The organism is Rhizobium sp. WSM1274 (genome assembly GCF_025200775.1).
GTDB classification, from domain to species: Bacteria; Pseudomonadota; Alphaproteobacteria; order Rhizobiales; family Rhizobiaceae; genus Rhizobium; species Rhizobium leguminosarum_I.
This window is the reverse complement of record NZ_CP104138.1, coordinates 4100001-4155653: the sequence shown is the minus strand read 5'-3', so window position 1 is coordinate 4155653 and position 55653 is coordinate 4100001. Positions and strand designations below refer to the sequence as shown.

57 protein-coding genes and 1 tRNA gene (1 of these 58 cut by a window edge) are annotated in these 55653 nt (G+C 61.5%); 31 read left to right on the top strand and 27 right to left on the bottom strand.

Features of this window, described 5'->3' with window-relative positions:
* Positions 1-320, top strand: the 3' portion of a protein-coding gene (locus tag N2600_RS20565; protein ID WP_162116796.1) for a gamma-glutamylcyclotransferase. It extends 211 nt beyond the left edge of the window; 320 of the gene's 531 nt are visible here — the last part of the coding sequence; its start codon lies beyond the left edge, outside the window; the stop codon is at positions 318-320.
* A gap of 2 nt (positions 321-322) precedes the next feature.
* On the opposite strand, the gene N2600_RS20560 is transcribed toward N2600_RS20565, so the two are convergent.
* The 4 genes from N2600_RS20560 to ftsE form a co-directional block, all read right to left on the bottom strand.
* Positions 323-1120, bottom strand: a complete 798-nt coding sequence (locus tag N2600_RS20560) for a lysophospholipid acyltransferase family protein (RefSeq protein ID WP_170260993.1) — start codon at positions 1118-1120, stop codon at positions 323-325.
* A gap of 209 nt (positions 1121-1329) precedes the next feature.
* Complete coding sequence (locus N2600_RS20555) at positions 1330-2040, bottom strand: YdcF family protein (protein ID WP_170257059.1); 711 nt, start codon at positions 2038-2040, stop codon at positions 1330-1332.
* A gap of 73 nt (positions 2041-2113) precedes the next feature.
* On the bottom strand, positions 2114-3127 hold the full coding sequence (locus N2600_RS20550) for a cell division protein FtsX (protein ID WP_260297255.1): 1014 nt from the start codon (positions 3125-3127) through the stop codon (positions 2114-2116).
* Positions 3120-3779 (bottom strand): cell division ATP-binding protein FtsE, encoded by a 660-nt coding sequence (gene ftsE, locus N2600_RS20545; RefSeq protein ID WP_003543317.1) that lies wholly within the window; start codon positions 3777-3779, stop codon positions 3120-3122. The genes N2600_RS20550 and ftsE overlap by 8 nt, the downstream gene beginning before the upstream one ends.
* Before the next feature lie 205 nt (positions 3780-3984).
* On the opposite strand from ftsE, the gene N2600_RS20540 reads away from it, so the two are divergent.
* The 4 genes from N2600_RS20540 (at position 3985) to N2600_RS20525 (ending at position 5891) form a co-directional block, all read left to right on the top strand.
* A complete protein-coding gene (locus N2600_RS20540; protein WP_260298852.1) occupies positions 3985-4635 on the top strand; it encodes a hypothetical protein in 651 nt (216 codons plus the stop codon).
* Positions 4636-4769: 134 nt separating this feature from the next.
* On the top strand, positions 4770-5312 hold the full coding sequence (hpt, locus tag N2600_RS20535; RefSeq protein WP_003543314.1) for a hypoxanthine phosphoribosyltransferase: 543 nt from the start codon (positions 4770-4772) through the stop codon (positions 5310-5312).
* A complete protein-coding gene (locus N2600_RS20530) occupies positions 5305-5547 on the top strand; it encodes a hypothetical protein (RefSeq protein ID WP_260297254.1) in 243 nt (80 codons plus the stop codon). Before hpt ends, N2600_RS20530 begins: the two co-directional genes overlap by 8 nt.
* Complete coding sequence (locus N2600_RS20525) at positions 5532-5891, top strand: response regulator (RefSeq protein WP_003543311.1); 360 nt, start codon at positions 5532-5534, stop codon at positions 5889-5891. Before N2600_RS20530 ends, N2600_RS20525 begins: the two co-directional genes overlap by 16 nt.
* A 250-nt stretch (positions 5892-6141) precedes the next feature.
* On the opposite strand, the gene N2600_RS20520 is transcribed toward N2600_RS20525, so the two are convergent.
* From N2600_RS20520 to argH, 4 genes are all read right to left on the bottom strand, one after another.
* Positions 6142-8796 (bottom strand): TIGR02302 family protein, encoded by a 2655-nt coding sequence (locus tag N2600_RS20520; RefSeq protein ID WP_260297253.1) that lies wholly within the window; start codon positions 8794-8796, stop codon positions 6142-6144.
* A gap of 165 nt (positions 8797-8961) precedes the next feature.
* Positions 8962-10230 carry a diaminopimelate decarboxylase gene (gene lysA, locus N2600_RS20515; RefSeq protein WP_260297252.1) on the bottom strand — a complete coding sequence of 423 codons (1269 nt, stop codon included), beginning with the start codon at positions 10228-10230 and terminating at the stop codon, positions 8962-8964.
* A gap of 11 nt (positions 10231-10241) precedes the next feature.
* On the bottom strand, positions 10242-10454 hold the full coding sequence (gene lptM, locus N2600_RS20510) for an LPS translocon maturation chaperone LptM (RefSeq protein ID WP_029871095.1): 213 nt from the start codon (positions 10452-10454) through the stop codon (positions 10242-10244).
* Positions 10455-10576: 122 nt separating this feature from the next.
* Positions 10577-11980, bottom strand: coding sequence for an argininosuccinate lyase (argH, locus tag N2600_RS20505; RefSeq protein WP_260297251.1), 1404 nt, complete (start codon positions 11978-11980; stop codon positions 10577-10579).
* Between the two features lie 40 nt (positions 11981-12020).
* Here argH and tlpA point away from each other — a divergent pair, with 40 nt between their 5' ends.
* Positions 12021-12683: a thiol:disulfide interchange protein TlpA gene (gene tlpA, locus N2600_RS20500; RefSeq protein ID WP_260297250.1), complete on the top strand. Its 663-nt coding sequence runs from the start codon at positions 12021-12023 to the stop codon at positions 12681-12683.
* Between the two features lie 178 nt (positions 12684-12861).
* Here the strand turns inward: tlpA and N2600_RS20495 are convergent, their stop codons facing one another.
* The 7 genes from N2600_RS20495 to N2600_RS20465 all read right to left on the bottom strand — a co-directional run bounded on the left by N2600_RS20495 (position 12862) and on the right by N2600_RS20465 (position 18264).
* Positions 12862-13743, bottom strand: coding sequence for a 3-hydroxybutyryl-CoA dehydrogenase (locus tag N2600_RS20495; RefSeq protein ID WP_260297249.1), 882 nt, complete (start codon positions 13741-13743; stop codon positions 12862-12864).
* Between the two features lie 151 nt (positions 13744-13894).
* On the bottom strand, positions 13895-14836 hold the full coding sequence (locus tag N2600_RS20490) for an electron transfer flavoprotein subunit alpha/FixB family protein (RefSeq protein WP_260297248.1): 942 nt from the start codon (positions 14834-14836) through the stop codon (positions 13895-13897).
* 25 nt (positions 14837-14861) lie between these two features.
* Positions 14862-15611 (bottom strand): electron transfer flavoprotein subunit beta/FixA family protein, encoded by a 750-nt coding sequence (locus tag N2600_RS20485; RefSeq protein WP_260297247.1) that lies wholly within the window; start codon positions 15609-15611, stop codon positions 14862-14864.
* A 183-nt stretch (positions 15612-15794) separates the two neighbouring features.
* Positions 15795-16580 (bottom strand): rhomboid family intramembrane serine protease, encoded by a 786-nt coding sequence (locus N2600_RS20480; RefSeq protein WP_170263048.1) that lies wholly within the window; start codon positions 16578-16580, stop codon positions 15795-15797.
* Between the two features lie 32 nt (positions 16581-16612).
* On the bottom strand, positions 16613-17191 hold the full coding sequence (locus N2600_RS20475) for a cob(I)yrinic acid a,c-diamide adenosyltransferase (protein WP_162116784.1): 579 nt from the start codon (positions 17189-17191) through the stop codon (positions 16613-16615).
* Between the two features lie 21 nt (positions 17192-17212).
* Positions 17213-17416: a twin transmembrane helix small protein gene (locus N2600_RS20470; protein ID WP_064247712.1), complete on the bottom strand. Its 204-nt coding sequence runs from the start codon at positions 17414-17416 to the stop codon at positions 17213-17215.
* A 14-nt stretch (positions 17417-17430) separates the two neighbouring features.
* On the bottom strand, positions 17431-18264 hold the full coding sequence (locus N2600_RS20465; protein WP_260297246.1) for an SDR family oxidoreductase: 834 nt from the start codon (positions 18262-18264) through the stop codon (positions 17431-17433).
* Between the two features lie 76 nt (positions 18265-18340).
* Here N2600_RS20465 and N2600_RS20460 point away from each other — a divergent pair, with 76 nt between their 5' ends.
* Complete coding sequence (locus N2600_RS20460) at positions 18341-19264, top strand: YihY/virulence factor BrkB family protein (protein WP_170257049.1); 924 nt, start codon at positions 18341-18343, stop codon at positions 19262-19264.
* Here N2600_RS20460 and gluQRS read toward each other — a convergent pair.
* Positions 19229-20110: a tRNA glutamyl-Q(34) synthetase GluQRS gene (gene gluQRS / locus N2600_RS20455; RefSeq protein ID WP_170263046.1), complete on the bottom strand. Its 882-nt coding sequence runs from the start codon at positions 20108-20110 to the stop codon at positions 19229-19231. The genes N2600_RS20460 and gluQRS overlap by 36 nt on opposite strands.
* On the opposite strand from gluQRS, the gene N2600_RS20450 reads away from it, so the two are divergent.
* Together N2600_RS20450 and N2600_RS20445 are read left to right on the top strand one after the other, a co-directional pair.
* Positions 20109-20801 (top strand): DNA-3-methyladenine glycosylase family protein, encoded by a 693-nt coding sequence (locus N2600_RS20450; protein WP_260298851.1) that lies wholly within the window; start codon positions 20109-20111, stop codon positions 20799-20801. The genes gluQRS and N2600_RS20450 overlap by 2 nt on opposite strands.
* Before the next feature lie 111 nt (positions 20802-20912).
* On the top strand, positions 20913-21470 hold the full coding sequence (locus N2600_RS20445; RefSeq protein ID WP_017966367.1) for an HNH endonuclease: 558 nt from the start codon (positions 20913-20915) through the stop codon (positions 21468-21470).
* Between the two features lie 72 nt (positions 21471-21542).
* Here N2600_RS20445 and N2600_RS20440 read toward each other — a convergent pair whose 3' ends face one another.
* Entirely contained in the window at positions 21543-22064 is a 522-nt protein-coding gene (locus tag N2600_RS20440) for a disulfide bond formation protein B (protein WP_222279639.1), read from the bottom strand.
* Between the two features lie 78 nt (positions 22065-22142).
* Positions 22143-22733: a YqaA family protein gene (locus tag N2600_RS20435; RefSeq protein WP_222386994.1), complete on the bottom strand. Its 591-nt coding sequence runs from the start codon at positions 22731-22733 to the stop codon at positions 22143-22145.
* 197 nt (positions 22734-22930) lie between these two features.
* On the opposite strand from N2600_RS20435, the gene N2600_RS20430 reads away from it, so the two are divergent.
* Both N2600_RS20430 and N2600_RS20425 read left to right on the top strand, forming a co-directional pair.
* Positions 22931-23221, top strand: a complete 291-nt coding sequence (locus tag N2600_RS20430) for a hypothetical protein (RefSeq protein ID WP_170257045.1) — start codon at positions 22931-22933, stop codon at positions 23219-23221.
* 116 nt (positions 23222-23337) lie between these two features.
* Positions 23338-23667, top strand: coding sequence for a hypothetical protein (locus N2600_RS20425; protein WP_170257044.1), 330 nt, complete (start codon positions 23338-23340; stop codon positions 23665-23667).
* A gap of 51 nt (positions 23668-23718) precedes the next feature.
* Here the strand turns inward: N2600_RS20425 and N2600_RS20420 are convergent, their stop codons facing one another.
* Positions 23719-25467 (bottom strand): cation:proton antiporter domain-containing protein, encoded by a 1749-nt coding sequence (locus tag N2600_RS20420; RefSeq protein ID WP_170257043.1) that lies wholly within the window; start codon positions 25465-25467, stop codon positions 23719-23721.
* A gap of 213 nt (positions 25468-25680) precedes the next feature.
* Here N2600_RS20420 and N2600_RS20415 point away from each other — a divergent pair, with 213 nt between their 5' ends.
* Positions 25681-25965 carry a hypothetical protein gene (locus tag N2600_RS20415; RefSeq protein ID WP_162116777.1) on the top strand — a complete coding sequence of 95 codons (285 nt, stop codon included), beginning with the start codon at positions 25681-25683 and terminating at the stop codon, positions 25963-25965.
* A 169-nt stretch (positions 25966-26134) separates the two neighbouring features.
* Positions 26135-26422 carry a hypothetical protein gene (locus N2600_RS20410; RefSeq protein WP_003543268.1) on the top strand — a complete coding sequence of 96 codons (288 nt, stop codon included), beginning with the start codon at positions 26135-26137 and terminating at the stop codon, positions 26420-26422.
* Positions 26423-26506: 84 nt separating this feature from the next.
* Here N2600_RS20410 and N2600_RS20405 read toward each other — a convergent pair.
* Positions 26507-26591 (bottom strand) — tRNA-Leu (locus N2600_RS20405).
* Between the two features lie 124 nt (positions 26592-26715).
* The gene (locus N2600_RS20400; protein WP_260297245.1) at positions 26716-28011 is read right to left on the bottom strand and encodes an MFS transporter; all 1296 of its coding nucleotides are present in this window, start codon (positions 28009-28011) and stop codon (positions 26716-26718) included.
* A gap of 128 nt (positions 28012-28139) precedes the next feature.
* On the opposite strand from N2600_RS20400, the gene N2600_RS20395 reads away from it, so the two are divergent.
* Positions 28140-28718, top strand: a complete 579-nt coding sequence (locus tag N2600_RS20395) for a TetR/AcrR family transcriptional regulator (RefSeq protein WP_011653696.1) — start codon at positions 28140-28142, stop codon at positions 28716-28718.
* 89 nt (positions 28719-28807) lie between these two features.
* Here the strand turns inward: N2600_RS20395 and N2600_RS20390 are convergent, their stop codons facing one another.
* Entirely contained in the window at positions 28808-29788 is a 981-nt protein-coding gene (locus N2600_RS20390) for an aldo/keto reductase (protein ID WP_170257041.1), read from the bottom strand.
* A gap of 216 nt (positions 29789-30004) precedes the next feature.
* On the opposite strand from N2600_RS20390, the gene N2600_RS20385 reads away from it, so the two are divergent.
* Positions 30005-31636, top strand: a complete 1632-nt coding sequence (locus N2600_RS20385) for an AMP-binding protein (protein ID WP_260297244.1) — start codon at positions 30005-30007, stop codon at positions 31634-31636.
* On the opposite strand, the gene N2600_RS20380 is transcribed toward N2600_RS20385, so the two are convergent.
* The 3 genes from N2600_RS20380 to secA form a co-directional block, all read right to left on the bottom strand.
* On the bottom strand, positions 31633-32910 hold the full coding sequence (locus tag N2600_RS20380) for a GNAT family N-acetyltransferase (RefSeq protein ID WP_260109564.1): 1278 nt from the start codon (positions 32908-32910) through the stop codon (positions 31633-31635). The two genes, N2600_RS20385 and N2600_RS20380, sit on opposite strands and share 4 nt — an antisense overlap.
* On the bottom strand, positions 32911-34326 hold the full coding sequence (locus N2600_RS20375; RefSeq protein ID WP_260297243.1) for a lipopolysaccharide biosynthesis protein: 1416 nt from the start codon (positions 34324-34326) through the stop codon (positions 32911-32913).
* 179 nt (positions 34327-34505) lie between these two features.
* A complete protein-coding gene (secA, locus tag N2600_RS20370; protein ID WP_260297242.1) occupies positions 34506-37223 on the bottom strand; it encodes a preprotein translocase subunit SecA in 2718 nt (905 codons plus the stop codon).
* A gap of 246 nt (positions 37224-37469) precedes the next feature.
* Here secA and N2600_RS20365 point away from each other — a divergent pair, with 246 nt between their 5' ends.
* From N2600_RS20365 to N2600_RS20340, 6 genes are all read left to right on the top strand, one after another.
* Positions 37470-38354 carry a peptidylprolyl isomerase gene (locus N2600_RS20365; protein ID WP_170257038.1) on the top strand — a complete coding sequence of 295 codons (885 nt, stop codon included), beginning with the start codon at positions 37470-37472 and terminating at the stop codon, positions 38352-38354.
* A gap of 112 nt (positions 38355-38466) precedes the next feature.
* Positions 38467-39708, top strand: coding sequence for a bifunctional glutamate N-acetyltransferase/amino-acid acetyltransferase ArgJ (gene argJ / locus N2600_RS20360; RefSeq protein ID WP_260109561.1), 1242 nt, complete (start codon positions 38467-38469; stop codon positions 39706-39708).
* Positions 39689-40495: a GNAT family N-acetyltransferase gene (locus N2600_RS20355; protein ID WP_260297241.1), complete on the top strand. Its 807-nt coding sequence runs from the start codon at positions 39689-39691 to the stop codon at positions 40493-40495. The genes argJ and N2600_RS20355 overlap by 20 nt, the downstream gene beginning before the upstream one ends.
* Positions 40492-40905 (top strand): 8-oxo-dGTP diphosphatase MutT, encoded by a 414-nt coding sequence (gene mutT / locus N2600_RS20350; RefSeq protein ID WP_260297240.1) that lies wholly within the window; start codon positions 40492-40494, stop codon positions 40903-40905. Before N2600_RS20355 ends, mutT begins: the two co-directional genes overlap by 4 nt.
* A gap of 126 nt (positions 40906-41031) precedes the next feature.
* Complete coding sequence (locus tag N2600_RS20345) at positions 41032-41346, top strand: hypothetical protein (RefSeq protein WP_260297239.1); 315 nt, start codon at positions 41032-41034, stop codon at positions 41344-41346.
* 74 nt (positions 41347-41420) lie between these two features.
* Entirely contained in the window at positions 41421-41588 is a 168-nt protein-coding gene (locus N2600_RS20340) for a Flp family type IVb pilin (protein ID WP_017966387.1), read from the top strand.
* Between the two features lie 15 nt (positions 41589-41603).
* Here the strand turns inward: N2600_RS20340 and N2600_RS20335 are convergent, their stop codons facing one another.
* Entirely contained in the window at positions 41604-42488 is an 885-nt protein-coding gene (locus N2600_RS20335; protein WP_260297236.1) for a class I SAM-dependent methyltransferase, read from the bottom strand.
* 77 nt (positions 42489-42565) lie between these two features.
* On the opposite strand from N2600_RS20335, the gene N2600_RS20330 reads away from it, so the two are divergent.
* Genes N2600_RS20330 through N2600_RS20315 form a run of 4 tightly spaced genes read left to right on the top strand, consistent with a single transcriptional unit; the run spans position 42566 to position 44924 of the window.
* Complete coding sequence (locus tag N2600_RS20330) at positions 42566-43342, top strand: ComF family protein (RefSeq protein ID WP_260297235.1); 777 nt, start codon at positions 42566-42568, stop codon at positions 43340-43342.
* 31 nt (positions 43343-43373) lie between these two features.
* Positions 43374-43631, top strand: a complete 258-nt coding sequence (gene grxC, locus N2600_RS20325) for a glutaredoxin 3 (protein WP_222386985.1) — start codon at positions 43374-43376, stop codon at positions 43629-43631.
* A 10-nt stretch (positions 43632-43641) separates the two neighbouring features.
* Positions 43642-44499, top strand: coding sequence for a carbon-nitrogen hydrolase family protein (locus tag N2600_RS20320; RefSeq protein ID WP_162116764.1), 858 nt, complete (start codon positions 43642-43644; stop codon positions 44497-44499).
* A complete protein-coding gene (locus N2600_RS20315) occupies positions 44496-44924 on the top strand; it encodes a DUF1178 family protein (protein WP_017966392.1) in 429 nt (142 codons plus the stop codon). The genes N2600_RS20320 and N2600_RS20315 overlap by 4 nt, the downstream gene beginning before the upstream one ends.
* 85 nt (positions 44925-45009) lie before the next feature.
* On the opposite strand, the gene ubiG is transcribed toward N2600_RS20315, so the two are convergent.
* Positions 45010-45756: a bifunctional 2-polyprenyl-6-hydroxyphenol methylase/3-demethylubiquinol 3-O-methyltransferase UbiG gene (gene ubiG, locus N2600_RS20310; protein WP_017966393.1), complete on the bottom strand. Its 747-nt coding sequence runs from the start codon at positions 45754-45756 to the stop codon at positions 45010-45012.
* Positions 45757-46052: 296 nt separating this feature from the next.
* Here ubiG and N2600_RS20305 point away from each other — a divergent pair, with 296 nt between their 5' ends.
* The 6 genes from N2600_RS20305 (at position 46053) to clpB (ending at position 55601) form a co-directional block, all read left to right on the top strand.
* Complete coding sequence (locus tag N2600_RS20305; protein WP_222386984.1) at positions 46053-47327, top strand: aspartate kinase; 1275 nt, start codon at positions 46053-46055, stop codon at positions 47325-47327.
* Between the two features lie 89 nt (positions 47328-47416).
* A complete protein-coding gene (gene ptsP, locus N2600_RS20300) occupies positions 47417-49684 on the top strand; it encodes a phosphoenolpyruvate--protein phosphotransferase (RefSeq protein ID WP_017966394.1) in 2268 nt (755 codons plus the stop codon).
* 29 nt (positions 49685-49713) lie between these two features.
* Positions 49714-50793, top strand: coding sequence for a peptide chain release factor 1 (gene prfA / locus N2600_RS20295; protein ID WP_222386983.1), 1080 nt, complete (start codon positions 49714-49716; stop codon positions 50791-50793).
* Complete coding sequence (prmC, locus tag N2600_RS20290; RefSeq protein WP_170257030.1) at positions 50790-51650, top strand: peptide chain release factor N(5)-glutamine methyltransferase; 861 nt, start codon at positions 50790-50792, stop codon at positions 51648-51650. Before prfA ends, prmC begins: the two co-directional genes overlap by 4 nt.
* A gap of 342 nt (positions 51651-51992) precedes the next feature.
* A complete protein-coding gene (locus N2600_RS20285) occupies positions 51993-52748 on the top strand; it encodes a DUF4167 domain-containing protein (protein ID WP_260297234.1) in 756 nt (251 codons plus the stop codon).
* A gap of 252 nt (positions 52749-53000) precedes the next feature.
* Positions 53001-55601, top strand: coding sequence for an ATP-dependent chaperone ClpB (gene clpB / locus N2600_RS20280; protein ID WP_017966398.1), 2601 nt, complete (start codon positions 53001-53003; stop codon positions 55599-55601).
* The last annotated feature ends 52 nt before the right edge of the window (positions 55602-55653 follow it).

The window sequence follows — 55653 nt, the reverse complement described above, 5'->3', positions numbered from 1 at the left end:
AAAAATGGGAAGATGTGATCGACTATCTCCGCGCCCGCGAGCTGGTCACCAATGTCTATCTGGAGCGCCGGGTGCGGCTGCAGCTTGCCGGCCGGCGCCGGGTGGAAGCGGTCGCCTACATCATCGATCGCGAGCATGAACAATATGCCGGCGCGCTCGATGCGCTTGCGGCGGCACGGGTGGTGAACGAAGCAAAAGGCCAGTCAGGCCCGAATGATGCCTATGTCTTCAACACGCTGGCGCATCTGAAGCAGATGGGCATTCGCGACCATTGGCTGGAACAGGTCGTCAACGAAGTGGAGCGGCTGCGCGCCGCCTGATCTCAGCCAGTTATCGCGTTCAGCTTGCGCAGCTCGACCAGTCTTTCAACCGCCGTTGGCGGGAGCGGCAGATGCGGATTTTGCGCGACGGTTTCGAGCAGAAGCTCGTCGCTTGCCCGCTCCAATACCTCGATCAGATGGGCGAAAAAGGCGTCTGGATCCATTCCGGGCATGATTGGGGGCAGGATCTTCACCTTGAAATGGCCGGGATAACGACGGATGCTCCGCCGCGGCCAGAAGAGACCGGGATGCATGGCGACCGGAACGACGGGGAGATTAAGATCGCGGTACATGCGGGCTATGCCGTATTTATAGACCGGCTCCGCACCCGGCGGACGGCGGGTGCCCTCGGGATAGATGATGAGCTGGCGGCCCGTCGAAAGCTCTTCCTTCGTGCGTTTCAGCACTTCCACCATCACCTTGCCACGGGCGCCGCGATCGACCGGGATCATGCGCTGCTTCTTCGCATACCAGCCGAAGAGCGGAATCCACATCAGTTCGCGCTTCAGGATGTAGACCGGGTCCTTCAGCCAGGGCAGCAGTGCGTAGGTATCCCAAAAAGACTGGTGCTTCGGCGCCAGGATGTAACTGCCGTCAGGCAGGTTCTCCAGGCCCTCGATCTCGAAGGTGGTGCCGACGATCACCCGCATCAGCCAGTGGTTGGACCGCGCCCAGTTCTTCGGGATCGCATAGGCGATTTTGCGCGGTACCACGAAATAATAGGGCGAGAGCACGATCATCCGGATGATGAGATTGGCGTAGAAGATCGTGTTGAAGAGAACGGAACGCAGGGCGATCATGAAACTTTCCCGAGGCATGCTCACGCGACCGGCCTACACGATATTCCCCGTCATAAAAAGCGTTTGATGCTGCCCTGATGTAAAAGGCTGGAGCATTCCAGCAAAAGTGCGCAGCAGCAGATAGCGCATGCCCCGAAAATCGGAATCGATTTTCCGAAAGGATTATGCGCACGTCTAAAGCGATGGAGCTTCCTATCCGAAGCGCGGCTTTATTGCTGGCCGGACGCATTTGCCGAGCGCAGCCCGGTATGGCGGCCGAAGCCGGTGATGTTGCGGGTGCCTGCCAGCAGCACTTTCGCATATTCGGCAAGCATGACGCGCATCGCATTCGGATCGGTGAACCAGTTGCTGCTCTTCAAATCCGAATTGACCACGGGATAAGCGATAAATTCGATGTCGGGATCGACATAGGAGAGTTCGGCGAGGCTTCGCGGCATGTGGTAATTGTTGGTGACGATCAGAACGCTCCGGTATCCCTTGGCGTGGATCCAGTTCGAAGCCTCCTCAGCATTGCCGATCGTGTCGATCGCATCGTAGCCGATATCGACACAGCAGGAGAAGAGATCGGCCGAGCCCTGCGTCATCTTGCGGATCTGTGCCGGTGTCGTCGTCGGGTGGACGCCGGAAATCAGCAGGCGCTTGCCGGCACCCTTCTGCAGCAGCTCCACAGCCTGGTCGATGCGCTGGTAGCCACCCGTCAGCACTACGATCGCATCCGCCTTCGGCTCGGCCGGCGGCCTGAGTGTCGTCACCGAATCAGCGAAACGCAGAAAGCCGCCGAACACCAGGGCGATTACCAGCAGGCAGCCAAAGCCGCCCCAGCGCAGCAGGCGGCGGATCGGCCCGCGCCGCGGCAGCAAACCCGCCGAGCGATCAAGCTCCGGGTCCTGATGAATCGGGTTGGGTGTCGTATGTCCCATGGTCATGAATCGTGATTATACGCTGATTGCGGCACGGAACAGACGCTTTCATGGCAAAACGGCACGGTCACGATCAACTTCCGATGCCGTCGGTGCGTGTCGGGTCCGAGCGTAGTGTATCGATTTCGTAGATTGTCCGCATGACGGTCAGCCGCGCGGTGAAGGTGGTGAGGAGCGCGATGACGATCATCGTCGCGAAGATGCCGGCATAACCAAGCACGCCGACGGAGAAGGTGCCGAAGAGCGCGGTCGCCTGGTCCGTTTCCGGGGTGGCGAGGGTGCGGCTTTGCCAGAAACCGGCGGTGGCGAAGAAGAGAGCGGCAAGCGCGCTGCCGATCGCCGAACCCTTGAGGCTGATCTTCAGGAAATGCTTCTGGAATTCGGTGGCGACGAAGGAGCTTTCGGCGCCGACGAAATGCAGCACTTCGACGACGTGACGATTGCCCGACAGCGCGCCGCGCGTGGCGAAGACGACGGTGAGCACCATCGCCGTGAAAACCAGGAGCAGGATGCCGGTGCCAATCATGACCGTCGTGTGCGCCATAGACACCAGCCGGTCGACCCAGGTGCGGTGATCATCGAGGGTGGCCTGCGGGATACTGTCCTTCAGCAGCGACCGCATCGAATCGAAATCCGGCGGATTGCTCTCGTCGATGGTGATGATGACGAGGCGGGGAACGGGCAGATCCTTGAGATCGAGGCCGGGGCCGAGCCAGGGTTCGAGCAGGCGAGCGGTCGCCGCCTCGTCAACGATCTGGCCGCTCTTGGTGCCGACGAAGGTCAGCGCCAGGTCGCGCGCCTGGGTCAGCGCCTTTTCCATGTCGAGATTGTCGTCCGGCTTGATCTGAATGGTGATCTCGCGGGAGATCTGGCTCTCCCAGCTTGCCGCCGTCGAGCGCACCATGCTGACGCCGCCGAGCGTCAGGCAGGCGAGAAAGGCCATGATTGATATCACCACCATCAACGCACTGCCCTGGATGTTGGAAGGCGGCAGGATCGGCGCGGTCGGACGCACGCGCAATTCCGGCCGCTTCTGCTGGATCTTGGCAGCCGTCTTTTCGGGTTTTCTGGACGGGGGCTCAGTCATAAATATCGAGATGCCCCTCTGAGAGGATCATGCGGCGCGCTTCCACCTGTTCCATCAGCGCCAGGTCATGCGTGGCGATCACGACCGCCGTGCCGAGGCGGTTCAGCTCGAGGAAAAGATTGAGCAGGCGTTTGGCCATAGGCGGGTCGACATTGCCTGTGGGTTCGTCGGCCAGCAGCACTTCCGGCCGGTCCATCAGCGCCCGGGCGATTGCGGCGCGCTGCTTCTCGCCGCCGGAGAGCACGGGCGGCAGCACATTGATGCGTTCGCCAAGGCCGACCCATTTCAACAGCTCCAGCACGTCGGTCTTGTAGGAGCTCTCATCCTTGCCGCGTACCCGTAAGGGCAAAGCGACATTCTCATAGGTGGTGAGATGGTCGAGGAGGCGGAAATCCTGGAAGACGATGCCGACGCGGCGGCGCAGAAGCGGCAGTTCGGGGCGAGGGATTTCGGAAATGTCGCGCCCGAACATGCGGATCAGGCCGCGTGTCGGCTGCAGAGACATGAAAAGCATCCGCAGCAGCGACGTCTTGCCGGCACCCGATGGGCCTGTCAGGAACTGAAAGGATTTCTTCGGGATGTCGAAGGTCAGGTCCCGGAGGATTTCCGGGCCCATGCCATAGCGCAAACCGACATTCTCAAAGTGGATCAACGGGCAGCTCAGTCTGTTGTGGGTTTCACCGCACGACTTGTTAACCAACACCGTTAACAGCCGGTAAATTTTGCTGGAAAGACGCCCGTTTGATGGCAATCTTTGCGAAGCATTAACCATTAAAATTTACGACTGAGCGGGATTCGTTTCAATGCCAGATTTCTCCTGGCAACGAAACCATGTGGACATCTGCGAGGCAGCCACCATGGAAGCATCCTCCTTCAGTCGCCGGACGCCGGGCCAGGCCTATGATTTCCTGCCGCCGGAACCCGCCAATCGTCAGTACCGCTCGGCGCGACCTGCCGATATCTCCGACGCTGAATTCGTTACCCTCGGCAACGTGCGGACCAGGGAATTCAGTGCAAGGACCCATAACGACAACCGCAAGCGCATGGCTGCCGCACGCGCCGCCCCGCCGCCCATGCCGGCAATGGCTGCTTCCGTTCTGCAGACCATGGAATCCTGGCTGCAGCGCGCGTCGACGCGGAGCTTCGCAGCGCTGGTGCTGGCGCTCGTCGTGCTCGTCTTCGGGCTTGCGGGTGGTTTTTCCGGCCTTTCCGGCGCGCGCGCCACTTCCGGAGCGCCGCTGCATTTCACCCACGTCACGGTGACGCCGCGTGATGCAAACGGCATGCGCGTGCTCGTCATCAACGGCATCATCGAAAACGAGGGCGGCACGACGCAGACGGTGCATCCGATCCGTGCCGATCTGGTGACCGACGAGCGGCTGACGGCAAGCATCGTCATCGACCCGCCGGCCGATGTGGTCTATGGCGGCCAAAGCCGAGGCTTCTCGGCTCGCGTCCAGCATGCCGGCGGAAAGACGCCGGAGGTCCGGCTCTCCTTCCTGCCATAGATGTAACAGGACATGAAATGGCCGACTTTCTCGCCACAGGCCGGGCCAATCCCGTTAATTTCATTGCCAGCGAGGCTGTTTCAGGCTCGCATATGTGCTAACGGCTTACCCTTCTTTTCATGGAGCAAGCCCTTATGCCTGTCGTGCGCGGAAAAAACATAGAGCCGCTTTTCACCGCCGAGCAGATCGCCGAGCGCAATCATTCGATGGCGCGGGAGATCGCCAGTGGCCCGACCAAGGACCTGCTCGTCATCGCCGTGCTCAAGGGCTCCTTCATTTTCGCCGCCGACCTGATCCGCGCCCTGCATGATAGCGGGCTTGCCCCGGAGGTTGAGTTCATCACACTGTCGAGCTATGGCATCGGCACGGTTTCTCAGGGCGTGCGTATCGTCAAGGATATCGACAGCGACGTGCATGGCCGCGACGTCCTGTTGATCGACGATATCCTCGAATCCGGCCGGACGCTGCTCTTTGCCAAGGAACTGCTCTTCGAGCGTGGCGCGCGCAACGTCACGATCGCCGTGCTGCTCGACAAGCGCGTCAAGCGTAAGGAAAAGCTGGAGGCCGACTATGTCGGCTTCGAATGCCCTGACTATTTTGTCGTCGGCTACGGCATGGATGTCGCCTATGCCTTTCGCGAACTGCCCTTCGTCGGCGTGGTGACCGGGGATGCCTGAGCTGCTGCATAATTCCTCAAATCGCAATCGATTTAACGATAAAGTTATGCAGCAATTAAAAGTGTTACAGCGTCCTTTGCGCGTTTTAAAGGCGCGCGGCGCTGCAATGCTTTCAAGACGAGTTGTTAACCATCTCGCCCATCGCTTCGTCATCTTTACCGATCGAAAAGGAAAGTCTGGTGATTTCCGTCGCGGGGCTGACGACGGAGCGATGCACATATGGCAAGAATTCTGATTACGGAAGACGAGGACTCCCTGCGGTCGTTCGTAGCCCGAGCCCTGCGGCTCGATGGCCACGAGACCGACGAAGCGGCCGATGGAGCCGAGGGCTTGGAGAAGCTCAAGGACGGGGTCTACGATCTGCTGCTTTCAGACATCCGCATGCCTGTGATGGACGGCATTGAACTCGCCCATCAGGCAAAAGACGCTTTTCCTGGCTTGAAAATCCTGCTGATGACTGGCTATGCCGAACAACGCGAACGGGCCGACGATCTTGCCGAGAAGATCATCGATGTCGTCGCCAAACCATTCGCGCTTCCCGATATTCGCAAGGCGGTCGCCCGAGCGCTTGTCGCTTAGAGCCAGGATGCCGAAAAGTGTCAGCGCTTTTCCGTCGGTATGCGTTCTATTTCTCTGGTTTAGATCCAGGTTCAGATTCTAAAGCGCGTCGCAATCTTTGAGATTCGCTCCTTGCGCTTTAGGTCTTTATTCCCAACGCATGTTGTTCGCGCAAAACCGCTGCACAGTTTTGCGCGACATGCTTTAGGCCGATCCGGTCTAGAATCATCCTTTCCAGTGCGCGTCCTATTTTTGCGCGGAGGCGTAAGGCCTACTGGATGTCCAACAACCGTTCGAGATATCGCCGTTCCATTTCCTGCGGTGGATTGTTGCCGAGCTTTTCGCGGATCGCGTCAAGGATTTCTCGCGCCCGCTGAACGTCGATTTCGTCAGGCACCTTCACGCTGTTGTCGCCGAAATCCGGCCCTTGGGTCCGGCGCGGCCGGCCGAGCGGGTCGCGGCCGTTCTGGTCGCCTTGGCCTACCTGGCCGTTCGGACCTTGACCCTGCTGGCCCTGCTGCGCCTGCATCATCTGGTTCATCATGTCGCGGGCGCCCTGGCGAAGCGCTTCCAATGCGCGGCCCTGGCCTTCGACGGCCGGTTGGCCGCGGCCCTGGCCGAGTTCACGGCCGGCGCCTTCCATTTCGCGTTGCGCCTGGCCAAAACCCGGGCCGGGCTTCATTCCCATCTCGCCGAGGCTCTTCTGCAATTCGCCGAGTTGCTTGCCCAACCCATCCTGCTGCGCGCGCAGCTGTTTCAGCGCCTCACGCAGCTGCTCGGCCGTCATCTGGTCAGAGGGCTGCTGTCCATCCTTGCCTTGCTGGCCCTGCTGCTGATCCTGCGGCTCGCCGTTTTCTCCGGGGTTCATCTCGTCGAGCAGCGGATCGTTCTCGCCCATGTCAGGCTCGCCGCGCTGCATGCGGTCCCTGAGCTGCTGGTCGAGCCGGAAGGTCTGCTCCATCAGCTTTTGCTGGTCGCGCAGGATCTCGCCGAGCTTGTCGATCTGCTTGCGGGCCTCGCTGTTTTCCTGGCTCTGCTGGCTGCGCTGCGGCCGGCCGGCCTGCAGGTTGTTCATCATCCGCTGCAATTCCGACAGCATCTGCTGGGCCGCGTCACGATTGCCCGAGCGGGCGAGATTCTCGATCTGATCCATCATTCGTTCCAGATCCTGCTGGCGCAGAATGTTCTGCGCGTTCTGGTTCGGCTGCATCGGCGCGTTCTGCATGCGTTGGGCAAGCTCGGTCATATAGTCCTGCATCGCCTTGCGCAGCTCGTCCATCAGCTTCTTGATCTCCGCGTCCGGGGCGTTGCGGTCCAACGCGTCGGCGAGGTTCTGCTGGGCCTCGCGCAGCTTGCGCTCGGCCAGCGAAAGATCGCCGTCCTCCATGCCGAGGGCGATCTCCCACAGATATTGGGCCGTATCCTTCAGCGCATCCTCGCCCTTTGCGAGCTTCATACGCGTCAAGGCGGATTCCAAGAGCAGGTAGTTGGTGAGCTTCGGGATCGTCTCCTCGGGGCGGATGGTCAGCGCCTCGTTCAGGGCGATCGCCTGCGGCATCTTGCGCGTATCGAGCGCGAAAACCTGCCGTTCCTCGGCGACGGCGGCGGCAAGCGGTTCGTTGAAGGGGCGTGACGGCAGCGTCATCTCATGCGGCGGGCTGCGGCCGGTCTGGCCGGCGGCATCCTTGGCGACGAGCGTGATGCGCACACGTTTGCCGGCAAGCGGATGTTCGGTCAGGTTCCGGCTGGTCACAGCCTTGGCGTCGCGGGCGTTGCGGCGCGGAATATCCAGCCGGTATTCCGGCAGTGGATAGAGCGGCGTTGCCGTCGGATCGGGGTCGACAGGAACGATTTCCGCATGCGCTTCCTGGACCCCGTAATCGTCTTTGACGGTGAAGCCGATTTCAAGCGCGCCGTTGACGCTGCGCTTCGGCAGCCCGTCAAAGGCAATTTCCGGCGCCTTGTCGGGCAGCACGTTGAAGCTCCAGCGGCGGCCGTTGACCTCGAGTGCGCCGTTCTCCTGCAGCTTCATCATATGCGTCTGCGCGACGAGAGCCTGGCTGGCCGGTGCCGCCGTCTGCTGCTCGCTGCCTGATACCGCTGTCTGCTGCGGCTTGGTATCGGCCTGCACGGCGATATCCTGCGCCTCGCCGTTCGCCTTGCGGAACACGACTTTTTCGGCCGTCCTTCCGCCGCTGACCCGGACAGTGAGGCCTGAAAACTGGGGAATGCCGATCGGCGCCTGCTCGCTGCCGTCAGCCGTCAGATAGACAGGGGCGCGGCCGGTATAGGAAGGCGGCGTTACCCAGGCGTCGATGCGCACCGCCGGATCGCTGACCACCTGCGCGGGCGCCGCCTGCAGTGCGTCGCGGATCGAGCCGCCGTTGATCGACAGCGAATAACCGAAGGCCGTGACGAGCAGCAGCGCCGGGACGGCGCGCAGCGCGAAACGATCATGCGCGGCGATATCAGGCCGTGGCAGTCCGGCATCGAGCGCTGCGATCTTTTCAGCCATCCGTGTCTGGTGCTCGCGCCAGAGCGCCCGGCCGAAGGGCGTATCGAAGGCCGGCTCGTCTTCCTGTACGGTGACCGGCTGGTGCGGCAGGCCGTTGCGCTCTTCCAGCATGCGGTCGGCTTCAGCGATCCTCGGCCAGCGCAAGGTGCGGAAGGGGAGGAGCGAGACGAGAAAAGCGGCAGCAAAGGCGATGAGCAGCAGAATGCGCAGCCAGTCCGGCACGCTGCGGAAGAGGCCGAACCAGGAGGCGGAGAGATAAAAGGCGATGACGGACAGTACCGGCATCAGAGGCGGCAGCAACTGCTCGAAAAAGAGCACGATGCGCGCCAGCAGGCGTTTCGTCGTCACCAGCCGGGCAAGCGAGGGACGGAAGGCAAATGCACCTTTCTTCTGCCTCGAGGGGCTTGTCATCGGTCCGGTCTCCGCGATCTGGCGTTCTGGAACAGAGGGCGCTTCCGGCGATTGCGGGGCAATACGCTCATGAACGAAAGGATAACACTCTTTGTGGCGAAGGCGAGGGCGAGCGGCCGGTAATACCGGCTTTTCACGTTTATTCGCCAAAAAGTGATGGCTTGTTCAGTCGAGCCAGGCCGGAACGGAATCGAGGCTGATCAGCTCGGCATAGGTTCGGCGCGGTCGAATCGTATGGAAATCGCTGCCCCTGACCAGAACTTCGGGCACCAGCAGGCGGCTGTTATAAGTGCCGGCCTGGACCGCGCCATAGGCGCCGGCAGTGCTGACGGCCATCAGGTCGCCGGGTTTCGGCATCGCCATCTCGCGGTCGAGCGCCAGATAATCGCCGGTCTCGCAGACGGGGCCCACGACATCGGCGCGGATGCGCGGCGCGTTGGCCGCCGAAATCGTTACAGGGCGAATCTCGTGATAGGCCTCGTATAGCGTCGGGCGGATGAGATCGTTCATCGCGCCGTCGACGATGACGAAGGTCTTTTCGCCGCCATCCTTCACATAGAGGACTTCTGTCACGAGAATGCCGGCATTGCCGACGATCAGGCGGCCGGGTTCGGTGATGATCTTACAGTCCAGGCCGCGCAGCTGGTTCTTGACGATTGCCGCGTAGGCGTCCGGCAGCGGCGGCGGATTGTTATCGTCCTTGTAGGGAATGCCGAGGCCGCCGCCGATATCGACGTGGTGGATGGTGTGGCCGTCGGCACGGAGCGTCGCGACAAGGTCGTGCAGCAGCTTGAAGGCGTCGTCGAAGGGCTGGAGTTCGGTGATCTGGCTGCCGATATGCATGTCGATGCCGGTGACCTCGATGCCGGGCAGCTTCGCGGCATGGGCATAGATGGCCCGGACGCGCTCCCAGGAGATGCCGAACTTGTTTTCCTTCTTGCCCGTCGAGATCTTGGAATGCGTCTTCGCATCGACATCAGGGTTGATGCGGAAGGAGACCGGCGCTTTCTTGCCCGCGCTCACGGCGCGCTGGTTGAGGATTTCAAGTTCGGGCTCGGATTCGACATTGAAGCAGTAGATGCCGGCCTCAAGGGCGAAATCCATCTCGGACGGCGTCTTGCCGACACCTGAGAACATGATGCGGTCCGCCGGAATGCCGGCGGCAAGCGCGCGGCGCAGTTCGCCTTCAGAGACCACGTCGATGCCGGCGCCGAGACGGCCCAGCGTCTTCAGCACTGCCTGGTTCGAATTCGCCTTCATCGCATAGCAGACCATGGAGTCCATGTCGGCGAAGGCTTCCGAAAAGACGCGGTAATGACGCTCCAGCGTTGCAGTGGAATAGACGTAGAAAGGCGTGCCGACCGCCTTGGCGATCTCGGGAACGGGAACGTTCTCGGCATGAAGGACGCCGTCGCGGTACTCGAAATGGTTCACGGGCTTGTGCCTTAAAGAAGGGGGTCGAGAAGGAAGGGCTTGTCGACGGTTCCCGGCTGTTTCGTCGGCTTGGAAACGTCGCCTTCCTTGGTTGCCGCAGCGCTCGGCGGATCGAGGTCGCCCTTGCGCCCGCATCCGGCAACGGCAAGGCCGATGACGGCGAGAACCGCCGTCAGGCGGACGAGGTGGGGCAGGCTCTTCATGGATATCCTCTTCTGCGGCATGTGACGGCATCATTCATATCGAATGACGGACATCTTCATAGCGAAGTTATCCGCCTTGTGCACCCTGATTGTTGGCGGTCTTTCCGCGCCTGCAGGAAGGGCGCGGCGGCTCCCGGCATCTCTTAGTTGCGGGCGCGCCAGAAGCCGATCTGCCTGCGTACTTCGGACGGCGCCGTGCCGCCGAAGCTCTTGCGGCTGGCGACCGAGGCCTCGACGGTCAGCACATCATAGACCTTGTCGGTGATGTCGGGATGGATCGCCTGCAGATCGGAGAGCGACAGCTCGGCAAGGTCGCAGCCCTTGCTTTCGGCGAGTGCAACGGCGCGGCCGGTGACGTGATGGGCGTCGCGGAAGGGGAGGCCTGCTTCGCGCACCAGCCAGTCGGCAAGATCGGTCGCCGTCGAATAGCCGGAGCCGGCCGCCGCCTTCATGCGTGCGGTGTTGACAGTCATGTCGCGCATCATGCCGGTCATGGCGGCGATTGCCAGTTCCAGGCTCTCGGCTGCGTCGAAGACCTGTTCCTTGTCTTCCTGCATGTCCTTGGAATAGGCGAGCGGCAACCCCTTCATGATCGTCAGCAGCGCCACCAGCGAGCCGTTGATGCGGCCGGTCTTGGCGCGCACCAGTTCGGCAGCGTCCGGGTTCTTCTTTTGCGGCATGATCGACGAGCCGGTCGAGAAGGCGTCGGACAGGCGCACGAAACCGAATTGCGGGGTCGACCAGATGACGATCTCTTCCGCCAGACGCGACAGGTGCATGCCCGCAATCGCTGCGATCGACAGGAATTCGATGGCGAAATCGCGATCGGAGACCGTATCGATGGAGTTGCGGGTCGGCTCGCGGAAACCGAGCGCCTTGGCCGTCATATGGCGGTCTATCGGATAGCCGGTGCCGGCGAGGGCGGCGGCACCGATCGGGCTTTCATCCAGATGCTCGATGGCGTGGCGCACGCGCGAGCGGTCGCGGCCGAACATTTCGACATAGGCCATGCAGTGGTGGCCGAAGGTAACGGGCTGGGCGGTCTGCAGATGGGTGAAGCCCGGCATGACGCTTTCGGCATGTTCTTCGGCGCGGTCGAGGAAGGCCGCGATCAGGCCGGTCAGCATCTGCTCGGTTTTCTCAAGCTCTTCCTTCACCCAGAGACGGAAGTCGAGCGCCACCTGATCATTGCGCGAGCGGGCGGTGTGCAGCCGGCCGGCGGCCGGTCCGATCAGCGTCGCCAGGCGTGCCTCGACATTCATATGGATGTCTTCGAGCTGACGCGAGAATTCGAAATTGCCGCTTTCGATTTCTGACAGGATCGTGTTTAGCCCGTGAACGATCTTGTCCTTATCGTCAGCGGAAATAATCCCTTGATGGGCAAGCATCGTCGCATGGGCAATGGAACCGCGGATATCCTGCGCGAATAGCTTCTTGTCGAAACCGATCGAGGCATTTATCTCCTCCATGATCGCGTCCGGGCCGGAGGCGAAGCGACCGCCCCACATCTGGTTGGAGGATTTGGTGTCCGTGTTGTCGTCGGCCATGAAGGTGCCCGCCTTGAGGATGCATGTCCAGGAGAATGAAATGACGACAAGAAAACCCCTCGGGCTGCCATCCCTGAAATGGATCGCGATAGCCGCCGTTGCGGGTGTCGTTGCCGGTGCGGCAGCGGTATACGTGAAGGAGACGGGGATTGGCAATGGCGGCGGCGAAACGGCGTCGGCCGAATGCAAGCTCGCCAAAGACCGCATCGCCGGCATTACACCGCTGATGAGGGGACAGGTGGCCGCCATGGTCGCCGCCAATGAGCCGCGCAAGCTGACCGCCATTTCCTTCAACGGGCCGGACGGCAAATTGCTGACGCTCGATCATTTCGCCGGCAAGATCGTGCTTCTCAATCTCTGGGCGACATGGTGCGTCCCCTGCCGCGAGGAGATGCCGGCGCTGAATGCGCTCGAGAAGGAGATGGGCAGCGACCGGTTCCAGGTGGTGCCGGTCAATATCGATACCGGCGACGACGAGAAGCCGAGGACCTTCCTCGGGGACACCGGCGTCGATGCGCTGCAGCTCTATCGCGACAATACGATTTCGGTATTCAACAGCCTGAAGAAGGAAGGCCTCGCTTTCGGGCTGCCGGTGACGCTGCTGATCGATGACAAGGGATGCCTGATCTCCGCCATGAACGGCCCTGCCGCCTGGGACAGCGAGGATGCCAGGGCGCTGATCAAGGGTGCGATCGGATCGTAAGAACGCCGGTCAGGAGTCTCCGTCGCCTTTTATGAGGAACACACCCGCAAGTCCGATGAGTACGAAGCATTGCAGCAGGAACATCGGAGTTTCGGTCGACATTGCGTTTCCTCGCGTTCACGGCAAGGAAAGCATTTCGCGGGCGCTCGGTCCATTCAGCCTTTCTGATGATGTCAGCTTAGCGCGTCGGGACCGGCACTTCGCCGCGATAGTCATAGAAGCCGCGGCCGGACTTGCGTCCGAGCCAGCCTGCCTCGACATATTTCACCAGCAGCGGACAAGGACGATATTTCGAGTCCGCCAGGCCGTCATGCAGCACCTGCATGATCGAAAGGCAGGTGTCGAGGCCGATGAAATCGGCAAGCTGCAGCGGCCCCATCGGATGGTTGGCGCCGAGCTTCATCGCCGTATCGATGGCGTCGACGGTGCCGACGCCTTCATAGAGCGTGTAGATCGCTTCGTTGATCATCGGCAGCAGGATGCGGTTGACGATGAAGGCCGGGAAATCTTCGGCGACGGTTGTGGTCTTTTCCAGGGTGCCGACGAATTCCTTGGCGGCGGAGAAGGTCTTTTCGTCGGTGGCGATGCCGCGCACCAGTTCGACCAGCTTCATCACCGGCACCGGGTTCATGAAATGTATGCCCATGAAGTGTTCGGGGCGGTCCGTGGCGGCAGCAAGCCGCGTGATGGAAAGCGAAGAGGTATTGGTGGCAAGCAGCGCTTCCGGCTTCAGGACCGGACAGACCTGCGCGTAAATCTTGCGCTTGACCGTTTCATCCTCGGTGGCGGCCTCGATCACGAGATCGGAGGGGGCGAGATCGTTGACATCGGACGAGCCTGATATGAGCGACAAGGTCGACTTGCGTTCCGCTTCGGTCATCTTGCCGTTCGTCACCAGGCGGGCAAGATTGCCGTTGATGGTGGCAAGGCCGGATTCGATGCGGTCCTGGGAGAGATCGTAGATGTGGACCCTGTAACCTGCGGCGGCCGAAACATGCGCGATGCCGCAGCCCATCTGGCCGGCACCGATAATACCAATATTCTTCAACACCGCATTCATCTCCAAACCCCCGCACGGCATTCGCCCCCGCGCCGCCGTATTTTTCTAGCAATACTGCCGGACGAAGGATCGCCCGGCAGCAGTAGTAGTAGCCCGATAAAAGATAATTTTCCAGTCATTCGCAAGTGCGAAAGAAAAGCATTTGACGCAGCTAGAGCGCCTTTTGCAATTCCGGCAAGACATCGAAGAGATCGGCGACCAATCCGTAATCGGCGACCTGGAAGATCGGCGCCTCCTCGTCCTTGTTGATGGCGACGATCACCTTCGAATCCTTCATGCCGGCCAAATGCTGGATGGCGCCTGAAATGCCGCAGGCGATGTAGAGATCAGGCGCCACCACCTTGCCGGTCTGGCCGACCTGCCAGTCGTTCGGCGCATAACCGGCATCGACGGCGGCTCTGGATGCGCCGAGGGCGGCACCGAGCTTGTCGGCCAGCGGCAGGATGACTTCCCTGAATTTTTCCGCCGAACCGAGTGCCCGGCCGCCGGAGATGATGATCTTGGCCGAGGTCAGTTCCGGCCGGTCGGAGGCCGACAGCGCATCGGCGACGAAGGTGGAAAGACCCGGATCGGATATCGCCGGGATTGCCTCGACGGTGGCCGAGCCACCCTCCGGCGCGGAGGCAAAGGATGCGGTGCGCACGGTGATGACCTTCTTGGCATCGCTCGCCTGCACCGTCTGGATGGCGTTGCCGGCATAGATCGGCCGCTTGAAGGTGTCGGACGAGATCACCTCGATGATCTCGGAGACCTGGGCGACATCGAGGAGGGCTGCCACCCGCGGCAGAACGTTCTTGCCGACGGAGGTCGCGGCAGACAGGATCGTGTCGTAGGCGCCAGCCAGCGAAACGATCAGGTCGCCGAGCGGTTCGGCCAGATTGTTGGCGAGTTCGTCGCTTTCGGCGAGCAGCACTTTCGAGACGCCGGCAAGCTTGGCGGCTTGTTCGGCAGCAGGCTTGGCAGCCTTGCCGGCAACGAGAATATGAATATCGCTTGCCTGGTCCTTGGCGATCTTGGTTGCCGCCGTCAGCGCCTTGGCGGTCTGATCGGACAGGCTGGCATTGTCGTGGTCAGCCAGAAGAAGAATGGTCATGATATTGGCTCCTGTTCCCAGCTGATTACAGCACGCCGGCTTCGTTTTTGAGCTTGTCGATCAGTTCGGCGACCGACTTGACCTTGACGCCGGCCTTGCGGCCCGACGGCTCCTCGGTCTTCAAGACCCTGAGGCGCGGTGTGGTGTCGACGCCGAAGTCAGCGGGGCTCTTCTTGTCGAGCGGCTTCTTCTTCGCCTTCATGATGTTCGGCAGCGAGGCATAACGCGGTTCGTTCAAACGCAGGTCTGATGTGACGACCGCCGGCAGTTTGATCTCGATCGTCTGCAGGCCGCCATCGACTTCGCGGGTGACGGTTGCTTTGCCATCACTGATCTCGATCTTCGAGGCGAAGGTCGCTTGGGCAATTCCCATCAGTGCTGCCAGCATCTGGCCGGTCTGGTTGCTGTCGTCATCGATCGCCTGCTTGCCTGATATGATCAGCCCCGGCTGTTCGGCATCGGCCACAGCCTTGAGGATCTTGGCAACCGTGAGCGGTTCTACAGCATCGTCGGTCTCGACCAGGATCGCCCGGTCGGCGCCCATGGCAAGGGCGGTCCGCAGCGTCTCCTCGGCCTTGGCAGGACCGATCGACACCACCACCACTTCCTCGCACTTGCCGGCTTCCCTCAGCCGCAGCGCCTCTTCCACCGAGATCTCGTCGAACGGGTTCATCGACATCTTCACATTGGTTAGCTCGACACCCGTGCCATCCGGCTTCACCCGGATCTTCACGTTGTAGTCGACAACCCGTTTGACTGGGACGAGTATCTTCATGGGGTCCTTCCTTCAGGAGAAACTGGCTTCGGAGCCTTTTTTAGAAAATGCGCGCTTAGGCGCCGCTCCGATTGTCGAATGGCGACATGGATACGCGTTTTTCCTCCAAATTCAACGCATGCATGACGCCGGCAAGCGATTTGCCTCGGCAATATGTGGACGTTTACGTTCACGTCAATATCGTCAGTGTCGGCCCCAGGGAAAGCGCTGCGCCGTCCGCCCGTCCGTGCCGGCCGCGATGGCCGGGCCGGTGCCCGGGTCGTTTCTGACGGCGCGAGGCGTGACGATCTGCCGGTCGAAGAGCGGCACACCAGGCCGGCGGAACACCAGGATCAGGAAAGCGCCGGCAAGGATGCCGCCGACATGCGCGCCCCAGGAAACGTCGCCGTCAGACGCGATCGCCAGCATGAAGAACTGCTGCCCGATCCATAAAAGCAGCGGCACGAAGGCCGGCAGGGGCAACGGAACACGGAAAAACACCAGCACCCAGACCCGGACGCGCGGATGCAGCATGACATAGGCGGCAATGACGCCGGAGACCGCCCCCGATGCGCCGACCAGCGGCGCTTCCGAGGTCATGGTCAGCAGGCCGTGACAGAGCGCGCCGGCGGCGGCACAGATGAGATAGAAGATCAGGAAGCGCAGATGCCCCATCGCATCCTCGACATTGTCGCCGAAGACCCAAAGGAAGATCATGTTGCCGGCCAGATGCCAGAAGCCGGTATGAACGAAGGCGTAGGTGAGGTAGGTGAGGGGTTCCGGCACGATCTCCAGCCCTTGCGCCAGCACCGCGTGGCCGAAGGCGATTGCCGGGATATAGCCGAGCCCGACGGTCGTCGCCTGGGCTGCCTGCTCGTTCTCAAAACTGGTCAAAAGCCAGACCGCGATATTCAACGCCATCAATGCGAGCGTCACCCACTGAACCTTGATATGTTTCAAGGTATTGGCATCGTGAAGTGGTATGAACATAAAGGCCCCCGGCGATCGTGATCGCGACAAGCCTATCTGTTTTTTCCCGGAACCCAAAGCACATCCGCATGGCCCCCGTCATTTGCATGACGTGCGGCGACGAAGAGGAAATCGGACAGGCGGTTGACATATTTCATCGCCGGCTCGCCGAGGATTTCGCCGTCGGTGCGGGCAAGCGCCACCATCAGACGTTCGGCACGGCGCGCAATCGTGCGGGCGAGATGCAGATGCGCGGCGGCCGGGCTGCCGCCTGGGAGGATGAAGGATTTCAGCGGCTGCAGATCGGCGTTCAGCTGGTCGATATCGCGCTCGACGCGGTCGACCTGCGTCTCCGAGATCCGCAACGGTTCATAGGCCGGCAGTTCGCCGGTGTCAGGGGTGGCGAGATCGGCGCCGAGATCGAAGAGGTCGTTCTGGATCGACATCAGCATGGCGTCGAGTTCAGGCAAGCCGGCCGTGTACAGCCGAGCCAGGCCGATCGCGGAATTGGCCTCGTCGATCGTGCCGTAGGCCTCGACACGCAGATCGTCTTTGAGCCGGCGTGGGCCGGAAACCAGCCCGGTCGTGCCGTCATCGCCCGTTTTCGTGTAGATCTTGTTGAGCTTGACCACGGTTTCCTCCTTGAATGACGATCAGGTTGGGCGGCCACCGCCGGTCAGCCAGAGCGTCAGCATGATCAGGATGACGGCGACCGCCTGCAACAGCACACGAAGCTGCATCAACTTGTTGGAACGGTTGGCATCGCCGCCCTTCATCATGTTGAAGAGACCGCGGATCAGGACGAGGGCGACGACGCCCATGACGATGATCGCGAGGATATAGGTGACTGTGGACATGGCATTCAGCTTTCTCAGTCCATCCAGCGCATCAGGCGGTAGAAGAGGTCTGCCGGAAGCAGCCGCTTCAGGAACATGCCCTGCTTGGCCGGAGTCGTTACGGGATAATGTGGCCTCGGATTTTTCGAGTTCAATGCGTGTTTCAACACGGAATAGACCGCTTCCGGGCCGAGCTTGTGGCGGTTGACCGGCCCCGATCCGTCGAGCCTCGCCAATTGCCTGACGTAATCGACCGCGTGCGGCGAATTCTTGAGATCGATATGCTCCTTGATCTTTGCGAGCGCGTTGGCGGTGAACCGCGTGGCGATCGGTCCCGGCTCGATCAGGCTCACATGGATGCCGCTGCCCTGCAGCTCCATGCGCAGGGTGATGCTGAGGCCTTCGAGCGCGAATTTGGAAGCGGTGTAGGCGCCGCGATAGCGATAGGGGACGACGCCGAGGATCGACGAGCATTGCACGATCCGCCCTTGGCCGCGTTTGCGCATCGGCGGAATGACCTGCCGCGTCAGCTCATGCCAGCCGAAGAAATTCGCCTCGAACTGCGCGCGCAGCGTTGCCGTCGATAGATCCTCGACGGCGCCCGGCTGGCCGTAGGCGCCGTTATTGAAGAGCGCGTCGATGCGGCCGCCGCTGCGTTCCAGAACCGCGCCGACCAGATCGGAAATCGTCTCGGTCCTGGTATAATCCATCAGGAAGGCTTCGATGCCTTCCGCTTCCAGCCCCTTGAGATCGTCCGGTTTGCGCACCGTCGCGAAGACACGCCAGCCATCGGCTTTCAGCGCCCGCGCGCAATGAGCGCCGATACCGGACGAACACCCGGTCACGACGATGGTGCGTTCTCCCGCCATGGAATGATTCCTGTACAAAATGGGACTCGTTTCCCATATTCGGCCAGAGGATACAATCTGGAAAGCCGGAGACGGAATGCCGAAGGTGCTGCGCACGATCTACGACGTGGTCTATGACGCGATCTGTCACATGGTCGAGGACGACGGCTTCGCCATGGCAAGCCATGTGGCGCTGTCGAGCCTGCTTGCGGTTTTCCCTTTCCTGATCTTCGGCACCGCGCTTGCAAGCTTCCTCGGCGCCGATCAGTTCTCCTCGACCGCCATCCACCTGATCTTCGACACCTGGCCCGAGGCGATCGCCAAGCCGCTCGCCGACCAGGTGCTGCAGGTGCTGACCATTCCGCGCGGCGGGCTGCTGACGATCTCGGTGCTGGCCGCCGCCTATTTCGCCTCGAACGGCGTCGAGGCGCTGCGCATCTCGCTCAACCGCGCCTACCGGGTACAGGAAACGCGGCCCTGGTATTTCACGCGTCTCGCCAGCCTCGGCTATGTGCTGATCGCGGTCATCATCTTTGCGGCGATCAGCATCCTGCTGGTCGCCCTGCCGCTGGCGCTCGATTATGCGCGCGGCTGGTTTCCGCTGTTTGCCGATACGCTCGACATCGTGTTCAGCTGGCGCATCTACGGCACGCTGGTGGTTCTGACGGTCGGACTGCTGGTCATGCATCTCTGGCTGCCGGCCGGCAAGCGACGGGTCTTCGACGTCATTCCCGGCGTACTGTTGACGCTACTTCTCTGGCTCGCCGGCGCGCTGATTTTTGCCTATTATCTCGCGACCTTCGCCAATTATACGGCAACCTATGCCGGTCTCGCCTCTGTCATGATCGTGCTGATCTTCCTCTACATGGTCGGCGTCATCTTCATCATCGGGGCGGAGATCAACGCGGCGCTGATCAAGTTCCGCGTCTTCCGGATGTTTTCGCACACGCTTTCGATCGTCGGCAGAGAGCGTGTCGAAAGCCAGTCAGAGCCCGACAAGGCGGCGAATATCCGCAACTGACATGCCCTGGGCGCGCAATTCGCCAAGTGCGGTGTCGCCCTCGCTTTTCGAAAGTTTGCGGCCGTCGGCGCCGAGAATGAGACGATGATGGTGATAGACCGGCTGCGGCAGGCCGAGCAGCACCTGCAATAGCCGATGCACCGATGTCGCGTGGAAGAGGTCGAGCCCACGCACGACATGGGTGACACCCTGCAGCGCATCGTCGACGACCACGGAAAGATGATAGCTCGATGGCGCATCCGAGCGTGACAGGATGACGTCGCCCCAGACGTTGGGCTCGGCGGCGATCTCACCTGTCCTGCCGTCGCCGGTTTCCGTCCAGAACAGCAGTTCGCCGATCAGGTCGAGCGCCTTGCGCATATCGAGCCGCCAAGCATGTTTCATTCCCGAGGTCAGCATGTCCCGCCATTCGTCTGCCGAACGCTCGCGATCATTTGCGGGATAATGCGGGGTGCCGTCGGGATCGCGCGGCCAGGATTCACCCGCCGCCTCGTAGGCGGCGACGCGCGCTTTCACCTCGCCACGCGTCAGAAAGGCCGGATAGACCAGTCCGCGCTCGATCAGTGTGTGCAGCGCCGCCTGATATTCGGGGAAATGTTCCGACTGGCGCCGCACCGGGCTTTCCCACTTGATATCAAGCCATTCGAGATCGCTGAGGATGCCGGCCTCGAACTCTGGCGTGCAGCGCGTCTGATCGATATCCTCGATACGCAGCAGCAAGCGGCCTTGTTCGGCATCCGCCATGTCGCGGTTCAGCAGGGCCGACAGGGCATGGCCGAGATGCAACGGTCCGTTGGGGCTCGGCGCAAAACGAAAGACAGGTTTTTGACGCTCACTCGTGGTCATGCTTTCTTCTGCCATGGATCCGAATTTTGAACCACTGCGAGGCAAAGTGCAGATCATCCGCAACGAAGACGATGTCAGGCAGGGGCTCGAAGCGCTGCTTCGCCTCGATCCGCGTCTTGCACCGATCGTCGCGGAGGCCGGGCCCATTCCGCTGCGGCTGCGCGAACCCGGCTTTGCCGGCCTTGCCCATATCATCGTCTCGCAGATGGTATCGCGCGCCAGCGCCGACGCGATCTGGCGGCGCATGCTGCCGTCGGATGGTCTTTTGACTGCCGAAGGCTACGTGCTGCTTCACGCCGACGCATGGCGCGAATTCGGCTTGTCGCGCGCCAAGGCCGAGACGCTGTCGCGGATTGCCGAAGCGGTCGCCTCCGGCCGCCTCGATCTCTCCGGGCTCTGCCTGAAGCCGCCGGGCGACGCACTTGGCGAACTGACCGCGCTGAAAGGCGTCGGACCGTGGACGGCGGAGGTCTATCTGATGTTTTGCGGTGGCCATGCCGATGTTTTCCCAGCCGGCGATGTCGCACTGCAGAATGCCGTCGGGGCGGCTTTCGGTCTTGCAGCACGGCCGCCGGCAAAGGCGCTGACCCAGCTTGCGGAAGTCTGGTCGCCGTGGCGTTCGGTGGCGGCACGGCTTTTCTGGGTCTATTACGCCACGAAAATGCGCCGTGACATGGTGCCGACCGGCTGATCGGCAACACTCTTCAAATTGCCTTTATCCTCTGAATTTATTGGACTTCACAATCCTGTAACAACCGGCCTAATATACAGGTGCAGATGCCGAATCGATCAGGAGAGTCCCTTGACGATTGCAGTCTCCCCGCAGGCCCTGCCAGCGCTCGTCCTGAACGCTGACTACCGGCCACTGAGTTATTACCCCTTGTCGTTGTGGTCCTGGCAGGACGCGATCAAGGCGGTATTTCTCGACCGTGTGAACATCATTGCAGAATATGAACATTCGGTTTCCTCGCCGAGTTTTTCGATGCGGCTTCCGAGTGTCGTGTGCCTGAAGACTTACGTTCAGCCGTCCCGCAATCCCGCCTTCACCCGGTTCAACGTCTTCCTGCGCGACCGGTTCGAGTGCCAGTATTGCGGCGCTGATGACGACCTGACCTTCGACCACGTCATTCCGCGCGCCCATGGCGGCGAGACCACCTGGGAGAATGTCGTGGCAGCCTGCTCGCCCTGCAATCTGCGCAAGGGTAGCAAGCTTCCGAAGCAGGCAGGCATGTTCCCGGCGCAGAAGCCCTACCAGCCGACGGTACAGGATCTGCACAATAACGGCCGGCTGTTCCCGCCAAACTATCTGCATCAAAGCTGGCTCGACTATCTCTACTGGGATACCGAACTACAGCCCTGATCGAACGGCCTACAGCGTCGCGCGTCTTTTCGGACGCGCAAAAGACGCTGTACATTTCGGTTTCTGCATAATTTATGCAGTGGCGGCCTTGCGAACGCCGACAAAGGCGAAGGCCGCAAGCAGGATTCCGGCAATCACATTCCAGCCGGCAAAAGACAGGCCGAGCACGCGAAGCGCCGCATCGGTGCAGGACGGGCCTTTGATGGTGTTGAGCTCACCGAGCAGATCGCCGGCATTGGTCGTCATGCTGCTTGCCGTCGTCGAGCAAGTGGGCGGGCCGGGCCAGAAATGCCATTCGACGCCGGCGTGATAGACACCCATGCCTGCCGTCACCAGCATCAGGATGCCGGCCGCGAGAATGAGCGCCCGGGTGATCCAGTTCGGCAGCCCGATGAGTTCGGAGATTGCGGCCAGGATCGCGATCGGGATGGCGTAATAATAGGGCTGACGCTGCAACAGGCAGAGCGCGCAAGGAATATAGCCGCCGATATACTGGAAGCCGAGCGCCGTGCCGACCGCCGCCGCCATGCCGATGGCGAGCAACAGGGAATAAATAAAGCCGGGGCGAGCGAGTGGCGAGGAAGTGGCAGTCATGGCGGAGCTCCGCGAAGTTGGTAGAGCATGAGAGGCGAATTCAGATTTTAGCTCGACCCGGCCTAAAATCATCCTGTTTTAGTGAGCGAGATAGCGGTAGGCGACGTATAACACGATGACGGCGCCGGCGCCGATGCCGACGATCTGGCCGAGCCGCTTCTCGATGAAATGCCGGATCGGCTCGCCGTAGCGGCGCAGCAGCCAGGCGAGGAAGAGGAAACGCGCGCCGCGCGCGACGATCGCCGAGACGATGAAAAGCCCCAGATTGACGTGGATGACGCCGGACAGGATGGTGACGATCTTGATCGGCGGCAAATGTGCAAGACCCGAAGTGACGAGCAGCAGCAGGATCGTCTCGTAGGTGACATAGGCCTTCATCTGCTCGAAGGCTTCGAGCTTGCCGTAGAATTCCAGGATCGGCCGCGCCACCGTCTCATAGGCGTAGTAGCCGAGCGCCCAGCCGGCGATGCCGCCGAGTACGGAGGCGACAGTTGCAATCAGCGCATAGCGATAGGAGCGTTCCGGCTTGGCAAGCGCCATCGGCAGGAAGAGCACATCGGCGGGGACGAGAAAGACGGAGCTTTCGACAAAGGCGATGACGGCGAGCCAGACTTCGGCCGATTTGCGCGAGGCCAAAGACATGGTCCAGTCGTAAAGTCTGCGGAGCATTCCGTTTCCTTCCTGTTGCGGTGCAAAAAAGCTTTAGGGACCATGCGCGGCGCTGTAAATGCTCGCCCGTGTCCTTCCTGCCACCGCCGCCCAAAAATTTTCGTGATGCAGGCCATCGGCGCCTCTCCCAAGATTTCACGGGATTGCGAATCGGCCATTCTGCGGCAAGCTGATTTGGGGTCGACGTGCAGGGTGGCATGAGAATGTTCAAAGTGATCGAAGGCGGCCGTGGGCAGGCCGTGCACATGGATAACCGGTCCGCAGAGGGGCGTGGACCAAGCAAAGACGACGTGCGCCGGGAGGCTGCGCGACGGATCAGCGAGAGCGGTTATCATCTGTCCCGCGTCCGGGAATTCGCGACCGGTGTGCCAATGCTGGCGTCTCTCAAACACTTGTCGCTGCAGATCGATTTCGCAGCCGAGGCATTGTCACGGCTCGATCCAATCCCGGAGGATTTCTGCGCCGACGGTTATTGGCCGGCGGGCTGAGGCAATCCGCTACGGTGCCGCGCGTCTGGGGATTTAATCCCTATGCCTGTCGGAACAACGGCTTTGGCGCATGGTTTCCTTCTCAGGATCAACAAAATCCCGAGGAGGATATTCCCATGCGGATGAAACTTGCTGCAGTCTCGCTGCTCGCTCTTGGCATGGCGGCGTCGGCTTTCGCACAGAGCAACCCGCCGCAGGCTCCGACCAACAGCGGCGCCAATACGCCGAGCAGCTCGGAATATAACAGCACCGGCAACAGCGGCAGCGGCACGACGGTACCACTGGATCCGAATGCAACGAACAGCACGACGAACAATGGCTCCGGCAGTTCGATGAACATGCCGATGAACAAGGCGAATTGCCCGGACCAGCCGAGCGGCAATTCGCTTCAGACGCAAGGCGGCAACAGCGGCGCGACGACCAACGAAGCTTGCCCCGACAAGTAGTCTATCATTTGCGAAACGCCGCAGCTCTATCCGAGAGGTGCGGTTCCCGTCTCAGGATAGGTCCATCGACTTTTCCCATTGCTGACGCAGGACGTTCATTTCCGTCCGCTTCTGAGCCATTTCGCTAACGGCGGCTCGCAGATGTGGGTGGTGCGACATGAACATGTTGAAGTCGCGCCGCTCGAGGACCTCGAACTGGCAGAAGTCGACGGCGATGACGTCGGCGGTGCGCCGTCCGCCAGTCAGCAGCGCCATTTCGCCGAAGAAGGCGCCCGGCTCCAGGCGGATCGCGCCGCTGGCGAGCCGCACTTCCACCGCGCCCGAGGAGATGAAATACATGCTGTCGCCCCGGTCGCCGCGGCGGATGACGCGTTCGCCGGGCGGCGCGGATTTAGCCTTGAAGAGCAGCAGCAGCTCCTCCTGCGCGTCCTCGTCGACCTCGGAGAACAGCGGGAAAGTCTCGATCAGCTGCTGCATCTTCAGTTGATGCTGGCGCTCGCGCTCCTCGCCGAGCTCCCTGATCTTTTCCAGCTCTCTGCCGAGCGCCTTCTGTCTGCTCCTGCCGTAACTTTCCCAGAGGGAGGGCCATTTCGAATGGATGTATTTCTTCAGGCCGTCGGTCGCAAAGATCACGATCGGATTGAGGGTGATCGACAGGATTGCGGCGGCCAAGATCAGATCCTGGCCCTCATGCGGCAGGAGCCCGAGTGAGACGCCGAGTCCGGCGAGGATGAAGGAAAACTCGCCGATCTGGGCAAGGCCGCCGGCCAACGTCAACCCCATGCTGATCGGGTATCGCAGCAGCATGACGATCAGGAAGGTGATGATGCCCTTGCCGAGGACGACGAGCGCCAGCGCGCCGATCACCGCCAGCGGCTGGCGCACCAGGATCGAGGGATCGAAGAGCATGCCGACGGAGACGAAGAACAGCACGGAGAAGGCATTCTGCAGCGGCAGCGAGTCGGCCGCCGCCCTGTGACTGAGCTGGGATTCGCTCATGACGACGCCAGCGAAAAAAGCGCCGAGCGCAAAGGAGACGCCGAAGATCGCCGCCGAACCGAAGGCGATGCCGAGCGCGATCGCCAACACCGTCAGCGTAAAGAGTTCGCGCGAGCCGGTGCGGGCGATCAGCGTCAGCAGCCAGGGCACGATGCGAGGGCCGAGGAAGATCGCCATGGCGGCGAAGGCCGCCACCTTCAGCAGCGTCAGGCCGATCGTCAGCACCAGCGGCAGGTCGCCGAGGCCATGATTGGTCGTATTGCTGGCGTTGCCACCCAGAAGCTCTGCGAGCGCCGGCAGCAGCACGAGCGCCAGCACCATCACCAGATCCTCGACGATCAGCCAGCCGACGGCGACGCGTCCGCTTGCCGCGTTGACGAGATTGCGCTCCTCCAGCGCCTTCAAGAGCACGACCGTGCTCGCCACCGACAGGCTGAGGCCAAGCACGATGCCGGCGCCGAGGCTCCAGCCCCAGAGTTTGCAAAGGCCGATGCCTAACAGGGTGGCGAGGATAATTCGTCCGATCGCGCCAGGCACGGCGATGCCGCGCACGGCGAGCAGGTCGGAGGCGGAAAAATGCAGGCCGACGCCGAACATCAGAAGAATGACGCCCATTTCGGCGAGCTGGCCGGCAAGGGCGGTATCGGCGACGAAGCCCGGCGTGAACGGGCCCATCAGGATGCCCGCCATCAGGTAACCGACGAGCGGCGGCAGCCGAAGCCGGTCGGCGCCATAGCCCAGGATCGCTGCGAAAACGAAACTGACGGCGACCGTCGCGATAAGTCCTACTTCCTGATGCACGTCCGCCCTCTCTTGTGATAGCGGCGGCCACTTTGGACGAAGCGCAAACAAAATTAAACAGTTGATTTGGGGGATGGGCTCCTGTTTGAAGTCTTCGTTCTCAGTCGCTGGCCAGTGCGGCGCAGACGTCGCCACGGCACGGTCGGGCCGTCACCGATGTTGGAACCACTTGCGTCTTGTCTCGTTGGCCTTTCATCAAGAAAGGAGAACGATATGCGGAAGATCATCCTAAACTGTACTGTGGCGGCTCTTGCCGCCTGCTCGTTTGCAGCGCCTGTTCTTGCCGACAGCGTCTATGTCAGGGAGCGTTCTTATGACGACGGCTATCGCCATGAGCGGGTACGACCCGGCATCACGATCAGCGAAGGTGGCGTCACCTTCGGTGCTGTGCGCGAGCGTGAGCACCGCCGCTATCGCGATAATGGCTGCGAAACCAGGAGCGTCACCCGACAGACCGACGAAGGCGAGGTCACCAGGACGGTCCGGCGCTGCAATTAACGAAAAAATATGCGATAAGCACGAAACCCGGTTCCGACGAGCCGGGCTTTCGCCTTTCGTGGCGCGAATAACTCAATGCGGTGGTGAAAGTCGTCTGTCGGTGTTATGAGCACGCCTTTGGTAAAAGCGCGTTCCCAGCGCAAACACCGCCCGCACAGGATTTTTCAGAATGATTGAGCTTACGCCGTCCCAGATCGCCGCACTTAAACTCGCCAGGGATGGAGACCTTTATCCTCAGCCGGCCAATAAATGGACGCACGAGAACGCGACGGTGACTTATGCAAAAACTGACCGGTGGAAAGAGCGGCCGCAGAAAATAAAATCGGTCACTGCCAAGACGCTGGGCGAGCTGAAGGAGCCGGGTTTTCTGGAGAGGCGGCATCTGGATGACGACGCATCAAAAGACGTCTACGGCATCACCATGGCCGGCAAGATGTGGCTGCTGAAGAATAAGTAAGCTTCGCTAAGATACGAATTATGTTGCGTGGTCCCGTGTCGGGTTTTGGAGGCGGGGGCGCTACGCGACAACAATTTGAGATGATGGTGCCCCATGCCGGAGTCGAACCAGCACTTCTTTCGAAACTCGATTTTGAGTCGAGCGCGTCTACCAATTCCGCCAATGGGGCAACGGATACGAACGGGCGGCTGTCTAACATGCGAGCGCCCGGGCGCGCAAGACGGGCAAGCGAGTTATCGGACTGATCCGGTAGAGAGATCCGGCCTCGCTTCGAGGCCGGATCCTGTTTGATATCAATGGGCGGCGGCCGGTGCCGGGTTGCTCAGGCCAGACTTCTTCAGCGTAATCGCCAGGATCGAGGCCAGCAGGCAGAAGGCGCCGGCGACGAAGAAGGCGGGCAGGTAGCTCGAAAGCTCCGTGCGCGAGAGGCCGGCGCCATAAGCGGCTGTGGCGGCTCCCAGTTGATGTCCGGCAAAGACCCAGCCGAAGACGAGGCCGGTCTTTTCGCGGCCGAAGCGGTCGGCGGCGATCTTGACGGTCGGCGGCACGGTGGCAATCCAGTCGAGACCGTAGAAGATGGCAAAGATGGAGAGGCCGTAAAAGCTGAAATTGCTGAAGGGCAAGTAGAGCAGCGACAGGCCGCGCAGGCCGTAATACCAGAAGAGCAGCCAGCGATTGTCGAAACGGTCGGACAGCCAGCCGGAACCAATGGTGCCGAAGAAATCGAAGATGCCCATGACAGCCAGCACACTGGCCGCGGCCACCGGTACAATGCCGAAATCGCCGCACAGGGTGACGAAATGGGTCTGGATCAGGCCGTTGGTGCTGAGACCGCAGATGAAGAAGGTGGCAAAGAGGATCCAGAAGGTCGAGGTCTTTGAGATTTCCTTGAGGACGGTGATCGGCGTCATCAGCGCGGCGCCGAGAGAGGTGCTTGCCGGTGGCGGCGTCACCTGCGTTTCGCCGAAGGAGGGCAGGTCGAGATCGGCCGGCCGGTCGCGCATGAAGGCAAGCACGGCAAGGGCTGCAACCATGATCATGGCGCAGACGAAAAACACCGTCGAGCGCCAGCCGTAACGTTGCGTCAGTTCCGCCATCAACGGCAGAAAGACGAGCTGGCCGGTGGCCGAGCTTGCCGAGAGCATGCCGACGACGAGGCCGCGATGCTTGGTGAACCAGCGGCTGGAGACCGTTGCGGCGAGCACCATGGCCGTCAGACCCGTGCCGAAGCCGACGACGATACCCCAGAGCAGCAGCAACTGCCACAGCGTCGTCATGAACAGCGAACCGACGAAGCCTGCGCTGATCAGCGCAAGCGCGAAGACGATGACCTTGCGCACGCCGAAATAATTCATGAAGGCGGCGGCGAACGGACCCATGAAGCCGAAAAGGATCAGACGGATCGCAAGGGCCGAGGAAATCTGCGATGTCTCCCAGCCGAATTCGTCCTGCAGTGGCTTGATGAGAACGCCGGGTGCCCCCATGGCGCCGGCGGTGACCAGCATGGTGAGGAAGGTCGCGGCGACGACGACCCAACCGTAATGGATGTTGCGCCGGGCAAGGGAGGAGGCAAGGGCTGTGGAAACCATGGGCAAGATTCCGGTTGAATTCAGGTCTTAGGAGATACTGGACCGATTTACATGATGGGCATAATATTTCTTGCGTATTGATGATGGACGTCATATATTTTGTCAAGCGACTATTTCTGGAGACGACAATGCGGGTCAGCCGCGAAAAATTTGCCGAGAACCGCGAAAAGATCCTGAGCGTTGCCGGCGTGCTTTTCCGCGAAAACGGTTTCGACGGGGTGGGCGTCGCCGACATCATGAAGGCGGCGGGACTGACGCATGGCGGCTTCTACGGTCATTTCGGTTCGAAGGACGACCTGGCGCTGGAGGTCAGCCGCAAGCTGATCGACAAGGTCGAAACGCGCTGGAAGGAACATATCGCCGAATCGCCAGACCGGCCGTTGGCCGCTCTTCTCGACCATTATATCCACTGGCGCACGGTTGACGATCCCGGTGGCAGCTGTGTCTTCGCAACGCTGATCCAGGAGGTCAGCCGCAGCCGCGGCGCGGTCCGCGCGGTCTTCAGCGATGGGCTGTCCGTGCTGGTCGACACGCTTGCCGATATCGTTCCCGGCGAAACGGAAGAGGAGCGTCGTGCCAATGCGACGACGACACTGTCATCGATGATGGGTGCTGTCATTCTTGCCCGAGCGGTCGAGGACAGGGCGCTTGCCGAGCAGTTTTTGGTGACGATGCGCCGGCAGCTCGATCCTGAAAGCCAAACATAATCTCAGTCGCGAAAGGCGATGGTTTCGATCTCCCTCTCCGCGCGGAGAGGGATCTACTTTGCATGTGCTGAGGACCGAGAAGCCAGCGGCTACTTGAAACCGGCGATGGCGTGCGGGACGTAGGGTGCTTCCAGTGCCGCGATTTCCTCGGCGGTAAGCTTGACCGAGAGCGAGGCAACGGCGTCTCTGAGGTGGTTGGGTTTGGACGCGCCGATAATCGGGGCGGTCACCGCACTCTTCTGCAGGATCCAGGCGGTTGCGACCTGGGCGCGGGAGATGTTGCGGGCAGTGGCGACTTCGGCCACGGCCCCGACGATCTTGCGGTCGGCATCGATGGACTGGGTGTAGAGCGTCTTGCCGAATTCGTCGGTTTCGCTGCGTGCCGTCGTCTCGTCCCAGTCACGGGTCAGGCGGCCGCGGGCAAGCGGGCTCCAGGGGATGACGGCGATCTTCTGATCTTCGCAGAGTGGCAGCATTTCGCGCTCTTCCTCACGGTAGAGCAGGTTCAGGTGGTCCTGCATGCTGACGAATTCGGTCCAGCCGTTCAGTCTGGAGACATAGAGCGCCTTGGCGAATTGCCAGGCATACATGGAGGAGGCGCCGATATAGCGGGCCTTGCCTGATTTGACGATGTCGTGCAGCGCTTCCAGCGTTTCCTCGATCGGCGTCGTGTAGTCGAAGCGGTGGATCTGGTAGAGATCGACATAGTCGGTGCCGAGACGACGCAGACTGTTGTCGATCTCGTCGAAGATCGCCTTGCGCGACAGGCCGGCGCCGTTCGGGCCCGGCCGCATGCGGTTGAACACCTTGGTCGCCAGCACGATGTCCTCGCGCTTGGCGAAGTCTTTGATGGCGCGGCCGACGATCTCCTCTGACGAACCGTTGGAATAGGTGTTGGCGGTGTCGAGGAAATTGATGCCGAGGTCGATCGCCTGCTTGATCATCACCCGGCTTTCTTCTTCCCGCAGGCTCCAGGCATGATTGCCGCGGCCGGGATCGCCGAAGGTCATGCAGCCCAGGCAGATTTTCGATACTTCGAGACCGGTCTTTCCGAATTTTACATATTCCATGAAACGACTCCGTGATGAATTGGATGACCCCAGGCGGCTCTCCATGATTTAGCGCGAGATGGCCAAAGTCGCAGGGCGGCAAATGAAGAATCTATGCTGCATGCGCACAATGATCCGTGATCGACTTCTGAAGCTCATCGCTGTCGATTCCGGCTGCAGCTTGCACATCCGCGCCGCAAGATGTTAGCTGACGCAGCATTTTATCGGAATCCGACCATGCAGCTGCCGTCACACGATCGCTACGACGATCTCTATCGCGATTTCTCCTGGCGGATTCCGGAGGATTTCAATATCGGCCGCGCCGTCAGCGACGACTGGGCCGCAAGAGATCCGGAGCGTGTCTGCCTTGAGCATTTCAGCCTTGACGGCGATCATCGCGCAATGACCTATCGCGCGCTCGCCGACCTTTCCTCGGCTTTTGCAAATGCGCTCGTTTCACTTGATATCAAACGCGGCGATCGCGTCGCGCTGCTATTGCCGCAATCCTTCGAAACGGTGATCGCGCATGTGGCGATCTATAAGACCGGCGCGATCGCGCTGCCACTGGCGCTGCTCTTCGGCGTCGAGGCGCTGGAATACCGGTTGAAGGCGGCAGGTGCCGCGGCCGTCGTCACCAACGGCTTCGGTCTCGAACGCATCCGGCAGATCCGCGGACGCCTGCCGGCGTTGAAGCATATCGTCAGCATCGACGGGGCGAGTGCCGATGCGACTGCTTTCGCCGAACTGGCGGATGGCCATCCCCCTGTCTTCGACATCGCCAAGACCGGTCCGGATGATCCGGCGCTGATGATCTTTACCTCCGGCACGACGGGGCCGCCCAAGGGTGCGTTGCATGGTCATCGCGTTCTGCCCGGCCATATTCCCGGTATGCAGTTTGCCCATGAGGGTTTTCCGCAACCGGGCGACAAGGTCTGGACGCCGTCCGACTGGGCTTGGGCGGGCGGTCTGCTCAATGCGCTGCTGCCGAGCCTTCTGCTCGGCGTTCCCGTCGTCTCGTCGCCGGCGCAGAAATTCGATGCCGGCATGGCTTATCGCATCATGGCTGAGATGAAGGTGCGCAATGCCTTCATTCCGCCGACGGCGCTGAGATTGATGCGGTCCGTGTCCGATCCGCGCTCGAAATATGATCTGGTGCTGCGCACCATCGGCTCGGCCGGGGAGGCGCTCGGCCGCGAGACCTATGAATGGGCGCGGCATACGCTCGGCATCACCGTCAACGAATTCTACGGCCAGACGGAGTGCAATTTCGTGCTCGCTTCCAGCGCTGCTTATGGCGTCACCAAGGCCGGTGCCATCGGACGGGCAGTGCCCGGGCATCGCGTCGCGATCGTCAGCGAGACGGGCGACGAGTTGCCCGTCGGCGAACCGGGCCAGATCGCCATCGCCGGTCCCGATCCTGTCATGTTCCTCGGCTATTGGGACGATGCGACGGCGACCGAACGAAAATTCGCCAAGGGCTGGCTGCTCACCGGCGATATCGGCCGGCAGGACGCTGAGGGCTACGTCACCTTCGAAGGCCGCGATGACGACGTCATCACCTCGTCGGGATATCGCATCGGCCCGGCCGAGATCGAAGACTGCCTGATCGGCCATCCCGCCGTGCAGCTTGCCGCCGCCGTCGGCAAGCCCGATGCCGTGCGCACCGAAATCGTCAAGGCCTATATCGTGCTTTCACCTGGCCATCATCCAAGCGAGGCGCTGGCCGCCGACATCAGGGAATGGGTGAAGACGCGGCTTTCGATGCACGAATATCCCCGTGAGGTGGAATTCATCGATGCCTTGCCGCTGACGACCACCGGCAAGGTGATCCGCCGACTGCTGCGGGAGAGGGCGGCGGCTGAAGGTTAGCCTCGCCCGGCAAGCGACATGATCTTTTCGCGCAGCATCTTTGCCATGTTGCGGGTGCTGCGGTACATGTGGAGCTGGGCGGTGACCTGGCGCATGTCGCGGTCGCCGTTCTGCATCAGGCCGATCACCAGCGTTCCCATCTCCTCGCGCTCCTGCCAGAAGCGGCTCATGATCGGATGATCCGAGACGGCGCAGGAATCGGAGCGCACGATATTGGCATCGTCGAGATGCCATTCGGTGAGTTCGCTCATCAAAAGCTTGCCAGGCGAATAGCGGGCATAGTTTTCATCGTAGGCGGTCTTCCAGGTATAGGCCTCGCCGCCCATCATCAGCACGACGATGGCGGCGATCGCCTTGCCGTTGAGATCGATCGTGTGAATGCGCACGGCATCGACGGCGGCAAGGTTCGACACCGCCTCGCGGGCGAAGGCCGTATGATAACGATCGGTGACGAGAGCGCTTCGCCGCTTGCCCTTCCAGCCCCCGGCTTCCATTGCCAGGAATTCCTCGAAGCGGACATGAATTTCGCGCGGCTGGCGGGCGACGGCATAGACCGTTGTTCCCTGTTCCTCCAGCAGGCGCCACTGCCGGCGCATCTCGCGCATATGCGAGGAGGAGATGGTTTTGCTGAGATAGGCCGGCGCCTCTTCCTCGCTCTGCAGCATCGGGCGCAGGTAGGGATTGGTGACGGTGACGGGAAGATTGCGGCTGAGCGCCACGGCCTTGAGCATCCGCACGAAGATGCCGTTCAGCCTGAGATCCGGCAGAACCAATATGCCGGGCAGATTGAGATCGCGGGCGGTCAGTCCCTCGAAGAGATTGTCGAGGGTCTCGGCGGCATCCTCGCCATCGACGAGCGGCGTGCCGAGTGGACCGAAGCTGTTCGACCAGCCGCGGATGATCGACGGGCCGACGGCGAAGCCCGGCTTGTCGACCGAAAACGGCAAGAGGAACCGCATGCGGCTGCGGTCGGCATTGTGATCGCGGATCAGGGCGAAGTTCACCTGCCGATCTTCGAGCCGCGGCATGGCGGGGGCGAGGAAGCGGCCGGAGAAAAAGACGTTCGGCTCCATCGCCCGGTTGGAGAGGAAATCGAGCTCATCCTGAAGGTCATAACCCAGCTTGCCGGGATAAAGGCAGAGCTCGCGCCCCGGTCGGCCGATCTCGGCGCGAGCCTCGGCCCGCGGTGCTTCGAAATTCAACGCGGCGAGATCATGCACCATGCGGTTTGCGGCGCTGTCGGTGCTTTCGGTAACGGGGGGTACACGCACCATCTATCGAACTCTCATTTCAGGCGTTGCGGTGGAGGGGCTGGCGAAGGCGAAAAGGACGATGCCGAGCGTGCGGCGCACGGCCATATGCAGCAGGATCGCCTCGACAGCCATGGCGGAGGCGGTGGCGATCGCCGTGCCCTCGATGCCGTAATGTGGGATCAATGCGAGGTTGAGGCTGACATTGGCCGTCAATGCACCGGCATAGAGTGCGACGCAGAAATTCTGCTTGCCTGCCATCATCAGCAGCGTTTCGGCCGGGCCGACCAGCGATTTGGTAAGGATGCCGGCGAGCAGGATCGCCATCACCAGATAGCCTGATGTAAAGGCGCCGCCGAAGAGCGACAGCAGCAGATGGCCGGCCGCAAGCACGACAAGGCCGACCCCGAGTGCCGGCCAGAAGGTCCAGCGGGCGGCGTCGATGGCAGCGGTTGCCAGTTGGGCGTGGTCGCCTTCGGCGATGATCGAGGCAAAGCGCGGGCCGGAGGCCGCCTTGACCGAGAAATTGATGAAATGCACCAGCGCCATCGTCTTGGCGGAGGCGAAATAGATGGCGACGTCGTGCGGCTCGAGGAAGATGCCGACGACGACGACATCGGAATTGGTGAGCAGGAAGCTCACGCCCTCGATCAGGAAAATCGGAAAGGCGACGCTGAACCAGGCGAGGAAATCGACCTTGCGCGGGCCGTTGTCATAATGCCGGCGAAGGCGGTAGAGCGTTGCGGCATACTGGCCGACGGCGGTGACGTAGCTGGCGGCGAGTGCTGCCTGCATTGCGGTGACGGCCGTGTGCTCGGCGCCGATGGCAATCGCGATCAGCATGAAGAGGATGATGAGGATCGGGCGGACGATATAGACCGGGCTCAACGCCATCACCGGCCAATGGTTCGCCCGTGACGTGCCTTCCAGAATATCGCCGAGCGCGATCATCGGCATGGCGAGCAGGCCGATGAAGATCGGGACGAGATAATAGACCTGGATCATATCGCCGAAGAGATGCAGCCCGAGCATGCCGGCGGCGAGCACCACCGTGCCGGAAAGCAGCGCAAAAATCCGCGCCGTGCCGGTCAGGCCGCGGATTTCTTCGAAAGCGCCCGCTGCCCTGTATTGCGGCAAGAAGCGGACGATCGCGGTGTGGAAACCAAGGCATGAGAGATCGCCGAAGACGACGACCAGCACCCAGACGAAAACGAAGATGCCATATTCATATTCGCCCATCAGCCGGGCAAGCACGATCTGGGAGACGAAGGCAAGTGCTGCGCTGAGGATGCGGATCGAAAACGCCGTCAGCGCCATGCGCTGGGCGGTCGCCTTTTCACCGCGTTCGGTGAGCACGGCCGCAAGCATGCGCAGCGTACGGCCGCCGACTGGGCGCAGGCCCGCGGGCAGCATCTTCTCCGCTGTTTCTATGACCGCCATGATGAACACGCAAAACTCTGAGGTCAGGCAAATCGCCCCCGAAGTCTTGACAGGACAGGGTTAAGAAACGGTTCCGGATTGGGCTGCCGTCCAATGCTGAATTCCGGTTTTCCGGCGTTGCCGCAGAAAAGAAAATGCCGCCCGAAGGCGGCATTTTCGCGGATCTTTGCGGACTTGCCTCAGACCTGCTCGAAGGCGCCGTGGCAATGCTTGTATTTCTTGCCGGAGCCGCAGGGGCAGGTCTCGTTGCGGCCGACCTTGCCCCAGGTGGCGGGATCATCCGGGTTGCGGTTTTCAGGAGAAACAATGACTTCCGATGCCTGGTAGATCGCCGGGGCGAAATCGTCCTCGCCGGTCGTCGGATCCAGATGATGGGCCTGCATCAGCGGCGGTTCAGGCTCGGCAGGCGCCTGCTGCACCAGTTCGACGCGCATCAACTGGGCAGTGACGGCCTCGCGCAGATTGTTGAGCAGCGCGGTGAACAGCTCGAAGGCCTCCGACTTGTATTCCTGTAGCGGATCGCGCTGAGCATAGCCGCGGAAGCCGATAACGGAGCGCAGATGGTCGAGGTTGACGATGTGCTCGCGCCAAAGATGATCAAGCGTCTGCATGACGATCGAGCGTTCGACATAATGCATGATGTCGTCGCCGAAACGCTCGGCCTTTTCCGTGAAGGCCGCGTTGGCGGCTTCCGTCAGGCGCTCGCGGATATCGTCCTCGCCGATGCCTTCTTCCTTCACCCAGTCCTCGACCGGCAGGTCGAGATTGAGGATGTTCAAAGCGCCGGTCTTCAGGCCGACAGCATCCCATTGTTCGGCATAGGCGCGCTCGGGGATATGCTTGTCGACCATGTCCTCTATCACCTCGCGGCGCATGTCGGAAACGGTCTCGGATATGTTGGTCGATTCCATCAGTTCGAGGCGCTGCTCGAAGATCACCTTGCGCTGATCGTTGAGAACGTCATCATACTTCAACAGGTTCTTGCGGATATCGAAGTTGCGAGCTTCGACCTTCTTCTGGGCGCGCTCCAGGGCCTTGTTGATCCAGGGATGGACGATCGCCTCGCCCTCCTTGAGGCCGAGCTTGGTCAGCATGCTGTCCATGCGGTCGGAGCCGAAGATGCGCATCAGGTCGTCCTGAAGCGAGAGGTAGAACTTCGAGCGGCCGGGGTCGCCCTGACGGCCGGAGCGGCCGCGGAGCTGGTTGTCGATGCGGCGGCTTTCATGGCGTTCGGTAGCGATGACGTAGAGACCGCCGGCTTCGAGCGCCTTCTGCTTAAGCTCTTTGATCTCCTCGATGATCGCCTGGATCCGGGCGTCACGCTCCGGACCGGCTTCGACTTCGCCAAGTTCGCGCTCGATGCGCATGTCGAGGTTGCCGCCGAGCTGGATGTCGGTGCCGCGGCCGGCCATGTTGGTGGCGATGGTGATGGCACCCGGCACGCCGGCCTGGGCGACGATATAGGCTTCCTGCTCGTGGTAGCGGGCGTTCAGCACCTTGAAGTCGTCGAAGCCCTGCTTGCGCAGGCGTTCGGCGAGCAGTTCCGATTTCTCGATCGAGGTGGTGCCGACCAGCACCGGTTGGCCACGCTTGTGGGCGTCGAGGATCTCCTCGATGATTGCCTTGAACTTCTCGTCGAAGGTCCGGTAGACCTCGTCGTCCTCGTCGAGGCGCTTGATCGGCAGGTTGGTCGGGACCTCGATGACATCGAGATTGTAGATGTTGGCGAATTCTTCCGCTTCCGTCTGCGCCGTGCCGGTCATGCCGGCGAGCTTGTCGTACATGCGGAAGTAATTCTGGAAGGTGATCGAGGCCAGCGTCTGGTTTTCCGGCTGGATCTGTACCTTCTCCTTGGCTTCGAGCGCCTGGTGCTGGCCTTCCGAATAGCGGCGGCCCGGCATCATACGGCCGGTGAACTCGTCGATGATGACCACTTCGTCGTTGCGGACGATATAGTCCTTGTCGCGCTGGAAGAGCTTGTGTGCTTTCAGCGCATTGTTGATGTGGTGGACGATGGCAACGTTCTCAATGTCGTAGAGCGCGTTGCCCTTCAAGAGGCCGGCCTGGCGGAGCAGGTTTTCCAGCTTCTCGGTGCCCTCTTCGGAGAAGTTGGCCGAGCGCTGCTTTTCGTCGATCTCGTAATCGCTCGGCGCCAGCATCGGAATGAAGGCGTCGATCGTATTATAGAGTTCGGAGCGGTCGTCGAGCGGACCGGAGATGATCAGCGGCGTGCGCGCCTCGTCGACGAGGATCGAGTCCACTTCGTCGACGATCGCGAAGTTGTGGCCGCGCTGGACCATCTGGTTCTTCTCGTACTTCATGTTATCGCGCAGATAATCGAAGCCGAGTTCGTTGTTGGTGGCGTAGGTGATGTCGCAGGCATAAGCCGCGTGGCGTTCCTCGTCGGAAAGGCCGTGGACGATGACGCCGGTGGTCATGCCGAGGAAGCCGTAGACGCGGCCCATGTTGGCGGCATCGCGCTGGGCGAGGTAATCGTTGACGGTGACGACGTGCACGCCCTTGCCGGAAAGCGCGTTCAGATAGACCGGCAGGGTGGCGACGAGGGTCTTGCCTTCGCCGGTCTTCATCTCGGCGATCGCATTCGAATGCAGGATCATGCCGCCGACCAGCTGTACGTCAAAAGGTCGCAGGCCGAGGACGCGGCGCGAGGCTTCGCGCACGACAGCAAAGGCCGGGATCAGAATGTCGTCGAGCGTCTTGCCCTCGGCGAGCAACGCGCGAAACTCCACGGTCTTTGCCGCGAGCTGCTCGTCCGTCAGGGCCTTCGTCTTCTCTTCGATAGAGTTGATGGCAATGACGTTCGGCTGGAAGGACCGCACGCGGCGGTCGTTGGAAGACCCAAATAACTTGCGGGCTATACCGCCAAAGCTGACCATATGACTGGCCCTTTCTCAATATTCATCCCCGGCGTTTCTTGTTCGCGGCCCAGCCGAAAATCAGGCGCGCGCCTTAAAACGCCCGGAAACTGTTCTGGACGCGAGGTTGCGTGACAGATAAGAGGGGGGTCGAATGATGTCAACGGATTTGGCGGATACAGAAAGGCCACAATCCGGTGTTGATGGCTATTTTGGGCTGGATTCAGGGGATGCTGAAACCGGCAATGTAACTGTGAAGGGTATTTCATGTTGAGCACCAACAAACTTGCCGTTCTGGCGTTTGCAACTTTCGTTGCGCTCCAGGCCCCGGCCTATGCCGATGACGCCGTCATCGCCACGGTCGGCGCCCTGGAGATCCACCAGTCGGAACTCGACCTCGCCGTCGCCAATCTCGACCCGCAGCTGGCGCAGCTTCCCGATGACCAGAAGAAGGTCGCAGCCCTTTCCGCCGCCATCGACGTGAAGCTGCTCGCCGCTGACGCTGCGGCCGAGAAGCTCGATCAGACCGACGAATTCAAGAAGCGCATGCAGTATCTCACCGATCGCGAGCTTCACAATGCCTATTTCAAGAAGCATGTTGTCGACATCGTAACGCCTGACGAAGTCAAGGCCCGTTACGACAAGGAAGTCGCCGCCTTGCCGAAGCAGGAGGAAGTCCACGCCCGTCATATCCTCGTCAAGACCGAGGACGAAGCCAAGGACATCATCAAGCAGCTCGACGCCGGCAAGGATTTCGCCGAACTCGCCAAGGAAAAGTCCACCGATCCGAACAAGTCGGAAGGCGGCGACCTCGGTTATTTCTCGCGCGGCCGCATGGTCAAGGAATTCGAAGACGCAGCCTTCGTGCTTGAGAAAGGCACCTATTCAAAGACGCCTGTTAAGACCGATTTCGGCTTTCACGTCATCAAGGTCGAAGATAAGCGCGATGCGCCGCCGCCGCCCTTCGATCAGGTGCAGGATCAGGTTCGTCAGCTCGTCATGCGCGACAAGTATCTTGCGCTTCTGAACCAGGCGAAGGCCTCGTCCAAGATCGAGATCACGGACGAGACGCTGCGCAAGGGTTACGACCAAGCCAACAAGCAGCCGGAGCCGGGCAGCGAGCCCGTCGCGCCGGCGCCGCAGCAGCAATAATAATCGCCTAGGGCCCGGTTCTTCCGGGCCCTTCATTATCGTGGTTGTCGCATTTCCGGACGGCGAACCGGTTTTCCATTTCGCCTGGAAATGCTCATTGGCAGGTCTCATCATGTCCGGTTCCGTCTCTCCGCTCGCTCCGAAATCCTTCGTCTCGATGCCACCGCTGCGCGGCGTGCGCATGGCGACGGCTTCCGCCGGCATCAAGTACAAGAACCGTACCGACGTGCTGATGATGGTCTTCGACAAGCCGGCGACCGTCGCGGGCGTTTTTACCCGCTCCAAGTGCCCGTCGGCGCCGGTCGATTTCTGCCGCGCCAACCTCCCCCATGGCAGCGCCCGGGTCGTCGTCGTCAACTCAGGCAATGCCAATGCTTTCACCGGCCTGAAGGGTCGCCAGGCGACCGCGCTGACGGCGAAGTCGGCTGCCGCTGCCGTCGGCTGTGCCGAGAACGAGGTCTATCTGGCCTCGACCGGCGTCATTGGCGAACCGCTCGATGCCACCAAATTTTCAGGCGTTCTGGAACGGATGCAGGTCGAAGCGACCGGCGATTTCTGGTTAGAGGCCGCCAAGGCGATCATGACGACCGACACCTATCCGAAGGTTTCGACCCGCAGCGCCGAGATCGGCGGCGTGGCCGTGACGATCAATGGCATCGCCAAGGGCGCCGGCATGATCGCGCCTGATATGGCGACCATGCTCTCCTTCGTCGTCACCGATGCCGACATCGCGCCTGCCGCGCTGCAGGCGCTGCTGTCCGACGGCGTCGGCCCGACCTTCAATTCCATGACCGTCGACAGCGACACCTCCACCTCCGACACACTGATGCTGTTTGCAACGGGTGCCGCAGCCGAGGACGGCCAGGTCCGCATCGACCGCGCCGACGACCCGCGCCTTGCCGCCTTCCGAGCCGCACTCAACGAAGTGCTGAAGGATCTGTCGCTGCAGGTGGTGCGGGACGGCGAGGGCGCCACCAAGATGCTCGAAATCACCGTGACGGGCGCAGAGAGCGATGCCGCCGCCAAGCGTATCGCGCTGTCGATCGCCAATTCGCCGCTGGTGAAGACGGCGGCCGCCGGCGAGGACGCCAATTGGGGCCGTATCGTCATGGCCGTCGGCAAGTCCGGCGAGATGGCAGACCGCGACCGGCTTGCCATCTGGTTCGGCGACATCAGAGTCGCCGTCAATGGCGAGCGTGACCCCGATTATTCCGAGGAGGCGGCCTCGGACGTCATGAAGGCGCAGGATATCCCCGTCAAAGTCGATATCGGACTCGGCGCCGGCACTGCAACGGTCTGGACCTGCGACCTCACCAAGGAATATGTTGCGATCAATGGCGACTATCGGAGCTGATCGTTCATTGGCGCAGGCATCCATTTCCCTACACAATCTGCCGCTGGTCCGCAGGCTGGAGGCCGTCGGCTTCCGCGCCTGGCCGGCGGCATCCGTGCAATATGACGGCAGCTGGCAGGTGCGGCTGACGGCCGGTCACCCGTCCAACCGGCTGAATTCGATCGTGCCGCTCGATCCTTCGGATCATCGCGACGTCGAAATCCGCCTCGAAAAAGCGCGCCGGAAGTTCGAGGCCTATGGACGCGCTGCCGTGGTCCGCCAGACGCCGCTTGCCTCGCCAGTGCTGATCGAACTTCTGCGCACGCAGAACTGGACGCGCTTCGATGAGACGGTGGTGATGACCTGCGACCTTGCCGAGGCGGAGCTGCCGGATACGCTCGATCACCTGCCGACCCATGACGTCGGCCGGTTCGTCGACGCCAATCTTGCCGTCGACCAGGCGCCACTGAGGCTGAAGCCGGCGCTTGCCGAGATCATTTCGGCGATCAAGCCGCCATCCGGCCTGTTCATGATCGAGAATGCGACGGACGGTCCGCTTGCGACCGTTCTCTGCGTCCAGGACAATGACCTTGCCGGCATCATGTCGCTTTCGGTCTCCGAGACGCGGCGGCGCGAGGGGCTTGGCACCGAAATCCTGACCTCGGCGCTACGCTGGGCGCGCATGCGCAGCGCCCGTTCGGCCTGGCTGCAGGTGAAGCTGTCCAACCGCCCGGCTATGGCACTCTATGAGCGCCTCGGTTTTCGCGACGCCTATCATTATTGCTATTGGCAAAAGGAGCCGCGATGAGCGAGGCAGGCCGGAAGATATTGCTGGTCGCCGCCTGTGCGCTGATCGATGCCGATGGGCGTATCCTGTTGGCGCAGCGTCCCGAGGGAAAGTCGCTTGCCGGGCTCTGGGAGTTTCCCGGCGGCAAGGTCGAGCCCGGCGAGACGCCGGAGGAAACGCTCGTGCGCGAGCTCGAGGAAGAGCTCGGCATCATCACCAAGATCGCCTGCCTTGCGCCGCTTACCTTTGCCAGCGATTCTTACGAGACCTTCCATCTTTTGATGCCGCTTTATATCTGCCGGCGCTATGAGGGCATTCCCCGGGGCCGGGAGGGCCAGGCGCTGAAATGGGTGCGTCCGCAGGCGCTGCGCGATTACCCGATGCCGCCGGCCGACGAGCCGCTCATCCCGATGTTGCAGGATTTACTTTAGCGTTATCTGATTATTATTGTGCCACACCGTTTTCGGCTGTGGATATTAATGGATCGTTTAACACCTTCTGCCAAAGATCGGCCTCAATCAAGCATCTGGCGTGCGTGTATAAAAAGGCTTGACGTCATGGACGATGATTTCTGGAAAGCTGTCCGGGAAAAGGAACGGGCTTCGTCTGTCTCGCGCAGGACGGGTGCGCTGAATATCGCCCTTCTGTTCGGCACGGCGGTGGTCGCGCTGACGCTCATTCTGACGCCGATGCTTGCGGATTCCTCGAAGAAAAGCGTCTTTGCCAGCGCGCCGGCCGATTTCGATACGATCACGACGGGATCAATCCCGAAGAGTGAAAGCGGCAAGCGTTACACGATCCGCCGCAGCGTTCTTCAGGAGACGCCCGGGTCGGTCTGCGTCGTCCAGGGCTATGGTGTCGGCGGTTGCTGAAGAATGCCGGCCGTCGCCCGATAGTCGTGGAATTGGTCGTTTGCAGTCGATTTCGCTCAGAGGGTCGCGTAATAATGCGTATTTTGAAAGCATTTCTTGCTGATAACAGAGGTGCGACGGCAATCGAGTATGGCTTGATCGCCGCCCTCATTTGTGGCGCGCTCATCTCCGGTCTCGGAGCCTTCACCGGCGCCTTGCAAGGCGTGTTTAACGTGATCGGCAACAATCTGCCCGCGAATTGAAGACGCTGCCGCCCGCTACTGCTTGAGCTTGTGCTCGTCTACCTTCAGTGCATCGGCAAGGCGCGCCTTGGCCGAACCTGGCCTGAGCGGCTTTTGCTGGCTCTCGTGGGCAGACCATCCCGAGACATAGATGATCGAAAAGGTGGCGCGGATACGTCCATCGGGATCGGAATAACGTTCGGCGTAGATCTCCGCTGCGCGCAGGAAGAAGGCGCGCGTCAGGGGCATCCGGGCGCGGGCTGCAAGTGGATTGCTCATGCCCATCGCTCTCAGATCCCGCATCAGCGCAAAGAGCGAATCATATCGCACCGTATAGTTCTCAGCGTCGATCACCGGCAACGTGAAGCCGGCGCGCTGCATGAGGCTGCCGACGTCGCGCACATCGGCGAAGGGAATGACACGCGGGCTTGCACCGCCTGTCATCTCGACCTCGGCGGCCAGCAGCACGTCGCGCAGTTCCTGCAGCGTGCCGGCGCCGGGGATCGCGGCCATGAACAGGCCGTCCGGCTTCAGGGCGCGGCGGATCTGGATGAAGACACCCGGCGTATCGTTGGTCAGATGCAGGCTGAGCGGCGCAAGGATAAGATTGGCCGATTGCGGTTCGAGCGGCACCGCCTCCAGCGGCGCCTCGATCAAGGTTTCGCCCCGTCCGGCATAGGCCTTCTCGCTTTCGATGCGGATCATCGTGCCGATTTTGCCCGTCGCTAGCGCGGCACGGGCGGCAGCACCGGTTGCGCCATGCAGTTCGACGGCGGTCTCGAAAGTCCGCTCGACCACCGTAAGCCTCTCGGCCATTTCCTCAGCGGCAATGTCGAGCAGGAAGGCGGCTTTCGGGTCGTTGTTTACAAGCGCGCGATGGCGATGTGCGGCGATCAGGGCTCTGTCGAAGATCGTTTCCATGGCGATGTCCTTAGTCCCGCGCCGCCTTTGCGGCAAGACGATTTTCCTTTCGTGGAGAACGCGCTAGTCTCTCGGGCATGGAGCCAATCGAATTGAAAAGACCGGCAGAATTCTTGCGGACGCATCTCTTGCGGCCGTTTTCGGCGCTTGCCGATTTCTTTTATCCGCCCGCCTGTTCCGTCTGCGGTATTTCGACCGGCGGCCATCGCGGCCTCTGTGCGAGATGTTGGTCCGGTATCCGCTTCATCGAACGGCCCTATTGCGAGGTGCTCGGCATTCCCTTCTCGCACGATCTCGGCGCCGGGATCCTCAGCGCCGAGGCGATCGCCAACCCGCCGCCCTTCGACCGGCTACGGTCGGCTGCGACCCACGATCATGCGGTCCGTGATCTCGTCCATGGGCTGAAATATCGTGATCGCACCGATCTGGCGCCGATGATGGCCGCCTGGATGCTGCGCGCCTCCGATGGGAGGGTCGAAAGCTGCGATGCGCTGATCCCAGTGCCGCTGCATCGCACCCGTATGCTGGCGCGCAAGTTCAACCAGGCAGCAGAGCTTGCCCGCCACATGTCAAAGCTCTCGGGCAAGCCGCTGCTTGCAGCCACGCTTATTCGCGTCAAGCGCACCAGCCAGCAGGTCGGCCTTGGCGCCAAGGCGCGCGAAGACAATGTCAGGGGCGCTTTTGCGATCGCCAAGGGTTGCGAAAACGACATTTTCGGCAAACGCATCGTCCTTGTCGACGACGTCTATACAACAGGGGCGACGGTCGCTGCGGCAAGCCGGACACTGCGCAAGGCGGGTGCCGCTGAGATCACGGTTTTGACCTTTGCAAGGGCTCTCTCCGAGCCTATATGACAGAAATACCCGACGTCGGTCTGGAGAGATTATGGTACCCGTCACCATCTATACACGGCAGTTTTGCGGCTATTGCAGCCGCGCCAAGTCCCTTCTCGAAGAAAAGGGCGTCGAATATGTCGAGCACGATGCGACCTTTTCGCCGGATCTTCGCCAGGAGATGATCGGCAAGTCGAACGGGCGTACGACCTTTCCGCAGATATTCATCGGCGTCGACCATGTCGGCGGTTGCGACGATCTCTTTGCACTCGATCGGGCCGGCAGGCTCGATCCGATGCTGGCAGCTTGAGGAAGAGCCGATGAGCTTCAAGGCCGCCGCCGTCCAGATGTGCTCCGGGGTCGATCCGGTGAGGAATGCGGCGGCCATGGCGCAGCTGGTGCGCGAGGCCGCTGGCCAGGGCGCGACTTATGTACAGACGCCCGAGATGACCGGAATGCTGCAGCGCGATCGTACGGCGGCACGCGCCGTGCTTGCCGACGAGGCGCATGACATCATCGTCAAGACCGGCTCTGAGCTCGCTGCGGAATTCGGCATCCACATGCATGTCGGTTCGACGGCGATCGCCCTTGCCGACGGCAAGATCGCCAATCGCGGTTTCCTGTTCGGTCCCGACGGCAGGATTCTCAATCGCTACGACAAGATCCATATGTTCGACGTCGACCTCGACAATGGCGAGAGCTGGCGTGAAAGTGCTGCTTATACAGCCGGCTCGGAGGCCCGCGTCCTGTCGCTGCCCTTTGCGGAAATGGGCTTCGCGATCTGCTACGACGTGCGTTTCCCTGCACTCTTCCGCGCCCAGGCCATGGCCGGCGCTGAAGTGATGACGGTTCCCGCCGCCTTCACCAAGCAGACCGGCGAGGCGCATTGGGAGATCCTGCTCAGGGCACGCGCGATCGAGAACGGGGTCTTCGTCATCGCCGCTGCGCAGGCCGGCCGGCACGAGGACGGGCGCGAGACTTTCGGCCATTCGATGATCATCGATCCCTGGGGCACGGTGCTGGCGTCGGCCGGCGCCGCCGGCGAGGCGGTCATCGTCGCCGAGATCGATCCCGGCGCGGTCAAGGCTGCGCATGACAAGATCCCGAACCTGAAGAATGGGCGGGAATTCTCGGTCGAGAGGATTGCGGGGGCAATCGCCGGAGGCGTCGCCGCTTGATCCGCTATTCCCTCACTTGTGACAATGCCCATGAATTCGAAGGCTGGTTTTCGGAAAGCGCCGATTTCGACCGTCAGGTCAAAACCGGTTTCCTGACCTGCCCGGTCTGTCATTCCGCCGCCATTTCCAAGCTGTTGATGGCGCCTTCGGTGTCGACTGCGCGCGGGAAGGACGAGAGGCAGACGCTGGCGATGGATGCCATGCGCCGCGAGGCCCTGCAAAAACTCAAGGAGGCCGTTGCGGCGGTCAAGGCCAATTCAGAGGACGTCGGCACGCAGTTTCCCGAGGAAGCCCGCAAGATCCATTATGGCGAGGCGGATGCCCGCGGCATCATCGGCCAGGCGACGGTCGACGAGGCGCAGGCGCTCCTGGAAGAGGGCATCGAGATCGCGGCCATTCCGGTATTGCCGGAGGACGTGAACTGACATCCAGTCCGGGCGTCTGGCCGCCTACAATTTCGGCCTGCATCTCGTTCTGCTGAAAGTGCAGCCGGCTTATTGACGGCGGGAATTATGCCGGCCGCTTCGCCAGCAGCATATAATTGACGTCCATATCCTTGGACAGGTTCCACTGGTTCGACAGCGGATTGAAGAAGACGCCGGTCCGGTCGGTGATCTCAAGGCCGCTTGCCGCCAGCGGCTTTTCCAGTTCTTCCGGGCGCACCAGCTTTTCATACTGATGGGTGCCGCGCGGCAGCCAGCGCAGAATATTCTCGGCGGCGAAGATGGCAAGCGCTGCCGCCTTCATCGTGCGGTTGATGGTGGCAACGAAGATCAGGCCGCCGGGGCGGACCATTTTCGCGCAGGTGGTCATGAAGAATTCGACATCGGCGACGTGCTCGACAACTTCCATGTTCAAGACGATATCGAAGGTCTCGCCAGCATCCGCAAGCTCCTCGGCGGTGACGGCGCGATAGTCGACCGAAACGCCGGAGGCTGCGGCATGGGTGGAGGCGATGCCGATATTCTTCTCGGACGGATCGGCGCCGACGACGGAGGCGCCCATGCGAGCGACAGGTTCGGACAACAGGCCGCCGCCGCATCCGATATCGAGCACGCGCAGACCCTCGAGCGGGCGCGGGCTTTTCGGATCATGGCCGAAATTCTCGCAGACCTTGTCTCTTATATAGGCGAGCCGGACGGGATTGAATTTGTGCAGTGGTTTGAACTTGCCGGTCGGGCTCCACCATTCCGCCGCCATCGCCGAAAAGCGGTCCACCTCGCCCTGGTCAATCGTGCTTCTGGCGGTTTCCGTCATCGTCCACTCCTTCATTCGTGACATGTGAAGTCGGACGATCGGTGGCATAAGTCAAGGGCGCGGATCAGGGGATTGGCGAGCGCGGATCCGCTCGCCAATCGCTTTTATCGCGTGCGCTTGCCTCCCCCCGCCAAACTCGCTATGAGACGCCGCAACTTGGGGCCTTTGGGGACCTGGGCTTTAGAGCGGTTCCGGAAGTTGGGAATCCGGCTCTTGGGCCAAGCGGTCTGCCCCAGAGCTTTCGTGATGCCGGGTCCGGTTTTCCGCTTTCCCGGCGCCAGTCGTGGTAGAGGCATATGGCACGCATCGTAATGAAATTCGGCGGCACGTCCGTCGCTGACCTGGACCGCATCAAGAACGTTGCCCGCCACGTAAAACGCGAAGTCGATGCCGGGCACGAGGTGGCGGTGGTCGTCTCGGCCATGTCCGGCAAGACCAATGAACTGGTCGGCTGGGTCCAGGGCACGCCGAAGGTGATCGGCGCCAGTTCCCCGTTTTACGATGCGCGGGAATATGATGCGGTGGTCGCATCCGGCGAGCAGGTGACCTCCGGGCTGCTGGCCATTGCATTGCAGGCGATGGATATCAATGCCCGTTCCTGGCAGGGATGGCAGATCCCGATCCGCACCGACAACGCGCATGGCGCGGCACGGATCATGGAGATCGACGGCTCCGACATCGTCAAGCGGATGGGCGAGGGGCAGGTCGCCGTCATCTCCGGCTTCCAGGGGTTGGGACCCGACAACCGTATCGCGACGCTGGGGCGCGGCGGATCGGACACCTCGGCCGTCGCCATCGCGGCAGCTGTCAAGGCGGACCGCTGCGATATCTATACTGATGTCGACGGCGTCTACACGACCGACCCGCGCATCGTGCCGAAGGCGCGCAGGCTGAAGAAGATCGCCTTCGAGGAAATGCTGGAAATGGCCTCGCTCGGCGCCAAGGTACTGCAGGTGCGCTCGGTCGAGCTTGCCATGGTACACAAGGTGCGCACCTTCGTGCGCTCGTCATTCGAAGATCCCGATGCTCCGGGCATGGGCGATCTGTTGAACCCGCCCGGAACGCTGATTTGTGACGAGGATGAAATCGTGGAACAGGAAGTAGTCACCGGCATCGCCTATGCCAAGGATGAGGCTCAGATCTCGCTACGCCGTCTTGCCGACCGGCCGGGCGTTTCCGCGGCGATCTTCGGGCCGCTCGCCGAATCCCATATCAATGTCGACATGATCGTCCAGAATATTTCCGAGGACGGATCGAAGACCGACATGACCTTCACCGTACCATCAGGCGACGTCGAGAAGGCGATCAAGGTGCTCGGCGACCATAAGGAGAAGATCGGCTACGATGTCGTGCAAAACGAATCGGGGCTGGTGAAAGTATCGGTCATCGGCATCGGCATGCGCAGCCATGCGGGCGTTGCTGCTACCGCATTTCGTGCACTTGCCGAAAAAGGCATCAACATCAAGGCGATCACCACCTCCGAGATCAAGATTTCCATCCTGATCGACGGTCCCTATGCAGAACTCGCTGTCAGGACTTTGCATTCCTGCTACGGTCTGGATAAGAATTGATTCCCAGCGGGCGCCCTGCCCCTTCAGGTTGAGGAGACGAGGGCCGGCCCGCCGGGACTGAGTGCGTTGTTTCGGGAGCTTGAGACGCCATGAGAGACCTTTCCGGCGGTCCGCGCGTGCTGCTCAGGCGGTTGCGCGAGTTAATGGCGGAGCCGCTGGAGCCGCAGGAGCGGCTTGACCGGATCGTCCGCCAGATCGCCGGCAACATGGTGGCGGAGGTTTGCTCCGTCTATGTGCTGCGCGCCGACGGCGTCCTCGAACTCTATGCGACAGAAGGCCTCAACCGTGAGGCCGTGCACTTGGCGCAACTGAAGATGGGGCAAGGCCTTGTCGGCACCATCGCGGCCTCAGCCCAGCCGCTCAACCTTTCCGACGCGCAGTCGCACCCTGCCTTCCGCTACCTGCCGGAAACGGGCGAAGAAATCTACCATTCCTTCCTCGGCGTGCCGATCCTCAGGACGGGGCGCTCGCTCGGCGTTCTCGTCGTGCAGAACAAGGCGAGCCGCAACTATCGCGAGGAAGAGGTTGAAGCGCTCGAGACGACGGCGATGGTGCTTGCAGAGATGATCGCCACCGGCGAGCTCAAGAAGATCACCAAGCCGGGCCTCGAACTCGACCTGACGCGTTCGGTGACGGTGGATGGCGACACTTACAATGACGGCATCGGCCTCGGTTACGTCGTGCTGCACGAGCCGCGCATCGTTGTCACCAACCTGCTGAACGAGGATGCCGAGAAGGAAATCCGGCGGCTGGCCGAAGCCATGGGCTCGCTCAGGATTTCGATCGACGACATGCTGTCGCGTCGCGATGTCTCGATGGAGGGCGAACACCGCGAGGTGCTCGAAACCTATCGCATGTTCGCCCATGACCAGGGCTGGGTGCGCAAGCTCGAGGAGGCGATCCGCAACGGCCTGACGGCGGAAGCGGCGGTCGAGAAGGTGCAGAGCGACACCAAGGCGCGAATGATGCGGTTGACCGACCCATATCTGCGCGAACGCATGCATGATTTCGAGGATCTGGCGAACCGTCTGCTCAGACAGTTGACCGGTTATACCGGCCGGACGACCGCCGAAGGTTTCCCCAGCGACGCAATCATCCTGGCGCGCGCGATGGGAGCAGCCGAACTGCTCGATTATCCGCGTTCCAATGTCCGTGGGCTGGTGCTGGAAGAAGGAGCAGTGACGAGCCACGTGGTGATCGTCGCGCGCGCCATGGGTATTCCGGTCATCGGCCAGGCAGCGGGCGTGGTGGCGCTCGCCGAGAACGGCGATGCCGTGATCATCGACGCCGACGAGGGACATGTGCATCTGCGGCCGATGGCCGATCACCGGCGCTCCTACGAGGAAAAGGTCCGCTTCCGCGCCAGGCGGCAGGAGCAGTTCCGGGCGCTGCGCGCCGTCGAGCCGGTGACCAAGGATGGGCAGCGGATCGCGCTGATGATGAATGCCGGCCTGCTGGTCGACCTGCCGCAGCTTTCGGAATCAGGCGCCGAGGGCATCGGCCTGTTCCGGACCGAACTGCAGTTCATGATCGCCTCCACCATGCCGAAGGCGGAGGAGCAGGAGCAATTCTATCGTAATGTGATAAAGCAGGCGGCGGGCCGTACCGTAACCTTCCGTACGCTCGACATCGGCGGCGACAAAGTGGTGCCGTATTTCCGCGGCCATGAGGAAGAAAATCCGGCACTCGGCTGGCGCGCCATCCGGTTGTCGCTCGACCGGCCGGGACTGTTGCGCACCCAGTTGCGCGCCCTGCTGAAGGCATCGGCCGACACCGAGTTGAAGCTGATGGTGCCAATGGTCACCGAGGTTTCCGAGCTGAAGATGGTGCGCGAGCTCTTGCAGAAGGAAGTGCAGCATCTGTCGCGTTTTGGCCACGGGCTGCCGCGCAAGCTGCAATTCGGAGCAATGCTGGAGGTCCCTGCACTGCTTTGGCAGCTCGACGAACTGATGGAGGCGGTCGATTTCGTCTCGGTCGGTTCGAACGATCTCTTCCAGTTCTCGATGGCGGTCGATCGCGGCAATGCGCGGGTCTCGGACCGCTTTGATCCGCTCGGCAAGCCGTTCTTGCGCATCCTGCGCGATATCGTGCGCGGGGCGGACCGGAACAAGACACCGGTGACGCTCTGCGGCGAGCTCGCCAGCAAACCGATCTCGGCGATGGCGCTGCTCGGCATTGGTTTCCGCTCGATCTCGATGTCGCCGGCCTCGATCGGACCGGTGAAGGCGATGCTGCTCGGGCTCGATGTCGGGGCGCTGACGAAGGCGATGGATGAGGTGCTGGACGATCACCACGCCTTGATGCCGATGCGCGAGGTGCTTGCCCGCTTCGCCGAGAGCCACAATATTCCCCTTTAGACAGAGATTAAGAAGAATCGGAGTGAAGGGTGGCGAAGCTTCCCGTTGAAAAGATGCGCGAGCTGGAACGCCGTTTCGGCGAAATCGAAGCGCGCATGTCCGCTGGCCCGGCTGCCGATGTCTATGTGAAGCTCGCATCCGAATATTCGGAGCTGCAGCCAGTCGTGACGAAAATCCGCGCCTATGAGAAGGCCGTCGCCGAGCTCGCCGACCTCGAAACGCTGCTCGAGGACAGGTCGGTGGACCGCGAGATGCGCGAACTGGCCGAACTCGAGCTGCCCGAGGTGAAGGAGCAGATCGAGTCGCTCGGGCAGGAGATGCAGATCCTGCTTCTGCCGAAGGACGCAGCCGACGAAAAGAGCGCGATCCTCGAAATCCGCGCCGGCACGGGCGGTTCGGAAGCCGCCCTTTTCGCCGGCGATCTCTTTCGCATGTACGAGCGCTTTGCGGCGGAAAAGGGCTGGAAGGTGGAGGTGCTCTCGGCGAGCGAGGGCGAAGCCGGAGGCTATAAGGAAATCATCGCGACGATCACCGGCAGGGGCGTCTTCGCCAAGCTGAAATTCGAATCCGGCGTGCACCGCGTGCAGCGTGTGCCGGAAACCGAGGCGGGCGGGCGCATCCATACGTCGGCCGCAACGGTTGCTGTGCTGCCGGAGGCCGAGGAAATCGACATCGAGATCCGGGCTGAGGATATCCGCATCGACACGATGCGCTCTTCGGGTGCGGGCGGCCAGCACGTCAATACGACGGACTCGGCGGTGCGCATTACCCACCTGCCGAGCGGCATCGTCGTCACCAGCTCGGAAAAATCGCAACACCAAAATCGCGCCAAGGCGATGCAGGTACTGCGCTCCAGGCTTTACGATGCCGAGCGGCAGAGGGCCGACAGCGAGCGTTCTGCCGATCGCAAGAGCCAGGTCGGCTCGGGCGACCGCTCGGAACGTATCCGCACCTATAATTTCCCGCAGGGACGGGTAACGGACCATCGCATCAACCTAACGCTCTATAAGCTCGACCGGATGATGGAAGGCGAGATCGAGGAGGTCGTCGACGCGCTGATGGCCGATTACCAGGCCAGCCAGCTGGCGCAGCTCGGCGAGCAACAGTGAGCTCAACGGTCGCCGATATGCTTGCCGATGCGCGCCGCCGCTTCACCGAAGCAGGTATCGTCGATGCGGCGACCGATGCGCGGCTGCTTGTCGCGGGCCTTCTGAAACTGTCGCCGACCGAGCTGTTGACGCGATCGGCCGAGAGGCTTTCTGCCGAGCAGGCAGAAGTGATTTTCAGAGCGCTGGAGCGGCGGCTTGGTCATGAGCCGGTGCATCGCATTCTCGGCGAACGGGAATTCTATGGCCTGCCGCTTCGGCTCTCGGCCGAAACGTTGGAACCGCGGCCGGATACGGAAATTCTGGTCGATACGGTTCTCGTCTACCTCAAAGACCTTGCAAAGGCGCAACGCCGTCTCCATATCCTTGACATGGGAACCGGGACCGGGGCGATATGCCTTGCGCTTTTGAGCGAATGTCCTGATGCGTCAGGTGTCGGCAGCGACATATCGGCGGATGCACTTTTAACGGCAAGATCGAATGCAGAAAGAAACGGGTTGCAGGATCGTTTTGAGGCCGTACAGTCGAATTGGTTCGAGGACATCCAGGGATCCTTTCACGCGATTGTCTCAAATCCGCCCTATATTGCTTCCAATGTCATTCACGATCTCGCTCCCGAAGTGACCAAATTTGATCCGGCTACGGCTCTGGATGGCGGCCCGGATGGGCTTGACGCTTACAAAGCCATAGCTAAGGATGCGGCAAGGTTCATCAGGCCCGATGGGGTCGTCGGACTGGAGATCGGCTACGATCAGCGAAACGACGTGACGGCGATCTTTGAAGCGAAAGGCTTCAGGTGCCTCAAATCCGTGAAAGATTATGGTCAGAACGACAGGGTGCTCGTGTTCGCGCTCGCGTGAAAGACGATAATGCGGCATTGGACGAGACATTATTGTTATTGCGAAGAAAAGGCTTGGATTTCCCGGTGAAGCAATATAGGTTGCGGTCACGTGTTGGGCAGATGGGAATGAACGAGATTCGTTCGGTACTTGGTTTGCCTCGGGGGTCCGCTCTTTTAAACGAGAGTTTCAACGGTTGAACACGACCCAATGCGTGAATCAGTCAAACTGACTTGAGAACCAAGCGGCAGGTCGGCGCAAAGGCGCAGTATGCTCGCGGCACAAAGGTCCTGACCCGGTTTTCCGGTCATGGCGGTTGGTGCCATGTATCCATCACAAACAGAGAATTCAGGTGAACGATCGATGAGGCCAGGACAGCAGAACAAGCGCGGTCGAGGGCGTGGTAACAATAATAACGGCGGCGGTGGCGGCGGTGGAAATAACAATAACAACAATTTCAACCGCAAGGGCGGCAACCCGCTAACCCGGACCTATGACAGTTCCGGCCCCGATGTGAAGATTCGCGGTACTGCGCAGCATATCGCCGAAAAATACGCACAGCTCGCCCGCGATGCCCAAAGCTCCGGCGACCGCGTGATTGCCGAGAACTATCTCCAGCACGCCGAACATTATAATCGCATCATTGCCAGCGCCCAGGCGCAGATGCAGGAACGCTTCCAGCGCGACGACCGCGGCGAGTACAATGATCGCGACGGTGCGGACCGCGACGGCGACGATATGGACAACAATGAGAATGACAATGACGGCGACGATGTCGTTATTGCCCAGCCGCCGCAGAGCAGGCCACACCAGCCGCAGCAGAGCAGACAACACCAGCCGCAGGCACAGCCGAAGCCGGTAGCCGCTCAGGCGCCTGCACCCCAATCTGAGATCAACGATGGAACCGGCCCGCAGCCGGAGATCGAAGGCATTCCGGCCGAAGTCGCGATGGACGAGGAAGGCGCCGGCGGCCAGCCGCGCGAACGCCAGCCCCGCCGCCGCAGCACCGGCAGCCGTCCCCGTCGCCCGCGTCGCGGCGCTGAGGGCGAAGAAGCAGCCGCTGAAGGCGAGGGTGCCTCTGCCGAGGCGCCAGTGCTGGCTGACGTCGCATCGGAATGAGGATTTCGCTTTCCCTTCAGGGGAGAACGTGACGCTCATGCCATCAGCTCGAATTGCCTTGAAAATCCCCGGCCTTGTGCCGGGGATTTTCATTTTACGGGCTCTTTAAACTTGCAGAACAGGCTACCATATTCTCCTCGAACTGCTTCGCCCGAATCCATTACGGGTCACGCGCGGCCTGCCTTTTCAGGGGGTCGATCTCAATCATCGGTCTGCGCCTCGTCAGGGCAGGGCGATCCATGGAGGTAGAATATGAATATCGAGAAATATTCGGAGCGGGTGCGTGGTTTCATCCAGTCCGCCCAGACCTATGCGCTGGCGCAAGGTCACCAGCAATTCACACCCGAACATGTGCTGAAGGTCCTGCTCGACGATGATCAGGGCATGGCGGCGTCGCTGATCGAACGCGCCGGCGGCGATGCCAAGGCCGCCCGCCTAGCCAATGACGCGGCTCTCGCCAAGTTGCCGAAGATCTCCGGCGGCAACGGCAACATCTATCTGGCACAGCCGCTCGCCAAGGTGCTTTCGACCGCCGAAGAAGCGGCGAAGAAGGCCGGCGACAGCTTCGTTACCGTCGAGCGCCTGCTGCAGGCGCTGGCGATCGAATCCTCTGCCTCGACCTTTTCGACGCTGAAGAATGCCGGCGTGACGGCCCAGGGCCTCAACCAGGTCATCAACGATATCCGCAAAGGCCGGACGGCCGATTCCTCCAATGCCGAGCAGGGTTTTGACTCGCTGAAGAAGTTCGCACGCGATCTCACCGCCGAGGCCCGCGAGGGCAAGCTCGACCCGGTGATCGGCCGCGACGACGAAATCCGCCGCACCATCCAGGTGCTTTCGCGCCGCACCAAGAACAATCCTGTCCTGATCGGCGAACCCGGCGTCGGTAAGACGGCGATCGTCGAGGGCCTGGCGCTACGCATCGTCAACGGTGACGTGCCGGAATCGCTCAAGGATAAGAAGCTGATGGCGCTCGACATGGGCGCGCTGATCGCCGGTGCGAAATACCGCGGCGAATTCGAGGAACGGCTGAAGGCCGTGCTCAATGAAGTCCAGGCGGAAAGCGGCGAGATCATCCTGTTCATCGATGAGATGCATACCCTGGTCGGGGCCGGCAAGGCGGATGGGGCGATGGATGCCTCCAACCTCCTGAAGCCCGCTCTTGCCCGCGGTGAGCTGCATTGCGTCGGCGCCACCACGCTCGACGAGTATCGCAAACATGTCGAGAAGGATCCGGCCCTGGCCCGCCGTTTCCAGCCCGTCGTCGTCGATGAACCGACGGTCGAAGACACGATCTCGATCTTGCGCGGCCTGAAGGAAAAATACGAGCAGCATCACAAAGTGCGCATCGCCGATGCGGCGCTGGTGGCCGCGGCGACACTTTCCAACCGCTATATCACCGACCGTTTCCTGCCCGACAAGGCCATCGACCTGATGGACGAGGCGGCGGCGCGGTTGCGCATGCAGGTGGATTCCAAACCGGAAGAACTCGACGAACTCGATCGCCGGATCATGCAGCTGAAGATCGAGCGCGAAGCGCTGAAAAAGGAAACGGACGTCGCGTCCGCCGACCGTCTGAAGCGGCTGGAAACCGAAGTGACCGATCTTGAGGAACAGGCCGATGCGCTAACGGCTCGCTGGCAGGCGGAAAAGCAGAAACTCGGCCTAGCCGCCGATCTCAAGAGGCAGCTCGACGATGCCCGCAACGAACTGGCGATCGCCCAGCGCAAAGGTGAATTCCAGCGTGCCGGCGAGCTGACCTACGGCGTCATTCCGGATCTCGAAAAGCAGCTCGTCGATGCCGAGAAGCAGGATGGCGACCGAGGCGCGATGGTGCAGGAGGTGGTGAGCCCGGACAATATCGCCCATGTCGTTTCGCGCTGGACCGGTATTCCGGTCGACAGGATGCTGGAGGGCGAGCGCGACAAGCTGCTTCGGATGGAAGATGAGCTGGCGAAATCGGTGATCGGTCAAGGCGATGCGGTTCAGGCCGTGTCACGCGCCGTCCGCCGCGCCCGTGCCGGCCTGCAGGATCCGAACCGGCCGATCGGCTCGTTCATTTTCCTCGGCCCGACCGGGGTTGGCAAGACGGAGCTCACCAAGGCACTCGCCCGCTTCCTCTTCGACGACGAAACGGCGATGGTGCGCATGGACATGTCGGAATATATGGAGAAGCACTCCGTTGCCCGGCTGATCGGTGCGCCTCCGGGTTATGTCGGTTATGACGAAGGCGGAGCGCTGACGGAAGCCGTGCGCCGCAGGCCCTATCAGGTCGTGCTGTTCGACGAGATCGAAAAGGCGCATCCCGACGTCTTCAACATCCTGCTGCAGGTGCTGGACGACGGACGCCTGACGGACGGCCAAGGCCGGACGGTCGATTTCCGCAACACGATGATCATCATGACCTCGAACCTCGGCGCCGAATATCTGACGCAGCTGAGGGACGGCGACGACAGTGACACGGTTCGCGAGCAGGTGATGGAGGTCGTGCGCGGGCATTTCCGGCCGGAATTCCTGAACCGCATCGACGAGATCATTCTGTTCCATCGCCTGAAGCGCGAGGAGATGGGCGCGATCGTCGATATCCAGCTGAAGCGGCTGGTGGCTCTGCTGTCCGAGCGCAAGATCGTCATCGATCTCGACGAGGAAGCCCGCCACTGGCTGGCAAACAAGGGTTACGATCCGGTCTACGGCGCAAGGCCGCTGAAGCGGGTGATCCAGAAGTTCGTGCAGGATCCGCTGGCCGAGCAGATTCTGTCCGGCCAGGTGCCGGATGGATCGACGGTCACGGTGACGAGCGGTTCGGACCGGCTGCAGTTCAGGACGAGACAGACGGTGAGCGAAGCGGCGTAAGCCGGTTTGCCGGATGAATGAGAAATGGCGGCTTCGGCCGCCATTTTCGTTG

Coding starts and splice junctions, on each gene's coding strand:
- N2600_RS20465 (WP_260297246.1), bottom strand. CDS start 18,264: ATGGCGGGAGAACGCACCATCGTCGTGACCGGGTGTTCGTCCGGTATC.
- N2600_RS20560 (WP_170260993.1), bottom strand. CDS start 1,120: ATGATCGCCCTGCGTTCCGTTCTCTTCAACACGATCTTCTACGCCAAT.
- N2600_RS20400 (WP_260297245.1), bottom strand. CDS start 28,011: ATGGTTTCCACAGCCCTTGCCTCCTCCCTTGCCCGGCGCAACATCCAT.
- N2600_RS20540 (WP_260298852.1), top strand. CDS start 3,985: ATGGAAGCATCCTCCTTCAGTCGCCGGACGCCGGGCCAGGCCTATGAT.
- secA (WP_260297242.1), bottom strand. CDS start 37,223: ATGGTCAGCTTTGGCGGTATAGCCCGCAAGTTATTTGGGTCTTCCAAC.
- N2600_RS20555 (WP_170257059.1), bottom strand. CDS start 2,040: ATGGGACATACGACACCCAACCCGATTCATCAGGACCCGGAGCTTGAT.
- N2600_RS20550 (WP_260297255.1), bottom strand. CDS start 3,127: ATGACTGAGCCCCCGTCCAGAAAACCCGAAAAGACGGCTGCCAAGATC.
- N2600_RS20390 (WP_170257041.1), bottom strand. CDS start 29,788: ATGGAATATGTAAAATTCGGAAAGACCGGTCTCGAAGTATCGAAAATC.
- argH (WP_260297251.1), bottom strand. CDS start 11,980: ATGGCCGACGACAACACGGACACCAAATCCTCCAACCAGATGTGGGGC.
- N2600_RS20485 (WP_260297247.1), bottom strand. CDS start 15,611: ATGAAGATACTCGTCCCAGTCAAACGGGTTGTCGACTACAACGTGAAG.
- N2600_RS20425 (WP_170257044.1), top strand. CDS start 23,338: ATGCGGATGAAACTTGCTGCAGTCTCGCTGCTCGCTCTTGGCATGGCG.
- ubiG (WP_017966393.1), bottom strand. CDS start 45,756: ATGACGGAAACCGCCAGAAGCACGATTGACCAGGGCGAGGTGGACCGC.
- clpB (WP_017966398.1), top strand. CDS start 53,001: ATGAATATCGAGAAATATTCGGAGCGGGTGCGTGGTTTCATCCAGTCC.
- N2600_RS20430 (WP_170257045.1), top strand. CDS start 22,931: ATGAGAATGTTCAAAGTGATCGAAGGCGGCCGTGGGCAGGCCGTGCAC.
- tlpA (WP_260297250.1), top strand. CDS start 12,021: ATGACGACAAGAAAACCCCTCGGGCTGCCATCCCTGAAATGGATCGCG.
- N2600_RS20525 (WP_003543311.1), top strand. CDS start 5,532: ATGGCAAGAATTCTGATTACGGAAGACGAGGACTCCCTGCGGTCGTTC.
- argJ (WP_260109561.1), top strand. CDS start 38,467: ATGTCCGGTTCCGTCTCTCCGCTCGCTCCGAAATCCTTCGTCTCGATG.
- N2600_RS20285 (WP_260297234.1), top strand. CDS start 51,993: ATGAGGCCAGGACAGCAGAACAAGCGCGGTCGAGGGCGTGGTAACAAT.
- N2600_RS20305 (WP_222386984.1), top strand. CDS start 46,053: ATGGCACGCATCGTAATGAAATTCGGCGGCACGTCCGTCGCTGACCTG.
- N2600_RS20530 (WP_260297254.1), top strand. CDS start 5,305: ATGCCTGAGCTGCTGCATAATTCCTCAAATCGCAATCGATTTAACGAT.
- N2600_RS20355 (WP_260297241.1), top strand. CDS start 39,689: ATGGCGACTATCGGAGCTGATCGTTCATTGGCGCAGGCATCCATTTCC.
- lptM (WP_029871095.1), bottom strand. CDS start 10,454: ATGCCGCAGAAGAGGATATCCATGAAGAGCCTGCCCCACCTCGTCCGC.
- N2600_RS20375 (WP_260297243.1), bottom strand. CDS start 34,326: ATGGCGGTCATAGAAACAGCGGAGAAGATGCTGCCCGCGGGCCTGCGC.
- N2600_RS20520 (WP_260297253.1), bottom strand. CDS start 8,796: ATGACAAGCCCCTCGAGGCAGAAGAAAGGTGCATTTGCCTTCCGTCCC.
- N2600_RS20450 (WP_260298851.1), top strand. CDS start 20,109: ATGCTTTCTTCTGCCATGGATCCGAATTTTGAACCACTGCGAGGCAAA.
- N2600_RS20490 (WP_260297248.1), bottom strand. CDS start 14,836: ATGACCATTCTTCTTCTGGCTGACCACGACAATGCCAGCCTGTCCGAT.
- N2600_RS20395 (WP_011653696.1), top strand. CDS start 28,140: ATGCGGGTCAGCCGCGAAAAATTTGCCGAGAACCGCGAAAAGATCCTG.
- gluQRS (WP_170263046.1), bottom strand. CDS start 20,110: ATGACCACGAGTGAGCGTCAAAAACCTGTCTTTCGTTTTGCGCCGAGC.
- N2600_RS20470 (WP_064247712.1), bottom strand. CDS start 17,416: ATGTCCACAGTCACCTATATCCTCGCGATCATCGTCATGGGCGTCGTC.
- N2600_RS20440 (WP_222279639.1), bottom strand. CDS start 22,064: ATGACTGCCACTTCCTCGCCACTCGCTCGCCCCGGCTTTATTTATTCC.
- N2600_RS20385 (WP_260297244.1), top strand. CDS start 30,005: ATGCAGCTGCCGTCACACGATCGCTACGACGATCTCTATCGCGATTTC.
- N2600_RS20365 (WP_170257038.1), top strand. CDS start 37,470: ATGTTGAGCACCAACAAACTTGCCGTTCTGGCGTTTGCAACTTTCGTT.
- N2600_RS20380 (WP_260109564.1), bottom strand. CDS start 32,910: ATGGTGCGTGTACCCCCCGTTACCGAAAGCACCGACAGCGCCGCAAAC.
- mutT (WP_260297240.1), top strand. CDS start 40,492: ATGAGCGAGGCAGGCCGGAAGATATTGCTGGTCGCCGCCTGTGCGCTG.
- hpt (WP_003543314.1), top strand. CDS start 4,770: ATGCCTGTCGTGCGCGGAAAAAACATAGAGCCGCTTTTCACCGCCGAG.
- N2600_RS20495 (WP_260297249.1), bottom strand. CDS start 13,743: ATGAATGCGGTGTTGAAGAATATTGGTATTATCGGTGCCGGCCAGATG.
- grxC (WP_222386985.1), top strand. CDS start 43,374: ATGGTACCCGTCACCATCTATACACGGCAGTTTTGCGGCTATTGCAGC.
- N2600_RS20335 (WP_260297236.1), bottom strand. CDS start 42,488: ATGGAAACGATCTTCGACAGAGCCCTGATCGCCGCACATCGCCATCGC.
- N2600_RS20480 (WP_170263048.1), bottom strand. CDS start 16,580: ATGTTCATACCACTTCACGATGCCAATACCTTGAAACATATCAAGGTT.
- N2600_RS20345 (WP_260297239.1), top strand. CDS start 41,032: ATGGACGATGATTTCTGGAAAGCTGTCCGGGAAAAGGAACGGGCTTCG.
- N2600_RS20435 (WP_222386994.1), bottom strand. CDS start 22,733: ATGCTCCGCAGACTTTACGACTGGACCATGTCTTTGGCCTCGCGCAAA.
- N2600_RS20340 (WP_017966387.1), top strand. CDS start 41,421: ATGCGTATTTTGAAAGCATTTCTTGCTGATAACAGAGGTGCGACGGCA.
- N2600_RS20415 (WP_162116777.1), top strand. CDS start 25,681: ATGCGGAAGATCATCCTAAACTGTACTGTGGCGGCTCTTGCCGCCTGC.
- N2600_RS20320 (WP_162116764.1), top strand. CDS start 43,642: ATGAGCTTCAAGGCCGCCGCCGTCCAGATGTGCTCCGGGGTCGATCCG.
- N2600_RS20330 (WP_260297235.1), top strand. CDS start 42,566: ATGGAGCCAATCGAATTGAAAAGACCGGCAGAATTCTTGCGGACGCAT.
- N2600_RS20410 (WP_003543268.1), top strand. CDS start 26,135: ATGATTGAGCTTACGCCGTCCCAGATCGCCGCACTTAAACTCGCCAGG.
- N2600_RS20460 (WP_170257049.1), top strand. CDS start 18,341: ATGCCGAAGGTGCTGCGCACGATCTACGACGTGGTCTATGACGCGATC.
- ptsP (WP_017966394.1), top strand. CDS start 47,417: ATGAGAGACCTTTCCGGCGGTCCGCGCGTGCTGCTCAGGCGGTTGCGC.